Genomic DNA, 44,074 nt, shown 5'->3' with positions numbered 1-44,074 from the left:
GCCTATTTAAGTGATGTGCTGAAAAGGTTGCCGACACATAAAGTGACTCAGATTGAAGAATTGCTACCACACCGCTGGAAACCTAAATCGAATTAAAAAATAGGCATGGGGTTCAGCGGACGCTTACTTTACTTCTAATCCTTTAACTAGATTATATCAAAGCAGATTCCATCACTTATTAGACATATACTTGGTATTTTATTGTTAATATAGAACATACGGAAGTTACCTTATTTATTAAAATTTAACACTTCTTTAAATAGATAACTTCCTTTTTCTAAGATCAATCTGTGTTCATATATAAGCTAATAGTAATGATTAATTAGATTTTTTGAACATTGAACCGAAGCTAATTCCATTTTCATCTCTTGGACGTTGCCAAGCCTCGAATAAGCTCACCATACTCTTAGCCAAGCTCTTGTCATCACTAATAGAACCTATTGGGAATGAGGTTAAATAATCTGCTTCCGAATCCAATACATGCAGAATTATCACCACAAATTCATTTTCAACTGCAATGATTTCACAATTACCGTCAAGTAACCCTTCTTTAATACCGTAAAAATATTTTTGATGTTCTTTTGCAATGATCTTTCGATAATTTTGTAAGGAAACACGATCTCGCTCATCTGACATCGGTAAAAAACACTTTAGCTGTATTTCATCGTTTTGTTTATTTTTGAGTTGTCCCAAAGCATTGACAAATGTATTAAATCTAAGAGATTTACCCCAAAATGCATCATCTGGAGCTAACCAATAAATATTCTGTACAGGATGATTTTTCGCAAGAATATCTTTGATTTTATTCAATATCAGTTTTGAATTACCTTGGCTATAACAAGGTCCAATAAACAGGTGATTTCCATTATTTGCTTCATTTCCCATAGGATTTAAGCTATCAAATAATGCAACTGATGCTAAAAAACGACTATCTTTAAAATATTGATGCAAATTTAACTGTTCGAAGCCTTCAAGGTTCTTCACGATATCTCGAATATTATTTCCTTTCTTACTCTGACCCAATACCTGATAAGTCTTATCTTTAAGCTCATCGCTCATAATAGAATCCAAGACTTTTATAGGTTGTGGATCGGCTTGAGCATCTATATTAAGGTCTAGCGACTTACGTACAGTGCATTCCCTAACCTTCTTTACAGTTCCCATTTTGTAGATGGCCGGTCTACCATCCATTTTTTTTAGGGTGATAATGTCATCTTCAATGAGTTGATAAAATTGCTTCTGAAATCTATCTCGAACAATACTTTCACTATTTGCTGCATGTTCGCTTGAAGCGATTAGTTTTAAGCCGTACATATTAGTATCAGGATTCTGAGCTATGTAATTAAAATTAGTAAGCTCATAAACTAGACCATGTGTATGTTCCAAGATCGAAGCAACCTTAGGTATAGAATCCACAGTTGTAAAGTATTTCATTGATTTGTTTGTCAAATGAAATAACCCATCTTGTTTAAGCTCAATCTCGTTATTTGTAATCAGTTGATCTAAAACTATCCGTGACTCTCTTTGATTCATACCCAAAAAGTTTGCAATGTTTTTGACCGACATTGGGCTGATACGCAGTAAACGCATAATCATTGAATCAATAAATTTTGGCATTTGGCTTGATGTATAACTGAATTTTATTTCAAACTTCTGTGCCGGAATCAAAATATCAACATCATGATATGGGATGCTGTAATTACTCATGACTGATACCTCGACTTGTCTTTGTTTTGATATTTGCGTTTAATTTGAATTCATTTTTTCTATCAGCAATATATTGGTAACGTGTCCTATCGCTTGAATACTCCTTAATATAGTTAAGCACTTCACCAAGCGGTGATTCTTGATGTTTTGGCATACTCCATAAACGTGAAGCACCAAAAATAACTAAACGATCCATTGCCCTAGATAATGCAACATTAATTCGGTTTGGCATGTTCATGAATCCAATTTTGTTATCTGGGCTATTTCGGGTTACAGACAGAATGATGATTCTATTCTCTTTCCCCTGATAACTATCGACAGTATCAATTTTTACTAATGATCTAAAATCTTCATTCCAAGCTTTCGAATTGAACTGCTTGCGTAAATAACGCTTTTGTTCACCATACATACATATAATGCCAATCGGAGGCTCATTAGGCTTAGATCGTTCTTTTAACTCTTTTAGTAACTCCTCATCTGCATGAATTTTTTCTAACAAACCAATAATCTTACGAGCCTCATGCTTGTTAAAGAAGGTTGTTCCAACACCATCACTAAATTTTTCAGACGTATCGACCCATGTGACAGTAGAACGTAATTCTTGAACCGAACAATGCTGGTATATATTTGGTACGATTCGAACCATTTTCTCTTGGTAAGGCTTACCTAGAGGCTCAATAACGCCTGTTACTAATTCCTCATCATAGAAACACGCAGAAACCATTTCTCCAATTGCTGGAGCCATACGATATTGAACTAATAACTTACCCTGTACAGCCTTACCATACGGCGAATTAAATAATCGTTCAAAATCACTTTTTAAGTTCGCTTCAATACGGTTTTTTGTAAATCCTAACTTTCGACCAAGGGCTTTAGCATGTTCAGGTGAATATAATGGAGGTAATTGTTTATGATCTCCAACTAATAAAATGCGTTTAGCAGATTGCATCGCAATAGCCAATTCTGAAGAAATTGACCTCGCTGACTCATCAATAATGACCCAATCGAATGATTGGTTCGCAATGTCAATAGAGTGATGTCCTATACCTACACAGGTACCGCAGATAAATTGTCTAGTTTTAGAAAGGTATGTTTCGTAATTAGCATTTGGACTATCAATCAGTTGATCATAGTCGAAAGCAATTTGCACCAAGGCTTTAGCGTTATTTGCAGCCTTACCCTGAACCTCAAAAGTCTCGTCCAGCATCTCCCATATTTGAGTTTCTCGATCTAGTATCTGACGACTATTCCATCCTAATAATGAAGTATGCAATTCCTTTGAATAATCCTTAAGTCTTTCGATAAGCTTCGTTGACAGGTTATTCCATTCAGCCTTGGAGATTAATTGATTATCTTCTGATTCTGTTGATATCCACATTCTAGATAAGTGACCAAACAAATGTACTTTTAAAAACAAAGCACATGCCAAATAATCTCTGTCAACGCCTATCGACTGACTCAAAGAAAGAACTCGATCTTCCATTTCCGTTAAGAATAGATTGCGATGTGTGGATATGATCGAATCCGAAAATACATCTTTTAGATTATTCGATACTGCATTCTCTCTGTTACTGAAACGTACAATCTCTAAAGGCGTATTTAGGCGGTGCGAGTGTTTTCTTATTCGTTCAGCAGCAGTATTAACAGCTTCATGTGATTGACTGACCATCAATACATTATTGACGTTTTGTTTTTCAAAAAGAAAGTGAACAAATGCTGCAATAAATTCAGTTTTACCTGTTCCTGGAGGACCTTGTAGAATTGAAACAGGCCCGTAGTTTATTAATTTTCGAAAAGCCTCGCGTTGAAGACTGTTCAGACTGACAACAACCTCACCTTGCTCATTATGTTGATCAAATCTCTCGAAGTCCTTATCAGTGACTGTAATATCATAGTGAGTCGGTCTAATATCTGAATTAGGCTCGAAATATTCTACCAAGTTTGGAATATCTGATTGTCTTCTTAGAATTTGCTCTAAAGCATTTTTTCTTTTCAAGAATGAAGATTTATCAGCTTTTGTTCTTAAATATAGAACTTCACCAACCTTAATTTTATCGGCGTGTTTAACACCTTTAACTCTTAATTCGCCTGCAAGTGAGTTCTGAATATCAATATCACCTACTCGAAATTCTCTATCTTCTCCATTAAAATCAATAGTCTTGTAAATTAGGCTTATAAGTGAATCTTTAGGAAACTTATCTAATACATCATTATCATCTTCATATCTTGCAATGTAAATTTTACTATCAACCAAATGTAATGGTTGTGACAAGACGATATATGGTAATGCCTCAGTCTCAGTCTCTAAAATTGCCTTCCATAGCTTCTTAGTATCAATATTTAGAGCAGCTAGTTTCTGAATATCATCGCTTAAGTTGTCATCTCTAGATTTTGATGAATGTTCTACTGGAAGTTGATTTTCTTGTGTAAATAATTGTTGATCTGCCTTGTAGTCTTCAGATAACTCCAAATTTTTACTTACATCAACACTTTCATCTTGATCATTAGCTTGCTCTTGAAGGACATCATTAATAGCTGTTGAAAACTCATCGATTTTAAAAAGAAATTCTGATAGTTCAGCATATTCAGGTCTACCTACAGAATGTCTAATATCAAGAGCCACATTTATTTCAAGCATAGCCTGATCTATGACGTAATGTGGAACAACGTCTGACTCACGCACTCCAGTTACAAAGCGTATAGTCTTACTATTTGGATCGAGAATAAACTGTATTGACCCTCCAACACCTTGCATCTTAACAATAATATCATTTGCGTTACGTCCCTTTTCTAATGCTAGATAAATACGTTTATTGTCTGCAAAAATTTTAAGCTCTGTAAACTTATCAGGCACAGGAATTCGAAGTGTCGGAGTATCACCATGAATTTGTTCAGTTTCTATACTTTCTAATAAACGGTTTAGATCACCCAAAGGATATTCTGATTCTTTAAGTTCTATATTTACAGCATCGCTAACCCATTTGAATTCTGAACTATCACTTCCTATTTCAAATCCTAGAATTTCACATACCAATACCATAATTGCATAATTTTGGCACTGTTCACTTGTGGGATTATCAATGTAGGATGGGTAATACTTACTTTCGTGATCTAGATATTCATTAATATCAATAATGTCATTAAAAATAAAACTGTTATCATTCAAATTTAATAAGAGGCTTTTTTGGTCAATTCTTCCGATTGGCAAACCTAACTTGTGTAGATGAATGATGGCCTCAATCAAATTAGCTGCCAACAATAATTTTGATTCTTTCGTAGTTTCAATTTGATCAACAGTTATACCTTCAACAAAATTGCTAACTAGAAATAAAGATCTTGATTTTAATGAAATACCAAATCTTTCTATGCTTGGTAAATATGATAAATTTTGGGAGTTAGCTTCCTCAATACGCTCAAAAAAGTGCTGATATTTTAAAATATCGCTAGATGAAAATTCATTTACATGAACATCAGCCCATTCTTTGACACATAAATTACCTGAACGATATAAGATAATATCGTTCTTTTCATCTTCATAAATTTCATCATCTTCTGGATATAATCTATTCAGTCTTTCTGAAGTGATATATTCATTTAAACATGAAATATCGGCTATAAAATCTACGGCTTGAACAGGTCGTTTTGCATTGAACTCTCTAAACAATTGGCTAGCATCATCTATTTCAAGATTGATAGCCTTTCTCACTAAGTTTGCTAACCAATGGTCACTATTAACACATATATTATTTAGAGCTTTTGGGGTTAAACGAATATTCGACCACAAATGCCATGCGATAACCCCTAACATATAGACGTCTTTTTTAAACGCTTGTACATTAGCAATTTTTGATTCTTTCCCATCAGCAATAAATACTAAATCAGGTTGTAAATCACGAATATTATTAGCTATATTTTTTGAATCTGATGTTAAAAAATGTGAAATAGCCACATCTTTTTCAGGCGATATCCAAATACAATGCGAATTAATATCTCCATGTGATATACCTAGGTTATGCATCTCAGAAAACTTGCTGAGTAAAATCTGAATTAGATTTAACTTATCTTCTTCATTCAAATTCGGGCAAATCGTAGTAATAAAATCATTAAATCTAAGATGACTTTGACGATACTCAACCAATTCATTGTACTGTTGAGTAATTTGCTCTTCATTTGGCATGATTAATGGAACAAGTGCCGTATTGTACAAATGGCTGCTTTGTTTAAATTCAGCACTAATAACTCGCTCATGATTCAACAATGCTGCTCTCATTTTAGGAGATTGAATACTCAATTCCTTAAAATTTGAAAACATCCACTGTCTTATGATTGCTTTGTCGGAGCGTGAAATAGTTGAGGTAGCTTCGTATTCGGTATATAGCTTTTTAGGGTGACTTAGAATCTCATCATCTTGCTTATATTTTTGAACAATGATTTTTTTAGGTTGTGTAACTTTCTGCATAAAGACTTTATCAATAAGGTCAAAATCTTTATAAAGATGCTGGGCACTTGGATGTGGCTTAAATTCTTTATTAAATGAATGCTTATCGGCAAATTTTAAGAATTTATCAAGGCTAATGACATGATTTTTTTCATCATCGGGCAGATTTGAAAAATTAACCTTGCCACACATTACAACAAAGAAATACACCCTTGGAACAAAACCAGGATTTCCCTGAAATTTATCTTTGAGCCCCTTTAATTTATTGACAAGGATGAATTGTTTTTGGCGTGTCAATGAAACAGGTGATACCCCCATATCACGCTCGTCCATATACCAATTACCATTGGCAGACTTAATCGATTTACCATTCCAGTTTTTCAATTCAATAACTATGAGAACACTGTTAGTAACTAAGATTAAATCAAACTCTGCTTCTTTTTTTGAAATCTTATCAACTAATGTATAGCCGGCATAACCATACCAAGGACTATTTTTTCGCATTTCATCGTCAACACTAAATGCTTCTTGAATTTTGGAGATAGCTTCAGTTTCGTGCTGATGAAGCCCATTTGCTTGGGTTTTAATAATTAAAGACATAAAAAGTTAAATCCATAAAACATAGATATTGAAAATCAAGTCAATAAAAAAATAGATATTAAGAATTAAATCAATTAAGTGGTAAGTAGTTGAAATAAAATTAATTAATATATGAATATAAGAAATAAACATAAAAATACGTCCTGTAAAAAAACAGATTAAAAAACAAATCCATAAACCATAGACGTAAAAATAAAATCTATAATTTTCTAGACTTGCAACTTTTACTAAATTTAAAACTTGGTGATATAGTTATGGCCAGTACAATTGTGTACGAGCTCAAATTTAGGTAGGTCTTTTTAGTTATCTTTCCTTGGCTATAATTGAGCCATGAATAATTAATTGAATATAAATTATTCATTTTTTCAGAAAAAGTAAAGTATTTTTTTCAATAAATCATACTATTAAGTAAAACTTAAGAAACTAGCCATTAATCAAATTTACATTTTTTACAACTATAAATTTTTGAAAAGACAGTTTTATAACTGATGCTAAATACCATAAAACAAAGCAACACTCTTCTTAAGTGTTGCTTCTTGTGTTGTTTTTTATAACAACAATCATCAATGTTTTAAATTGCAACACAACTTTCATGAAATTATAAAATAATAAATATATATCAATATTTTAATCAGACAACACAGAAATAAGGTACTTATAATGGGCAATAGTATAATTAAGACTTTGATATTTAATTTTTTTAATTTATTGATGCTTAAATCTTTCATCTGTGTAACAAACTTGATTTGTTGCTCTTACACATCAAACATATTTTGTGCCGCCAAGATCCTACGCAATACTGACAATATTATTTGTCCTGCTACAATCCTCAGACAAGAAAAAAGCCATAACAACGATTGCTACGGCTAATTCACATTAATTTCTATATTTAAATCAGCCTACTGTTTACCTGATTGTTGATTTAGGAAGATTTGATTTCCTCACTGCTAAATGCATTTTCCTTTCGCTCTATTTGATCCGGCTTTAAGAATGATGATGCAATAATCGCAATCACTGCAAAGCCTGAAATATACGCAATAATTAAATTTGGGCTTCCATCACCAATACTTAGCAATTTTGTCGCGATTAATGGAGCTAAACCACCACCTAGCACGCCTGCAAATTGAACTGAGATTGAAATACCGCTATAACGTATTTCTGCTGGAAATTGGCGCGAAAATAACTGTGACTGCGGCGCATACATCAAAGGAAAAACCACACCAATACCAATCACTATGGCCGTCCAAACCCATACTGGATCTTTAGTATTTAACATCGCAAAAAATGGATAGCTGTATAAAGCCAGTACGCATAAACCAAATCTAAACATGTTTTTTTGCCCAACTTTATCAGACAAATGTCCAAAAATTGGCGTAATAACCATGATGACTGCAGCACCACAAATCGTTGCAAACAAGATATCTTGCCTAGGAATATTTAGCTGTGTGGTGGTATAGGCTAAAGCAAATGTCGATGCCAAATAGAACCAAGCATTTTCAGCAGCTCGAGATAAAATAATCGTAATCAACTGCTTAGGATGATTTTTAAACACTTGTTTTGCTGGAACTTTAATTGATTTGGTTTGAGCTTTAACTTTTTCAAAGTCTGGTGATTCAGGTACTTTTACACGAATATACCAACCTACAGCCAGTAAAATAATGCTGGCTAAAAATGGTAGACGCCAACCCCAGCTAAAAAGTGCTTCTTCAGGCAACATTGAGACTAGACCTAAAGCCACCGAAGCGAGCAATAAACCACCACCTGTACTGGCTTGCGGTAAACTTCCCCAAAAGCCTTTTTTACCCGCTGGCGCATGCTCTACCGCCATGAGGACTGCTCCGCCCCATTCTCCACCCATGGCCATGCCCTGTATAAATCTTAAAATAATTAAACAGACCGTTGCCCAATAACCAATGGTTTCAAATGTCGGTAACAACCCAATCATCACCGTTGGAATACCCATCAACATTAATGTGACCAATAACATTGATTTACGACCAATTTTATCGCCGAAATGACCAAAAACAATTCCACCAAGTGGTCGACCAATAAAGCCTACAGCATAAGTGGCAAATGCTGCTAATACGCCAGTTAATGGATCAAGATTTGGGAAAAAAAGTCGATTGAAAATGAGTGCTGCGGCAGCACCATAGATAAAAAAGTCATACCATTCGATGGTTGTACCCACCATGCTGGAAATACCCGCTAAACGATGCGAGGACTTAGCTGGTGGAGCTGTGTTTCCCTGTACATTTTGCATTGTTATCTTCCTTATTCTGCAAGATATTTCTACGTTGCATTTTCACGATGCTTGATTTGTATGATGATTTTCTTCATGAAAATCAATATTTTTAGATCTTATATGTGTTTAATTTACGCTGAGTCACTGGTTCATATCGAACATAAAATCAAATATGAATATTGACCAAGGGTTTGAACCGTTAAAAATATAAACCTACTGATTAAATAGATATTTCCTCCATTATTTTGTCTAAAGTCGGACTAGACTGTTGCCACTTTGGCTGTTTGTCTTTATCCACAATTAATGCGCGAACACCTTCGACAATATCGCCATGTTGAAACCAAACATCTTGCAAATGTCGTTCAATTTGCATGCATTGCTTTAGAGAAAGCCCACGACCTAAATGCTGTAGTTGTAAACTGATCCTTTTCGCGATTGGAGAGCGTTGTTCCAATGTATTCCGTATTTTTAACGCCCACACTTGAGCATCATTATGCTGTTCATTTTCAAGACTATTTTCAATGGCATCAATGCTCTCAAAACCAAAATGCTTACGAATTAAATCTGCATTTTGACTAAGTTCACTTTCCGCTGGTCGAGTAATATATTTCGCAATCAATTGTTCAATATTTTCCTTACTTAGTTGCTTAGAATTTCTTAAATCTTCTTCTAATTGAACAAGTTGCTCACTCGGAACATGGTAGTCAATCAAATCTAGATACAACGCATCGCTGGCACTGATTTGATCGCCCGTAGTTGCCATGTACACACCAATATCATCCAAACGTGATAAAAAGTGTGTCGCAGCCACATCTGGGAAAAATCCAATGGCAGTTTCAGGCATGGCAAATCTAGATTTTTCGCTACTCACAAGCACATGACATGCTTGCGCTAAGCCAAATCCACCGCCAAGTACATAGCCATCGAGTATGACAATAATGGGTTTTTCATACGCACGAATGGTATTCAGCATTTCATATTCAGCTTGAAAATAAGCTTGATGATCTTCTCTACCATTCATATAACTATCATAGAGATAGCGAATATCTCCACCTGCACAAAATGCTTTGGGACTATTTGAGCGAATAAGTACGGCATGAATATTGGTTTGATCAGCCCATAGTGCTAATTGCTGTTGAATTCCTTGGATCATTTCCAAAGACAAGGCATTTAAACTTGCCACGCGATCTAAACTGATTTGGCCTAAATGTCCATGTTCTTCAATCATTAAGTTATTTGTACTCATATCCATATCATCCTTTTTTATTTTTAATTGTCTTTAAAATTGGCTTGGCGCTTTTCAACAAATGCTTGCATGCCTTCTTTTTGGTCTTGAGTTGCAAAAATCGAATGGAATGTTCTACGTTCAAAACGTAAACCTTCTTGCAAACTGACTTCAAATGCACGGTTAATTGACTCTTTGATCATCATGGTTGCGACTACAGATTTTTCGGCTATTTTTTCAGCAGCTTTTAAGGTCTTTTCGACCAACTCCTCTTTAGGGAAGACTTGAGCAACTAAACCACTCTGCTCTGCTTCTACTGCGCCCATTTGTCTCGCAGTCAGACACATTTCCATTGCTTTGGCCTTACCAATAGCAAGCGTTAAGCGCTGTGTCCCACCTATCCCTGGGATTACTCCCAAAGTCACTTCTGGTAAACCGAATTTTGCATTATCGGCACAGTAAATAAAGTCGCACATGAGTGCTAACTCACAGCCTCCACCCAACGCATAACCACTGACAGCTGCAATTAAAGGTTTACGGCGCTGAGCAATTCGATCTGCCAGATGAAAAAAATCATCCAAATAAATATTTGGGAAACTCAGTTCAGCCATTTCTTTAATATCTGCGCCAGCGGCAAAGGCTTTTTCTGAACCTGTAATAACCATACAACCAATGGTGGGATCTCGATCTAGATCATCCAAGGCAGTATTAAGGTCTTGAATTAATGTGCTATTCAACGCATTTAAGGCCTGAGGACGATTTAAAATAATGAGTCCAACACCATTGTTCTTTTCGAGCAGAATCGTTTCAAATTGCATGTGAGATCCCTATATATGTTCAATATTTATGAGTAGGCTTCATATCTGAAGCCTTGTCGTTTTAAATGTCTTAAAGACGTTATAAGCTACGGGCAATTACTAAACGTTGGATATCACTCGTGCCTTCATAGATTTGGCAAATACGTGCATCACGATATATACGTTCTATAGGGAAATCTTTGAGATAGCCATAACCTCCAAAGACTTGTAATGCTGCTGAGCAAACACGTTCAGCCATTTCAGATGAAAAAAGCTTGGCCATAGACGCTTCATTTAAGCAAGGTTGTCCTGCTTCTTTTAAACGTGCCGCGTGATAGACCAATTGGCGTGCGGCCTCTATTTCTGTTGCCATACTTGCCAATCGGAACGCAACTGCCTGATGTTCAAAGATCGGCTTTCCAAAGGTAATACGCTCTTTGGCATATCGGGTTGCTTCTTCTAATGCTGCACGTGCAAGACCAACTGCTTGCGCCGCTATACCAATACGACCGCCTTCTAGATTTGATAAGGCGATTTTCAAACCTTCGCCTTCTTTTCCTAACATTAGGCTTTCATGCACTCGCACGTCTGTGAGTGCAATTTGGCAGGTATCTGAGGCATGTAATCCAAGCTTTTCTTCAGTACGAATCACTTCATAACCGGATGTTTCTCTTGGGACAATAAAAGCACTCATGCCTTTTTTCCCTGCACTTGGGTCAGTCACAGCAAAGACAATAATGACCCCTGCATTATGTCCAGAGGTAATAAACTGCTTAGCACCATTAATCACCCATTCATTACCATCTTTGACTGCACGAGTTTTAATGGCAGCAGCATCTGAACCCGTATGCGGCTCAGTTAATGCAAATGCCCCGATCATTTTGCCTTGTGCTAAAGGCACTAAATATTTCTGCTTTTGTTCTTCTGTGCCAAATTTAGCAATAGGAACACAGCCTACCGAGTTATGTACACTCATAATAGTTGAGGTTGCTCCATCTGCCGCGGCAATCTCTTCTAAAGCCATAACATAGGCAAGATTACCTGTATCTGAACCACCCCATTCATCTGATACCAGCATGCCCAATAAACCCAGTTCACCCATCTGTGCTAAAGCCGCTTTGGGAAAGGTACCGTTTTTATCCCATTCAGCCGCTTGAGGTTTAATTTGTTCCTGCGCGAAACTGCGTGCCATGTCCTGAATTAATAATTGTTCTTCGGTAAATTGCATCTTATCTTCCTGTACATCAATCATTTGCTTTCATCCAGTTTGAAAATGACTAAAACTGAATGAAAGCTTGATTTTGATCCTGATTGTTCGGCATTCATTTAGGGTTAATCGTTACGTCATTTAACTTGCATGCTGCGTGGATTGTTTCGCAATCTCTTGATTTCTTAATAAGAAACGCTGAATTTTTCCACTTGGAGTTTTCGGTAGTTCTTGAACAAACTCCACCAATCGTGGATAAGCATGTGCAGATAAGCGCTTTTTCACAAATTGCCCTAGCTGCTCCGCTAATTCTTCTGACGCTGTGACATGCTCAGCTAAAATTACAAAAGCTTTTACGATTTCTGTCCGATCTGGATCAGGCACACCAATGACCGCAGCTTCAATCACTGCATCATGCTCAAGTAAAGCGCTTTCTACATCGAATGGCCCGATACGATAACCGGATGTTGTAATCACATCATCATTACGACCAACGAAGCTCATACTGCCATCTGCGTGTAATTCTGCAGTATCACCAGTGAGGTAATAATGCTTTACAAAGGGTGACTTACGACTTTCTTTATATCCACCAAACCACATCATCGGTGATAGACTGATATCGACAGCCAGTACTCCCGGCGCTCCTGCAGCTAACTCTTGCCCTTGTTCATCAACAACCGCCACGCGATATCCCGGACTGGCATAACCTGCGACACCTGCGCGAATATCATGTTGTAAGCCATGATGATTACACACCACCATACCAACTTCAGTCTGACCATAATGGTCAAAGATCGGTGCATCTAAAACTTGTTTAAACCAGCGGAACACTTCAGGGTTAAGCGGCTCACCAGCGCTACTGACGACTCGAAATTTCCCTTTGAGTTTTGCCATTTGTTCAGGATCAGCTGCCATCATCATCCGATACGCTGTCGGTGCGCCTGCAAGGTTCGTCACTTTGTAGTCATCTACGATCTGACACAAACTATCAATGCTAAAACCACCTTCGTAAAAGAGTGTTGCATGTCCAAGTAAAAGTGGCCCAGTAATTCCGTAATACAAACCATAAGCCCAACCCGGATCGGCAATATTCCAAAACGAATCATCTTCACGTAGCCCTACCGCATTTTTCATATATTGACCAAAAGCGATCAAAGCTTTAAGCGGGACTTCTAAGGGCTTTGCAGGACCTGTAGTACCTGAAGTAAACATCAAAAGAAATGGATCATTGATGCTCTGTAGGACAATTTCACAATCTGTAGACTGTGCGTTTACTTCATCCCAAAAGTTTAAATCTCCCTGTTGAATCCCTTGACCCGCTCGATCTGCAACAGTAACGATTTGGGGACAATGTGCAACTTCATCTAATTTACTGCGATTACCAACATCGCTAATCACCAATTTGCTTTGTGCAAGGTGTAAACGATGTTCAATGGCTTTGGGGCCAAAGGCGGTAAATAGCGGTTGATATACAGCACCTATTCGCCAAGCCCCTAAAATCATCACAAGTAATTCAACTGTACGGGGTAATAAACCCGATACACGATCACCTTTTTGCACACCCTGTGACTTTAAAAAATTGGCAAATTGGCTTGACAACTGTTGCAGCTCTGCAAAGGTATATTGTTCTTTCCGCCCATCTTTGCCTTGCCAATACAGTGCAACCTTATCTTGATCAATCGCATGACGGTCGCAGCATTCATAACATGCATTTAATTGCTCTAAAGAGCCTGATAACATTTCTTTGGCAGCATGATTTAAGTCAAATGCCTTTGCAACATCTTGATAATTCGACATCTTCTCTACCTCAGTCTCAATTTATTGTTATTCCGACACGAGTGTTAGTGTTTTTAGCCATCCCTAGGCTAGATTGGTGTTCAAAGCGATTCAGCATCCTTAGGTAAATATTGCTGCACAATGCTTGAAAAATCTAAGTGTGCATTACCTTGTAAACACAGCTGTTGATACATTTGCTGAACCAGTCCGCCTAAAATAATCGGCTGTTTGACTTGTCCTGCGGCTTCTACAGCCAGCCCTAAATCTTTCAACATCAACTGCGTTGCAAAACCATCAGTATAGCCACGTCCCGCAGGTGCATTTGCTGAGATACCCGGCCATGGATTACATACATCCGAACTCCAGCAACGTCCACTCGAACTATTCACCACACCCGCTAAGGCTTGAGGATCAATTCCCAGACGCGCACCGAGTGCCATACCTTCAGCAACGGCTGCCATGGAAATACCAAGAATCAAGTTATTGCAAATTTTCGCAATTTGACCTGCACCCACATCACCACAATGCACAATGTTTTTACCCATGTGGCCCAATACCGCTTTGGTTTTTTCAAAGGTTTGATCATCTGAACCGACCATAAAGGTTAATGTACCTGCCTGAGCACCAATAGTTCCGCCTGAAACAGGTGCATCACAGATTTTTATCTGATGTGCAGCACCCGCCTCGGCTATATCCTTAATGGTTTGCGGATCAATGGTACTGCTATCGATACATAAGCTTCCTGCTTTCATTACCGCCAACACACCATCTTCACCCAAATACACCTCTTTAACATGCTTGGCAGCAGGCAACATGCTAATCACGACATCTGCTTGTTTCGCGGCATCTTGTGGGCTTTGGCAAACGATGCCACCTGCTTCAGTAAAATGCTGAATCGCAATTTCGCTTAAGTCGAAACCGTAAACCGTAAAACCTGCTTTGAGTAGGTTTTGAGCCATTTTTCCGCCCATGTTTCCTAAACCGATAAAGGCAATATTCATCCTTGAACTCCTAAATTAACGTAGGTTAATGGTGGTATTCACTTCACCTTTTTCTTGTGTATCTTCGAACCAACGACTGGTGATGGTTTTGGTTTGTGTATAGAACTGAACTGCTTGCTTACCATATGGACCTAAGTCACCCAGTTTTGAACCACGCGATCCTGTAAAGCTAAAGAAAGGTACAGGTACAGGAATTGGAATGTTGATACCCACTTGACCAATATCGATATCGCTTTGGAATGTACGTGCGACTGCACCGCTTTGTGTAAATAGTCCGACACCGTTGCCAAATGGATTGGCATTAATCAATTCAATCGCCTGCTCCAGAGTATCGACATGAATAATGGCTAATACGGGTCCAAAGATCTCTTCGGTATAGATGCGCATATCGGTTGAAACTTGATTAAAAATCGTTGCTCCGACAAAGTTTCCTTGCTCATAGCCGATGACTTGAACATCACGACCATCCAGCAGCAACTCCGCACCTTGCTCTACACCGCTTTGAATTAAATCCAGTACACGTGCTTTTGCGCGAGGTGAAATAACTGGGCCAATATCGGTATTCGGCTCATGCCCTGCATTGACCTTCAGCGTTTTGGCTTTTTCAACCAGTTCATTGACCCATTCTTTACTTTCACCAACCATGACAGCTACCGACAAAGCCATACAACGCTGACCCGCCGCACCGAATGCTGCACCAACGAGAGCATTTAAGGTTTGTTCTTTATTGGCATCTGGCATCACCACCACATGGTTTTTAGCCCCCATCATCGACTGCACACGTTTTCCATGCTGTCCTGCAAGGTTATATACATGTGTACCAACAGCTGTAGAGCCTACAAATGAAATGGCCTTAATAGCTTGATGTGTGCATAAACGATCAACGACGTCTTTACCACCATGCACTACGTTCAATACGCCTGCTGGTATACCGGCTTCAATCGCAAGTTCGACAAGCATCATGGTCGACAATGGATCTTGTTCAGATGGCTTTAGAACAAAGGTATTTCCATTGACAATAGCCATTGGGAACATCCACAGTGGAATCATCGCAGGAAAGTTAAATGGCGTAATTCCTGCGCATACACCCAAAGGTTGTTGCAAAGTATAGGTATCCACACCACGTGCCACACCTTCTATATATTCGCCCATTTGAAGTGTGCCAACCGAACATGCATGCTCAACGACTTCTAAACCACGTTGAATATCACCCTCAGCATCTGCTAGCGTCTTTCCTTGCTCAGCAGTCAGTACACGGGCAATGTCTTTCATATTGCTACGGATCAGATCTTGTAGTTTCAGCATAATACGCATACGTGCTTGAACGGGTGTTAAGCGCCAAGTTTTAAACGCCTCTTGAGCTGAAGCAATCGCTGCATCCACTTCTTCCATAGTCGCCATTGGTACACGACCCAAAACCTCTTGAGTTGCAGGATTTAAAATGTCTTGCCACTCTGTAGTGTTTGACTCTACAAATTTACCGTTAATTAATAATTTAGCCGTCGATGACTGAATATTTGACATTGTGTTCATGACCTCTCCATAGGCACTTATTGTTTTGTACTGACTTAGAAAATATCCAAAAGCCTTATATTTATATTTTCCAATTCACTTCAAACTAGCAAAGAAAATTTTGACTACCAATAGAGATTCACGCACGATTGATGTGCAAATATGCACAGGGATGACAATAACAATGAAAGTAGATTGGGATCATTTACAGTATTTTTTGGTTTTGGCTCGTGCGAAAACCCTAACCAATACCGCACGTATTATCGGTGTTGAGCACAGTACAGTTTCTCGACGCATACATGCGCTAGAACTGGCTTTAGGCACACCATTATTTAAACGTGAAGCCACAGGTTATGAGCTCACTTTAGAAGGTTTGGCACTGGTTCCTCGCGTTGAACAAATGGAACAGGCCTTTTTACAAATCGAAAAACCCAACCAACCTATGCAAGGTCGTGTGCGAATTGGCACACCCGAAGGGTTTGGAACAGCATTTTTGACACAGCTCTTGGCAGAATTGTCCAAAAAATACCCCTTGCTGACTATCGACCTTATTCCTGTCCCGAAAATGATCAAGCTTTCACATCGTGAAGCAGATATTGTTATTTCCATCGATCGACCGAAATCTGGGCCCTATATCATTACTCGACTAGCAGACTATTGTTTAAAGATTTATGGCAGTAAGGAATACTTAAAAAACACGCAACCCATTCATACCTTAGAAGATTTAAAATCACACACTTTTGTGAACTATATAGATGATTTGGTCTATAGCCCTGAACTGTATTGTTTAGAGCGCTTACCTATTCAGCTCAATGCAAACTTTAGAAGTAGTAGTATTTTGGCACAACAAATTGCCGTGAGTGCGGGTGCAGGATTGGCAATATTGCCCAAGTTTTTGGCAGAGGAAAAACCCGAATTAGAACAAGTCTTGGCGCAAGATGTTCGTTTTGTGCATACCTTTTGGATGCTGACCTTAGTCGATTTACAACATGAGCCGCGCATTAAGCTGGTCTGGGACTTTTTGAGAAAAAGAACCGATCAATATCATAGTTTATTAATGGATTAAGTCAGGATGGCTTCTTCTAAACTATAACTGTTATAGAAATTTAGATGAATGTTGTATCTATGCTTTCAAGCGATATACCCCAATAATCACCTATAACCACTAGGGATTTAGAGTACATCTTATGAGCAATCAAGAGCCTAAAAAACCGCAAAAATATGCAGACAGTGAAATTTCAGATAAGGCCTTTAAACGTGCCATTATTTGGTTCTCAATCTATGTGCTTTTATTCTGTATTGGTGTAGCGTTTGTCGTTGGTGCAGATAATTCTTATCTACCTTAAGCGATAATCTATTCGCTTATTGCAACTCGCTATTGCATGTATATCTTACATTTCATGTTCGCTCATGATCAGTTCATAAAGTATTAATATGATCATTAGGCCAAATAATTTGGTTTTAAATTTGAATTTAAAAAAAGCTTGTAAGTCTACATTTACAAGCTTTTTGCATTTTTAAAGTGATCATATCACAGATATAAAATTACTTTCCCATCTGAATAGCTTATGCAGGACTTTGCTTTTTAACTTGGTGCTGTAGATGCGTTTGAATATATTCACCGTAGACCGACATTTTTTCAAAGATGTGTTCTGAATAAAACATGTCTTCTACCAAGACTTGCGCACGGTCAAACTCATATAAACCTAATCGTTGTAAAATTTTCGCATTGATAAACGAAAACTTTTGGCATAAATCGATATATTGCTGATCTTTGTCTTTAAATAGCAGCTTTAACATATTGATTTTATTTAGATCAAAATCAATCGGTTCAACTTTATCCGCCAAGACATGGATTTCAACATCTAAAAATTCAGCGAGCTGTTTTAATTTTTCTAAGTCGATATGTAGATGTGTAATACATATGATTTTGGAAACTTTCGGATTACATAAGCTATTGATCAAACTAAAATAGAAGTATTCTGCTGGCGATAGCTGTTCATTATGTAGCTCAATGTAGACATTGAGTCCCGATAAAACATCATCAACTTTAAATGCGCTAAGTTTAGCCTCAGCATGATAATAACGATTTAATATTGCAACATTTTCAGGGCTTTGCAGTGTAGCGTAGATCACCTTCTGATTCAAATTCGCTAAGATAAAGGGTGCAAATAAAAAAGCCGCATTTTCAGCCTTGGCGTGCATATACTCCTGACAAATACTGACATAGCCCACTTGCTGTACTTGGCGCAAAATTCGACTTCGTAAAAGCACCGCTTCTAAATTAGTATGCTGTTGTTGCAACAGATGCAGCGTTGAATCTGTCAATGGAACATCCACCAGTAAATGTTGTAACAGTTCTAATTCACTGGCTTTAAACATACTCAACTCCCTAACTTCCATACCATTTGACGCCACAAGTGTTGTGGTCTATGCACCTTATAAAAAATTCAAGCTTAAAACTAGATACAGTGATTTTGAAAAAACATATAACAGTATAGACTCATCTGTTATAAAAATTTAATGTAAAGTTTCATTTACTGATATATTTATAACAGAATTTTGTCTTGTTGATGACTATGTATAAATCGGAACAGCTCGCTCAGCACCTACGTCAACTGATTGAAAATGGCACTTTAAAAGCGCACGAAAAACTTCCGTCTTTACGTGAACAAGTGCAGTTGTCTGGCTTTAGTTTAATCACGGTCATGAATGCCTATCAGGAGTTGGAATCGCGTGGCTTAATCTATGCACGTGAAAAATCAGGCTACTATGTAGCTCAAGGCTTAGTCGAAATAGAGGCTGAACAAACTCAAATCGTGTCTTTAAACACCCCCATTGAAATTAACTCTCTGGTATTTAAGTATTTAAAATCGATACAAGATGAAAAAATCATTCCCTTGGGTTCAGCCTTTCCATCTCAAGACATTGTTTTTTCTAAAAAGTTAACCCAAATCATGGGGCAAATTTCCCGAAATCCCAAAAGTTATGATGCCATTGATAATCTTCCACCCGGAAATTTAGCCCTTCGTAAGTTGATTGCACAGCGTTATTGCATGCAAGGCATTGCCACAGATCCAGAGGATATTGTGATTACCTCAGGCTGTATGGATGCACTGAATCTTTCCTTACAAGCCATTGCCTCACCGGGTGATTATATTGTGTTACAGCAAAATATTTTCTATGGCGCCTTGCAAGCTGCAGAGCGCTTAGGCCTTAAAGTGGTGACCTTACCTGAACATCCACAAGACGGTTTTGATTTAACCGCGTTTGAACATATTCTAAAAACTTATCCCGTCAAGATCTGTTGGTTGATGCTGAATTCGCATAATCCTGTGGGCTTTACAGTCAGCGATGAAATCAAGCAAAAAATTGCCGTGTTATTACACCAATATCATGTGCATTTAGTTGAGGACGATGTGTATGAAGAAATGCATTATGCGTCCAAGAAACCTGTTTCAATGAAATACTTTGACCAAAATAATATGGTCTTACACTGCTCATCTTTTTCTAAAACGTTAGGTGCTGCATTTCGAGTGGGTTGGGTGCATGCAGGTAAATACTCTCAAGCGATTCAACACTTACAACTCATGAGTACTATTTCCGTCAATACCTTATTGCAAAATGCCTTGGTGGAATTTATTTCAAATTATCATTATGAAAAACATTTACGGGTCTTAAGAAAAAGTCTACAGCAACATAAATTACAGTTTTACCGTTATTTAGAAAGCCGCCTACCGACTGGATGCAAATTACAATATCATCCAAGTGGTTATTTTCTTTGGTTAAAATTACCGGAGAATGTTGAAAGTATGGCAGTCTATGAAGCCTTAATTCAACAGCAGATCGGCATTGCACCAGGCCGTTTATTTAATGTTGCGGAAGCCAAAACTCAATATATCCGTTTAAATTGTTCCTTTGCATGGAAGGATGAGATTCAACAGGCTTTAGATGCCCTCCTTAGTACAATCTCTGCACTTTCCTCAGATCAGACGAATATTTGACAATTTTTATTGTCATTATTATGCTCAAACAGATATTGTTCAAATACATATATTTGTTGTTGAGATAACAACGAATTCATTCAACATTTACGAAAATTCAAAAAACAAATAGGTTAGTTCATGGAAGATCACAAACACAGTCAACGCATACATGCCTTTAGTTCGGATGTACTCACAGATCTAGATGCTGTGGGGATTGCACAGCTCATCAAATCTAAAGAAGCCTCTGTACAGGAAATAACACAAGCGGCCATTGCACGTGCGGAACAAGTCAATCCGTATCTAAATGCCATTGAATTGGACTGTTTTCAGCGTGCTTTAGAGCAAAATCAATATGTTGAACATGGTCTATTTGCGGGCGTCCCTTTTTTCTTTAAAGATAATCTAGATTATCAAGGATTGCCATCACGCCATGGTTCAAAGGCCATAGGTTCAAAACCAGCCGATCGTAATCCTCAAATTAGCCAACAAATCTTAGATCAAGGGTTTGTCGTATTAGGAAAATCTAAGCTCCCTGAATTTGGTCTAAATGCCAGTACCGAATATAAAGATGGCTCAGCCACCTATAACCCTTGGAATCTAAGTTATTCCTGCGGCGCGTCTTCTGGCGGTTCTGCAGCTCTCGTTGCAGCCGGTGTAGTGCCGATTGCCCATGCCAATGATGGCGGTGGTTCGATTCGTATCCCTGCTGCATGCTGCGGTTTGATTGGATTAAAGCCTAGTCGTGGTCGTACTTATGACAGTGAAGCAGCAGGCTCTCTTCCGATTAATATCATCAGTGAAGGTGTCCTAACCCGTAGCATACGCGATACAGCGCATTTCTATGCAGGAATGGAGTCAAGTTATTACAATAAAAAACTGCCACGCATAGGCATGATTCATGGCCCTTCTAAACGTCGACTACGCATCGGTTTAGTCCCGCAATCGATTACTGGGCAAATAGATAGCGAAACAACTTCAACCTTAATGTATAGCGCAGCACTCTTGGAAAAATTAGGCCATCATGTTGAAGAACTTCAGTTACCTTTTGCCTTAAGCTTTGTGGAAGATTTTAGTGAATATTGGGGGATGTTGTCCTTTTTACTGAGTACCTTTGGCAAGAAAATCTTTGGCGCTGACTTTAATCCAAAAGAGTTAGATCACTTAACCGTTGGTTTATCGAAGTTGTATAAAAAGAACTTTTATAAAACCCCGTTATTTCTGTATCGATTAAAGAAAATGCAGCAACAATATCGTGAAATCTTTAAGCATTACGATGTATTGCTATCGCCTGTACTTGCACATACCACACCTAAAATTGGCTATTTGTCACCTCAATTACCGTTTGACCAGTTATTCGAACGTATACAGAACTATGTGACTTTTACCCCTATCCAAAATGTGGTGGGTGCGCCGGGTATGTCGATTCCTATGGGAGAAACGCAAAACGATGGACTACCGATCAGTATGCAAATATCAGCCGATGTCGGGGATGAAAAAACCTTGATCGAACTGGCGTATGAAATTGAAGAAGCTCAGCCATGGCGACGTATTCAGGATATGCCTCGAACTGCTTAACAAACTAATCAAAGAGTTAAAAAAAGGGAGCTGATTGGCTCCCTTTTTTTATTCAAATCCGCAGAATAAGGCTTTTTAATTGTTCGCTGTATGGAATACAAGATGCTTAATTAAAATGATACGTCAGTCCTGCATATACCGCCCGACCTTCACCCGGTGTTAAACGAGCAGGATCTTTGCCGGCATCGTTATAGCCCGGTGTCACGGTAGATGCATATTTTTTATTGGCTATATTTCTAAAATCCAACCACGCCATATACTGTTTTTGTGGTTGTATATAGCCGAACGATGCTCCCCAAATTTGCCAATCTTTTGCATAGAAACTATTGGCATAATCGGTTGCGACCTTTGTGGCATAAAGTGTATTCACCGCAGTATAAAAGCCTAAAGGATGTTCGTATTTAAGTTCAGCCTGATAGATATGTTTAGGTATACCTGCAAGCTCATTTTTTCCAAATACCGCATCATTTTTATAGTGAAAATCATTCAAGGTATAGGCTTGTTTTAGTTGAACCTGTCCATATGTATCATTTTGCCAAAGTGAACTGTTTAAACCGACTTCAATCCCTTGATGAATGGTGTCTGAAGCATTTGATTCAGCAATAATCTTTTTAGGCTCTGATTGGATTTCAACGGCCAATAGTTCATTTTTAACCTGTGAATAGTAATATGCAATATTCCACTCACCCAGTGCATGTTGACCACGCCCACCTAGTTCAAGAGTGTTCGCTGTCTGACTATTCAAATGTATCGGAGCACTTTGGCGTCCCGTTGCTGCGCCACTACCATCTGGGAAGTATTGATCCGACCCCCAAATTAAAGCCCAAGGATGTGGTGCTTCTAAGCTTCGACTGACATTGGCAAAGAGCTGTGTTTCAAGTTGGATTTGATATCGAAAACCTAGCGATGGCAGGACATTCCATTCACGAATATTTTCTTTATGGCTTTGCACAGGCCATGTCACTTCACTTTCACGATGGGTGTACGCCAATGCGACACGACTATCGAGCCAAAACTGTGGGTGTAGTGCCAAGGCATTGGCATAATGTAAAACATAGTCACCACCTTGGTAGGTATAATGCCGCGTTTCTGTACCCGCAGCATAGGCGCCTTGCGCTACACGCAAGCGTTCAACGACCTGACCATCTGGCAAATGCGTGGTACTACGAAAACCTAAAGTATTTTGGCTTTCATGCCCCCATAGCGTTCGGTCAAATTGGTAGTTAAATAAGGTAATGATATCGTCATAGTCAACATCGGTACTATACAAACCTTCTTGCAAATCCATCGGATAATGATGATAGGCCAGACCCAACTGTAAGCGATCACCTGTGTCCAAAGTCATATTGGTTTTATTCGCCAACCAAAGACTTCCCGGCTGCGGACGATTATTATTCAGCGAGATATTTTGGGCTACTGCTTGTTTTGGATTTTGTTCAATCTGTTGTTGGGTTAGACGTCCCGGCGTTTGGTGTTCAGTCTCTCGGTAACGCAGATAAAAACGTGTATCTAGGTTAGGGTTTATTTTATATCCCACATTGGCCGATAAACCTTTGCTCTGGCTTGAAGCATGATCTTGAAAACCGTCATCATCACTTTGCGTTAAGGAAAGATAATAGTCTAAGTCGCCAATTTGTTGTCCTGAATTGATTTCACTTTTTTGATAACCGTGGCTACCCATTTCATGGTGCACTGACAGTTTTGCTGCATTTTTTCCAGTTGGGCTAGCATAGTTAATTAGACCACCCAGGCTTAATGCACCACGTGTTAAACCATTAGCCCCCCGTAAAACCTCTATATGGTCTACCCACAGCGGCTCAAGCAGTTCATAAGGTGTTCCTCCTGGCCCTGTAAATGGCAAATCATCTAAGGTTACATACAACCCTGAAGCATGCGCCCCCGGTGCACGATTGATCCCCGAGCCACGTATCGACAGTTTCACCCCTTCATTTCCTGAAGATGCCGCGTATATCCCCGGTTGATTTTTAAATAAATCAGCATTTGTTCGCTTGGGTACATCTTGAATGTCTGCTGCAACGATCGCATTGGTTGCACCATTTACTTTAGTCAGTGCTTTTTTTATTTGATCATCCATTGAACTTTGTTCAACGTTAATGGTGATTTCAGGTAATACATTGCTATCTGCAACACTATATTGTGCCATTGCAGTAAGCATCATTAGGCTTAAAAGCTTAAGTGACGTGTTGTTATATTTGGAAAATTGAGGGACATCCATGATTGCGTCTTCTAAGTGAAACGAAATTGACGGCAAGGATTGTAGTGTGTTTTATCGTCATGTATGTATCAAAATATTTCAAAATTCATGATTTTTATCAATATCCTTCTTCGTATTTTTATATTCAAATGATTTGTTAAATGAAATAAAACAGATAATTATATTTTTTAGTCAAAAAATAAAAGTTTCTAAATAAGATAAAAGCCCTCAATCGATAAAGATCAAGGGCGTGTATGGATTGTGAGCACGTATTGAAAGATTGTCGGAAAGTCAGATGTCAAATCCTGAACATACTTCCAATCACGCTCTTGTTAAATTGATATTGAAATTTCCAAGGCAATTTGAATTAAACAATTCTCTGTAACGGCATTAGAAGTTATACATCGCGACTGCATTGATTCGGTTATCTTCACCCTTAGAACTGCCATTTGGCGCAGCACCAAAAGCTTCACGTTCACCATAGACATATTCCAGACCTAAACTAATCGGCTTAACAGGGCTGTAAAATACATTTGCCCATGCTTGCCACAAGTTTTTATTGGCCTTGGTTTTATCGACTAATGAGTTGACATAATCAGCATTATTATCTGCTTTCATATAACCATAGCCCAATGTTCCGCGCCATTGTGCTGAAATTTGTTGAGTTAAACCTACTGTAATCGAGTCAAATTCATTGGTGGCGATGATGTCTTTATCCGCATTGGTGACAAAGCCTTGGTTGGTCCATGACACAAAACTACTGTCGCCTTTGACATGGTAATAATCCGCCTTGAGCACTGTTTTATCCGTCAAATCTAGTTTTGCGCCCAGACCAAGCCCCCATGCGGTTTCTGTATCCGTATCCGTTTTCTTTTCAACACCCATCGCACGTGCGCTCAACGTCAGCGTATCTATCATTTTATAATTTAAACGCGCAGTTAATGCAGGCAAACGCATATTTGAGCTGTCATCTTTAGAATCTTCAGCTGCGAGCACGAGATTTGTCTCTGGACTAAATTTGTGACTATAGCGAACTTGCGGTGTACGTTTAACAGCACCACCGACATAGCCCAATGCATCAATGGTTTCAGGCATATAATCAGGTACAGCAAAGTTAGACCATGTTTGCCCCACCAACCAATCACCATAGGTCAAATAGGCATGACGAATCCGCAGTCCATCATTTGCGCCCAAAAAGTCGACTTCAATTTTACCGCCTACATCGCCCACTTGAGTCGGCGTTTTAAAGTCTAGGCCTAAACGTGTGGCAGCAAGTGTTGCTTTTAAACGATCTGAACTTTCAGCATTCCCTTCTAGCGGAACACTATTCATTTGGTTATACAGGCGAGATAAGCTGCCGCCTTCTGCCTGATAAGATGCATCTGCTCGCACATTGCCATACAAGCTAAACTCAGCACCCGATTTGGTATTTAAACTCAGGCTCGGTGTTTGAGTCGGTTTTTGATTCTGCGCAGCAACTACAGACCCTTGTTTTACGTCTTTGATTTCACTCGACAAAGTGTTTTGCTGCTGAACATATTGCTGCATCATGGCTTTTAATGCTTTGACTTCATCACGCAACTGTTCAACTTCAGCTTCGCTGACTGCCGCATGTGTCCACATGGGGAACGCGACTGCACAAGCTAGTATCATCGGTTTAATTTTAAAGGTTTTTTTGACTAAATTTAGCTTTTGAGTTTTCATCCTGACCTCGATTTGGGCGATGCCCTTTCCTTATTTTTTGTCACAATTCCCACTAGCCCTCATGCTGTGCATCAGGCCTGGAAACTAAAATTTTGGGGTAATGTTAAATCTTTAAATACCGGCTTAATTCGCTGGATTTTTAATGGCTTGTGTATTGATCTTTCGTGATTGACCTTGAGTAGATGCCTCTACTGACGCTTGTAAATTCACCATAAAGATCGCTAATGCAGCTACGACACCCGGAATGGCAATCACCAAGAAGTTCATTTGATGCGGCAAATTCATGGTTAACAGCGCACCAGTAAGTACCGGTCCAACGATTGCACCAATTCGTCCAATCCCCGATGCCCAGCCCATACCTGTAGAACGTACCGTGGTTGGATAGTATTGTGCGACAAAGGTATAAAGTAGGATTTGCGAACCGATGGTAGCTGCGCCTGCTACAGCAATTAAGGTATACAGAACCATTTGCGGACTGTTAAAGCCCAGTAAGATTAAAACCAAAGCGCCACACATGAACATGATGCTCAGTACTTTTTTGATATGGAAGCGGTCAGCCAAAGCACCACCACCAATAGCACCTACCATTCCACCAATATTCAGTGCAAAGAGGAAAATCATACTTGCACCAAGCGAATAGCCGGCTTGAATCATCAATTTTGGTAACCAACTTCCAAGTGCATAAACCATTAGTAAGCACATGAAAAATGCAATCCAGAACATAAACGTACTGAAACTACGGCCTTGTTGAAATAATGCTTTTAACGGAGCTTTGTCTTCTTCAGAAACCTCATTGAGTACAAATTGCGTATCTGTTGTGAGGACTTGTTCAGGGGCAATTTTTGAGACAATCGTTCGAGTCGTATCTGTTTGATGCTTTGAGGTTAAATACATCAATGACTCAGGGAGGAATTTCCAAATTAAAGGCAGTGCAAGACATGGAATAATCGCAATATAAAACATGATTTTCCAGCCATATACAGGCACTAACCAAGCACCCAATAACGCTGAAGCCATACCACCTATGGCATAACCACTAAACATTAGTGCAACTAAGGTACTGCGTATACGTTTTGGCGCGTATTCTGTCATTAATGCGACAACGTTCGGCATAACGCCACCGATGCCTAGACCGGCAAGAAAGCGTAAAATACCAAACTCAACGGGAGTACTTGCAAAAGCGCCGCAGAAGGTAAAACCACTAAAGATACCGACACAGATCATAATGGTTTTTTTGCGACCAATTTTATCGGACAGTGTGCCAAAACACATGGCACCAAACATCATGCCAAATAAAGCCGTACTTGCCAGTAAGCCGGCTTGTACCGCAGATAAGGACCATTCTTGCATCAACAACGGTAAGGCAACGCCATAGATCACCAAGTCATAACCGTCAAAAATAATAATCAAAAGACACCAAATCAAAACACCCCAATGAAATGGCGTAAATTTGGCTTCATCAACCAAGGTATTAATATTAATTTTCTGGTTTTGCATAGCCCACCTCCTAATTGTGAAGCTTGTAAAATTCGCTTTTCACAATGAATAAGTCGGTGCTTAATGTCCAAAACCGATTAGGCATGTTTGTATACCTAAAAAGTTGAATACAAATTAATCCCTTGATTCCGCTTTATTTAAATAGATCATTTCATATGTGCAGTTCATCTGAACGTCTAGCGACAGCATACTCAAAACACAGCACGATCATATGGAATCGCTTCTAAATCATACACTTGATAAACACTATCAAATAAACCACGAATATCTTCGCTTTCATCCATATTACGCACAGCCATAAATACAGGGCTGATCGCGGCTTCATCTAAGATAGGAACAAAGGTTAAATGTGTTAATTGCACACTTTGGGCACTCATTGGGGTGATACAAACCCCTTCATTGGCTGCAACAAAGCCCAGTGCCAGTTGTAATTCACGTACTTCACGTACTTTTTTAGGTTCCAAACCATACTCTGAAAATATGCCACGCACTTGGGTCGAAAAGTTTGGTTTGTTGTGATTTGGGTAAAAAATCAATTGCTGATCGATCAGATCTGCAAGATATACTCCTTCCTTTTTTTGTGCCAAAGGATGACTAGCATGTAAGGCTACCACTAAGCGTTCTTCACGCAGTAAAACTCGTTTAATCGCGGGGTCTGAAATACGCAAACGCCCAAAGCCGACATCTATACGACCTTCTTTTAATGCTTTGATTTGTTCAGTGGTGGCCATTTCCTCCATTTCTATTTTTAAATGTGGGTGTTGTTGCTTAAATAAGTACAAAATATTCGAGAGTAAACCAAACAATAAAGAGCTCACAAAACCGATTGTCACTGTTCTTTCGGTCAAACCGATTCGTTTCGTCATCGATTTAATTTCTTCTGCATTAGACAAAAGTTTTAAAGCATGATGATAAAAAAATTGGCCTGCTTCTGTGGTCTTAAGCGGTCGGCTACCGCGTTCAAATAACTGAATTCCAAGCTCATGTTCCAAATTTTGAATCTGCCGACTCAAAGGTGGTTGAGCTATATATAGTTTTTCTGCCGCTTTGGTAAAACTCTGCTCTTCAACCACTGCGACAAAGTATCTTAAGTGTCTTAGTTCCATGGTTATCGATACCTATTAAGTATAATAAAATGCAAATTTGATCTTCGACGTGAAGATTTTATTCTTTTAAGGTATATCACATAGACAGGATTAAGCAAATTTAATCCCATCCAACAGATCAAAAACATCGTGCAGCGCATTACCTGAAAGAAGCTTCAGCCGCTACACGAAACAACTTAAAAAGTATTGTTAGACAACCAAACAAGGAACGTGGCAGCCAAAGACCTCTTTTATCGAGTGATAGCCACCCATACTTAAATGCATACTTAAGGAGATATAGTATGAACCGTCAAGAGATTGATGTTCTGGTTAAACAAATGAACGTAGATACAGCGACAGGGCCTGTTGACCAACGTGTACAGCAAGTTGTGGTCCGTTTATTGGGTGATTTATTCCAAGCGATTGAAGATCTAGATATTACTCAAACTGAACTATGGAAAGGTCTAGAGTATTTTACAGATGCAGGTCAAGCGAACGAATTAGGTCTTTTAGCCGCTGGTTTAGGTTTAGAGCACTACCTTGATTTACGTGCCGATGAAGCTGATGCGAAAGCAGGTATTACAGGTGGTACACCACGTACCATTGAAGGCCCTTTATATGTGGCTGGCGCACCTGAATCAGTGGGCTTTGCTCGTATGGATGATGGTACGGAAACCGATAAAATTCCAACACTGTTTATTGAAGGTACAGTAACAGATACCGAAGGCAACATCATTGAAGGCGCTAAAGTTGAAATTTGGCATGCCAACAGCCTAGGTAACTATTCTTTCTTTGATAAGTCTCAATCTGACTTTAACCTTCGCCGTACGATTCTTTCTGACCAAGACGGTAAATATGTTGCACAAACTACGATGCCCGTTGGTTATGGCTGCCCTCCAGAAGGTACAACTCAATTTGTTTTAGACAAATTAGGCCGTCATGGTAACCGTCCATCGCATGTACATTATTTTATCTCTGCACCAGGTTACCGCAAGCTAACCACTCAATTCAACATCGAAGGTGATAAATACCTTTGGGACGACTTTGCCTTTGCAACTCGTGATGGTCTGGTAGCAACTGCTGTTGATATCACAGACGAAGCTGAAATTGCGCGTCGTGGTCTAAACCAACCGTTTAAGCACATTAGCTTTAATGTTGAGTTAGTTAAAGAACAAGCCGCAGCACCAAATACTGAAGTTGATCGTCGACGAGCTAGCGCTTAATTACTCACTCAAAGGAAGCCGAGCTGTCTCATCCAAGTTTGACAACTCGGCGACTATCCCCTCATTGGACAGTCGGAGAATGGACATGCCACGTATTCCTGTAATTAACACCAGCCATCTAGATCGTATTGATGAACTTCTTGTCGATAATTTTGACACTGGTGAATTTAAACTGCACCGCTCAGTATTTACCGATCAAGCGTTGTTTGATCTTGAAATGAAATACATTTTTGAAGGTAACTGGGTATATTTGGCACATGAAAGCCAAATTCCAAATAACAATGATTATTACACGACTCATATCGGTCGCCAGCCCATTATCATTGCACGTAACCGTAATGGTGAATTGAATGCCATGATCAATGCCTGCTCACACCGTGGCGCACAGTTATGTCGTTATAAAAAAGGCAACAAAGCAACCTACACCTGTCCATTCCATGGTTGGACTTTTAATAACTCAGGTAAATTGCTCAAAGTTAAAGACCCTGCTGAAGCTGGTTATTCAGATTGCTTTAACCAAGATGGTTCACATGACTTGAAAAAAGTCGCGCGCTTTGAAAGTTATAAAGGCTTTTTATTTGGTAGCTTAAATCCTGATGTGCCAAGCCTTGAAGAATTCTTAGGTGAAACCACCAAAATTATCGACATGATCGAAGGTCAGTCGGAAAACGGTTTAGAAGTTTTACGTGGTTCATCTACCTATACCTATGAAGGTAACTGGAAACTGACAGCTGAAAATGGCGCAGATGGCTATCACGTATCAGCCGTGCATTGGAACTATGCAGCGACCACTCAGCACCGTAAAGAAGCACAAGCGGCAGATAATATTCGTGCCATGAGTGCGGGTTCTTGGGGCAAGCAAGGTGGTGGTTCTTATGGTTTTGACAGTGGTCACATGTTGTTGTGGACACAATGGGCTAACCCAGAAGACCGTCCAAACTTTAGCAAAGCCGATGAATATACCGAAAAATTTGGCGCGCCGATGTCGAAATGGATGATCGAACGTTCACGTAACCTATGTCTTTATCCAAACGTTTATTTGATGGATCAATTTGGTTCACAAATTCGAGTTTTACGCCCGATTTCTGTCAATAAAACTGAAGTCACCATTTACTGTATCGCCCCTGTCGGTGAAGAGCCAGAAGCACGTACACGTCGTATTCGTCAATATGAAGACTTCTTTAATGCTTCAGGCATGGCAACACCTGACGATTTAGAAGAATTCCGTGCCTGCCAAGCAGGTTATGCAGGGATTGAACTGGAATGGAACGACATGTGCCGTGGTTCAAAACACTGGATTCATGGACCGGATGATGCAGCCAATGAAATTGGATTAAAACCACTATTAAGTGGCATCAAAACCGAAGATGAAGGTCTTTACCTTGCTCAGCATCAATATTGGTTAAAAACCATGAAACATGCCATCGCTGAAGAAAAAGAATTGGCACAACAAGTCGCAAATGAACAAGGAGATGTCGCATGAATGCAACTGCACATTTAGACAGCGTAAGCATTGAAGCTGTATCTCAGTTCCTCTACCGTGAAGCGCGTTTTTTAGATGATGAACAGTGGGATGAATGGCTAGCGTGCTATGCCCCAACTGCATCATTTTGGATGCCAGCTTGGGATGACGACGACCGCCTAACGGAAGATCCACAGTCTGAGATTTCTTTGATTTATTATCCAGACCGTCAAGGTTTAGAAGACCGTGTCTTCCGCATTAAAACTGAGCGTTCATCTGCCACGATGCCGGATACACGAACTAGCCACAACATTAATAACGTCGAGATTATTGAACGTGATGGCGACAAAGTCACGGTGCGTTTTAACTGGAACACCTTAAGTTTCCGCTACAAAACCAACTATAGCTACTTTGGCATGTCACGTTATGAAATTGATTTTTCAGGCGAGCAGCCAAAAATCCTCAGTAAATATGTTGTTCTTAAAAACGATTATATCAACCAAGTTATTGATATTTATCACCTATAAAAGCTTATTTCACTAAGCAAGGTTTAACTTTCAGCCAGAAGGATATTTGGCTGAAAGGACACGTTATACCAGATTTTCAAAAGGATATTCAGCCATGTCAAACCATAATGTTGCACTTCAATTTGAAGATGGCGTTACTCGTTTTATTAGTGTTGCTCAAGGTGAAACCCTATCCGACGCAGCCTATCGTCAAAAAATCAATATCCCTCTAGATTGCCGTGATGGCGCATGCGGGACATGCCGTGCATTTTGTGAGTCGGGTACTTACGACATGCCTGAAGAATCTTATATCGAAGACGCTTTAACCCCCGAAGAAGCAGAGCAAGGTTATATTTTAGCTTGCCAATGTCGTCCTAGTTCAGATGCGGTTTTCCAAATCAGTGCATCATCTGACGTGTGTAAAACTGAAATTCATGAGTTTCAAGGTACATTGTCTCGTGTTGAAAATATGTCGGATTCTACGATTACCTTTGATATTCAACTGGATGAAGGTCAACCTGACATTAACTTCTTGGCAGGTCAATACGTCAATGTCGGCATTCCGGGGACTGAAGAAACTCGTTCGTATTCGTTTAGTTCAAAGCCGGGCAATCGTTTAACAGGCTTCGTGGTTCGTAATGTCCCTGAAGGCAAAATGAGTACTTTCCTGAGTGCCGATGCGAAAGCCGGCGACAAAATGACCTTCAAAGGACCTTTTGGTAGTTTTTATCTACGTAATGTTGTCCGTCCTGTGGTCATGCTTGCAGGTGGTACAGGTATTGCGCCGTTTATGTCCATGCTACAAGTGCTTGAAGAAAAAGGGTCTGAGCAACCTGTTCGTCTTGTATTTGGCGTAACCAATGACTTTGACATCGTAGCTAAAGACAAACTCGATGAATTACAAAGCAAACTCCCATGGTTCGAATACCGTACTGTGGTCGCTCACCCTGAGTCACAGCATGAACGTAAAGGCTATGTGACCAGTCATGTTGAAAAAGATTGGTTAAACAATGGCGATGTAGATATTTACCTCTGTGGTCCTGTGCCGATGGTCGAAGCGGTACGTGGCTGGTTAGATACCGAAGGCGTTAAACCTGCAAACTTCTTGTTTGAAAAATTCTCAGCGAATTAAGGGAGAATAGTTTAATGTCAGAACAAGCCAGATTTAACAATAAAGTTGTCATCGTAACCGGTGCCGCTCAAGGTATCGGTCGTGGAGTAGCACTACAAGTGGCTCGAGAAGGCGCTCAAGTGGTATTGGCAGATCTCTCAGATTTTGTTGAAGATACGCTGAACGATATTCAAGCCCACAATGGCGATGCCATTATTGTTAAAGCCAACCTTGAAACATTTGCAGGCGCTCAATCAGTTGCTGCTCAAGCCATTGAAAAATATGGCCGAATTGATATTTTAATCAATAACGTTGGCGGTGCGATTTGGATGAAGCCCTTCCAAGAATTTTCAGAAGAAGAAATCATTAAGGAAGTTAATCGTTCATTATTTCCAACCCTCTGGTGCTGCCGAGCCGTGTTACCTGAAATGATTCAAAATCAGCAAGGGACAATTGTAAATGTATCTTCTATTGCAACCCGTGGTATTAACCGTGTGCCATATTCAGCGTCAAAAGGTGGGGTTAATGGCTTAACCGCTGCTCTCGCTTTTGAACATGCCAAAGATGGTATTCGAGTCAATGCCGTAGCCACAGGTGGCACAGAAGCCCCACCACGAAAAGTACCAAGAAATACCAATCCATTGTCAGATCATGAAAAACAATGGATGCAAGACGTGGTCGATCAAACCATTGACCGTACATTCTTAGGACGCTATGGCACAATTCAGGAACAAGTGAATGCCATCTTATTTTTGGCATCCGATGATTCATCTTATATGACAGGAACAGTCGTCCCTGTTGGTGGTGGAGATCAAGGTTAAACGCTATACCGTCATTGGTTTAATTCAACAGGCTCATTGACATAGTCGCATGGAGGCAAAAGCGATGGCACCCCTGTTAAAAACATTAAAAGAAGATTGGTCGATCTCAGCGACGGTTGCAGGATTTTTAGCCGTGCTGATTTCATATTCAGGCCCACTGATTATTTTTTTCCAAGCCGCACAAAAAGCTCAAGTTTCCCCAGCCATGATGATTTCATGGATTTGGGGGATTTCTATTGGTGCTGCGCTGGCGGGTATTTATCTCTCTATTAAATATAAAACCCCGGTGATTACCGCGTGGTCAGCGCCCGGTACAGCCCTTTTAGTCACCCTATTTCCGAATATTTCATTGAATGAAGCCATAGCAGCTTATATCACGTCCGCTATTGTTATTTTCTTGATTGGCATCACTGGCTATTTTGACAAACTCTTAAAATGGATTCCTCAAGATGTCGCTGCGGGAATGATGGCAGGTATTTTATTTCAGTTTGGACTTGGACTGTTCACTGCGACAGATAGTATGCCGATCATTGTCTTTGGCATGTTATTGGTCTTTCTGATTTCTAAAAGACTATCGCCACGCTACGCGATGATTTGGGTCTTACTGACTGGTGTCATCCTGAGTTTTACATTAGGAAAAATTAATCCTGTTGATGTGAATTTTCAACTCGCTATACCGCAGTTTATTGCCCCAATTTGGACTTGGAACTCGACTTTAAATTTGGCGATTCCCTTAATCTTAGTCAGTCTGAGTGGTCAATTTCTTCCGGGGATGGCGATCATGAAACTCAGTGGATATGACACGCCAGCTAAGCCCATTATTACAGCGACCAGTATTGCCTCGCTCGTTGTCGCATGTGTCGGAGGCATTACTATTGTTTTAGCGTCTATCACCGCAGCCATGTGTATGGGCAAAGATGCACATGAACTAAAAGAAAAACGTTATATAGCCGGTATTGCCAATGGTATTTTTTATATTTTAGGCGGCTTATTTGCAGGCAGCATTGTCATGTTATTTAGCCTATTACCTAAAGAGTTGGTCGCTGCACTTGCAGGTCTAGCGTTATTAGGTGCGATTGGAACAAACATGTCCGTTGCAATGAAAAATGAGGCCAACCGTGATGCGGCGCTAATCACTTTTTTAGCGACAGCCTCAGGTATGCATTTTTTAGGGCTAAGCTCAGTATTTTGGGGGATTTGTATCGGTGTCGCTGCACATGTCATTTTGACCAAACGAGTAGCCACACAAGCGCCGATGACAACGGCTCAAGATTCTAAAAGTTCATAATATTCAAAAGCATTACTACTACAAAGAAGATGGGAAAATTACATCTTCTTTGTTTAATCGAAAACTCAATTTTTTGATTTTCTTGTCATTTAAACTTAAAAATTCAATATTCGAAATTAAGAGCTCTATAGGATAAAAAAGGGATCATGTTGCATCATCCCTTTTTTACTTATCTTTGAATTATTTACGTTTTTTCTTACCACTAAGTAGATCTATGGCTTGGGCATAACGTGTAGGTGCAATTCGCTGAATTAAATCAATAATTTTGGCATCATTACCAATTAAAACTCGACGTTTATTCTGCTTTACCGCATCTAAAATGACTTTTGCTGCGACTTCAGGCGGTGTTTTTAGCACTTTATTAAATGCTTTGGTTGCCCTATCTGGGTTCATCCCTAACGCACGAATACTGTCACTCATACGCGCGCTATTTGCAATATTGGTTCGAATCCCACCCGGATGCACGCAAGTTGCGCTGACTCCAGCATTTTCCAAGTCTAATTCTTGGCGTAAAGATTCAGTAAAACCTCGTACCGCAAACTTCGTTGCATTATAGGCACTTTGAGTCGGTTGAGCCGTCAAACCAAATAAGCTGGAAATATTAACTATATGTCCATCGCCACTTTGTTTTAAATACGGTAAAAATGCTTTTGTCCCATATACCACGCCCCAGAAATTAATATTCATAATCCACTCAATTTCATCATAATGCATACCTTCTACAGTACTGGCTAACGCGACACCTGCATTATTAAAGATCAAATTGATCTGGCCAAATTCAGCTTGGGTTGCAGCCGCCCATTGCTCGACAGCGGCACGATCAGATACATCTAACTGGGTCTGAGTTATTTTCACACCGGTGTGCTTAATCATTTCAGCCGTTTGTGCAAGGCCGTCGAGGTTGCGATCACTTAATGCTAGATGCGCACCTGATTGAGCCAGTTGAATGGCTAATTGCTGTCCAATACCTGAACCTGCTCCAGTAATGGCTGCGACTTTGTTGTTAAAATTTTTCATCGTTATTCCTATACACACTTAATCTCGTTCAGTGAACAAGCTGCATTTTCATATTATTCATAACACAAGCTTAACGAGAACTGATCTATGAATGAAATGATTTTATTTAATTGTAAAATATGAATGCTATACATAGCTCTTTAGCGTTATTGCTTCAAATCAAATTAATGTAATTCAACATGATTAGAGCAAAAATTGAAAACTTAAATGAGCCTTTTAGCTCCGGCTTTTTTTGGGATTGTAGCTCTAAATTTTTCAGCTCAAACAGCGTTTGATATTTATAAAAGTGATACAAATCCCAAATGTTATAAACAAAGCTCAACATTTATTCTATTTTTCTACACGATCCAGATTCTACATATTCAAAATCAGTATATAAAATCCACAATATATACTTATTTTTTTGTGAATATAGCCCTTGAAGACAACAAGGCTGATGCTTTGTAATTTTCCAAGTCTTGTGTATCCACCCTTTGGAAGATCAGGGATGCACATCTCTTACTATGTTCAATAGAGGTTCTAAAATGATAAAAACAACTCTTAGCCTAATCGGTTTGTCACTGGTGTCTAGCTTAGCTTTGGCTGCTGATCCATTGCATGGTACTAAATGGAAAACCATCGATGACCAAACCAAAAAACCTTTATCTGTAGTTCAATTTAATGAAACATCAAAGGGCGTTTTATCTGCAAAAATCGTGGATGTACTCACCCCGGGTGAAGCAGAAAACTGCCAAAAATGTGTAGGTAAATTCCACAATAAACCACTACTCGGTGTGCAAATCGTGAATGGTTTGAAAAATACCGGTAAAAATACCTATGACGGCGGTAAAATTACTGACCCGAAAAATGGTAAAACCTATAGTTTCAATGCCAAAATGTCGAATGACGGCAAGACCTTGAATGGTCGTGGCTATATTGGTGTATCTGCGCTTGGACGCAGCCAAACATGGATACGTGTAAACTAATCCTTTATGTACAAAGTCAAAAGCGGCTCGATTGAGTCGCTTTTTTTGTATGAAAACCAAGAATGAAATTATTCGAAAATAAAAATTAAACGGTATAACGTTTGCTTAGCCCCCATTCGGCTAATATTCGACGATAGGTTGTCGATGAGCGATCTGCTTCGAAATGCGCCTCCATACTGATATCCAGTGGCAATTCCTCAGGTTTTTGACTTTCCACCATGTCCTGATCTTCAGCAAAAATTTGTGCATTAAAATCATAGACCGCTTGTAAATCGCCTGTGGTATCAAAATTTCGAGTTAAAGGCACAAATAAACGGGTTTTATTATGCGATACAGGACAACAGGCATTTAATATTTTCAATACCCCATTTTCAGGAAAATCGATGGTTAAAATTGCAGAAAATGGCGGATAGACATCAAACGTTCTTTTCCATAAAAAGTCTTCTGGCGCTAAATGTTGTAAGCCATGCGGATAATTACTCACATCACTGAGATATTCTGTATGTAGTCCATAGTCCGTACGTACTGTCGAATATTTTTGCACTTTAGGGTTTTCACGATCTGCAAAGCTCTCATGATGCACCCATGCGAAATGTGCAACATCAATAAAACCTTCGAGCTGACGCCCACTTGAACCATCAATATCTACATAAGGTGGCAATATAGATTGGTGCTGCTCTGTATCCCACGTGTCTAAATCTGGAAAATTGGCCGTAGATTCATCGCGGTTAAATAAACTGGTCCACACCAATCCATATTTCAATACGACTGGAAATTTAGTTAATGAAAAACGCTCTGAAATTTGTGTCAGCTCAGGCTGTGCAGGAATTTTTACACACTTTCCTGCACCGTTATAATGTAGACCATGATATGGACAAATAATATCTTCACCCTTGACCCAGCCTTTGGTTAATGGCACCCCACGATGTGGACAGATATCACGAACCAAATGAATTTTTCCACTTTCAGTTTGATACAACGCCATTTTTACATCGAGTAATTGCACTTGTTGCGGTTCAATCGAAACATCTTCTACACATGCAACGGGATACCAATGCTGCGCCAAAATATTCCAGTCGTTAGCATCAAATGTACTGCACTGAGGTTGGGTAAATAAATTGAGTACGGCTTTGTTGCATAAAGGCTTTAAAGATAGAGTTTCCCTAAGTAACTCAAATTTAAGTGACAACTTGGGTATGAGGGCGACCTAATTCTGTGAATTTGTTCAAAACTGCTACACGTGCATGAATCTCATTCACCTGACTAGGAAAACTCCTTGCTGTTAATTTATCGCCCAATAATTTGATGCAATGCATCTTGGTTTCAACCAAACTTCGATGATGGTAGCCTGACCATTTTTTCCATAGCGTCCTACCTAGATGTTTAACAGTACGAAGTAATTCATTTCGCTCTAGCGAGCTGGTCTTTTTATCTTTCCATGGCTTCGCATTTTTTCTAGGTGGAATCACCGCATGTGCATCTCGATCTGAAATGACTTGTCGGCAGAGCTTTGTGTCATATGCGCCATCAGTATAGACCGAATCAATTCGTTCATCCAAGGGAATTTGAGAAAGTAAATCATCGAGTACTTGCGAATCGCTCACATTATTTGTAGTAAGCTGTACTGCACGTATTTGAAGGGTTTCAGCATCTATAGCAATATGAAGCTTGCGCCATTGACGACGATATTCAGGTCCATGTTTCTTACGTTTCCATTCACCTTCACCTAGAAATCTCAAGCCAGTGGAGTCTACGAGTAGATGTAGCCCATCACTACTTTTTTGATAGCTAATCGCAATATCAATATGCTTTTGTCTACGACAAAGGGTGGAGTAATCCGGAGCTGTCCAATCTAATCCCCAAAGCTTAATCAGGCTTTGAACAAAACCTGAAACCATGCGTAAAGAGAGTCGAAATAGGGATTTAATCATTAGGCAACATTGGATTGCTATATCAGAATAGGTTTGATTTCGACCTTGTTTGCCCTTTGCTTGTGCATACCACTGAGTTTTTGAATCAAACCAAATGGCAATATTTCCACGATTAATAAGTGCGCGGTTGTATGTAGACCAATTGAGAGTACGGTAAATTTTAGGTGTGGGCTTATTCATTTGAAAATTATATTGTGGAATAAGCCCTTAACGATAGGTTTGTGCAACAAAGCCAAAGTAATCCTTAAACTTCCTCCGTCAAAGAAAATAAACTTTCTTAAAAGAGTCATTTAATGAATTATCGCTTTTAGCTGTTATTTTTCAATACGTTTAAAAGTTACTTCAGCTAAATTTAAAGTAGATGTTGTACATCCAATATGCAATTGTCATTCAAATATTTTTCAGCACAATTTTAAAATATATGTGAGGCATAAATGCTGAATGAATTCAGAAAACATAAAAATCCCCCACGTTTGGAGGATTTTTTACTTTATTTATTGAATAGCCATTATTTTTAATACACATCACGGCGGTAACGACCTGCTTTACGCAGTGTATGCAGTTGTTCAATGCCCAGTATCTCTTGCAAAGTGGCATCTACCGCTTTGGCCATATTCAAACTGCCGCAGATATAGAGACAAGCCCCTTGCTCTAGCCAATCAAACAATTCAGCTTTTTTTACAACTAGGACATCTTGCACATACTTTTCAGCAAATCCATCACGAGAAAATACCCGATCGATTTCTGAAATTTTACCTTGGTTTTGTAATTCATGCAGTTCATCAGCAAAAATTGCATCGAAATCTTGTTAATGCTCACCATAAATTAACCAGTTTTGATAGTGCTCTGTTGCGACACGTTGCTTAAGATGTGAAAGCAAACCCGCCATTCCTGAGCCATTGCCAATCATAATTGCTGACTTAACGCCCTCTGCTAAGTGAAAATTTGGATTCGCACGAATATAGGCATGAATATATTGTCCAAGTTTTAAATCGTGCGTTAATAAGCCAGAACCTAAACCTAGTTCATCGCCATGCTGCTCTTGACGTACAACGAGCTCTAAATATTTTTAATTAAATAGAGTTTGATAATTTCACGCTTAGACTAAACAACTAAAGAAAGATTATAATTAAAGCTTAGAATTCATTCGCCATTTGCGAAATCTTCGAGCAATCATGTCCAAAAATCTTGCAACGCTGATTGGATTCAGTGCAATCTTACAATGGTCTTCTATTGTTGGTTTACTTAAGAAAATTAGTTTCAGTATTGGCCCTGATCTTGCAGTGCTCTTTATGTATACATTGAGTGCAATTATTCTATTGCTCTTATTTAAAATTCCAAACCTTAAACTGGTTCCGCGCCAATTTTTGATATACGCCACTATTCTATTTGTGATTTATGAGTTGTGTTTTTCGTATGCCATTGCTTTGGCTCAAACTGCTCAACAAGCGATTGAAATCAGTTTAGTCAATTATTTATGGCCGAGTCTGACAATTGCCGCGTTAATCTTATTTAAAGAATTAAAATTTAACTTTTTCGTAATCATTGGTTTAGCCATTTGTTTGGGTGGCATCATTTTGATCCAAACGGGTAATGGAAGTTTTAACTGGTCTACAGTCTTTACGAACATTCAGTCTAATCCATTAAGCTATTTTCTTGCTTTTATGGGAGCGAGTTTATGGTCACTCTACTGTGTGATTACACGTAAATACAGTCTTGGACATAACCCTATTTCATTCTTTTTCGTCGTGATCACGATTATGCTATGGCTAAAAATGTTGATATTTCACGGTATTCCGCGAATGCCTGCCGTAGACTTACATACCGGTATGTATATGTTGATCGTGTCCATCGTGACTGCTTTGGGTTATGCAGCGTGGAATGTAGGTATTATAAAAGGCAATATTACGATATTGGTAACTTTATCGTATTTTAGTCCGATTTTTTCTTCGGTTATTTCAATGTTTATATTACAGACACCACTGAGTTTAAGTTTTTGGCATGGTGCCATTTTGGTGACATTAGGTTCGCTGGTATGTTGGATTTCAACCAGTTGGCCACAAATTAAAGCCAGATTAATGCAATTGCGCCATGAATAATAAGAAGCAGTCACTTGGCTCATTTATCTTAAACTGAATAGCAAAACCGCGATTAGGCACAGCATATGAAGTAACTGTGTTGGTGCAAAATATAGAAAATATTTCCAGCCACCTGTGAGAAATGCATTCACACATTTTGAAATCGCATGGGCTGATAATCCAATCACCACAGCATAAACCAATGTTAAATTGTCGATATTACCTTGCATCACCACGGTTGCCATAGCTGCATGGACTTCAAAGAGTGATGCTAATAATGTCCCTAAAATTAAGCCTTTATCACCTAAAGCGAGATTTAATCCATAAACAAGTGCTTGGATTAAAGTAAGCGTGATGGCAATGATTGCCGCCTGTTTTAAGCTAAACATTCGACTATCAGTATTTTCTAACGGCACTGTTTCATTCGCCTCTACACGAAGCATTTCAGGTTCTGACTCTTTATTATGCTGAACTTGAGATGAGCCATAAATCAGATATAACGCAGTAAGGACCAATATCAAGATGCCGACGATACTTGGTATAACTAATATTTTAAACCAAGCAAAACTCACCCCAAGGACAATGATCAAAAGTTGAACCAATGTCGCAACACATGAAAAAAGTCCTGCCCCTGCATTACTTTTGGCACTGGCTTTTCCTGCTCGCACTTCCATGCCTAAGCTTGCGATTGTTGCTGTGCTCGACACAAAACCTGATGCCAAGGCCGATAAGATAATCGCTTTATCAGAAGATAGAAGCCGCTTGGCGATGTGCGCTAATGACTGCACCACCAAGATCAATATCAGTAATTTTAAAATCACATAGGGATTTAATACTGAACCCCAATAGGCTTGATTCGGCGTTAAAGGTAAGGCAATTAGGATCAATGCCAGTAAAAAGACTCCATCTCTTAACTCATAGTCTTTGATCCAATGCGCTGCAAAATGATGTAAGCCTTTTTTTCCAACTAGTATGAGGGTCAGCACCACAGCCAAACACGCAGCCAATGGAATATTAAATACACAAGCAGCGCCGATTAAATAGGTCATAACAAAAGCAAGTTCTGTGGTTGTGCCAATATCTTGTTTTTGCTGGCTTAATCCATAATAGCTAAACATACTGACGACAATTGCACCGATTACACCAACAGCTAAATGGATTAAAAAACACAATGCTCCAAACAGCGCACAAATGGTAAATGAGCGTAAACCGGCAAAGCTCTGTTCACTGTCCAAATTGTTGTTACGTTGACGCTCCAAACCGATGAGTAGTCCACAGCCTAAAGCCGAAGCTAAAATCGTTAACAATGCTGGGAAGGATAATGTTTGTATGAGTATTTCCAAATTTAAGCCCTCCCATCAATACATTGTTTATTTTGGCAATATAAATAAAAAATAATAAAAAAATTTAACGCTAAAATTTGAAAAAAACATATAAATTGAACAACTTGAGCATTTTCAATCATGTTCAAAGTTTAGTCATACTTTAAATCATAAACAATTCCATGATAAATATCCTAGTGGACATCAAATATTTCTCATCTTTTAATTAAAAAAAATATTCGAAAATCTGACTTAAATTCGGACTTTTTTTACCTTCATGTCTGTTTAAAGCACACATTAAGCCCAAATCACCATAATGGCCGCAATCACCACTAAGGCTAAGCCCCAATGATCAGTTCTTGCGAGTTTTTCCTTAAAGAAATATGCAGAGATTAAGAGGCTAAATAATATTTCGATTTGACCTAGGGTTTTGACAATCGCAACCGTTTGCATGCTCATGGCAGTAAACCAACCCAAGGACGCTAGAAAGCTACAGACACTAACACGAAAGGTCAGACCGACTCTCTCCCACATGGCAATGAGCGTTTTGCGGCTAAATAGACTGAGGTACAGCAGCATAATCACACATTGAAAGCCAATTACACTCAACAGTACCCACGCCGCACGATGCAAAGTCGGTAAATCACTTAGCTCTAAACTGGCTTCACGAACCAATAAAGAGGTAATAGCAAAACTTAATCCACTCCCTACACCAATGCATAACGTTGGCAGAGATAATTTTTGTCGTTGAGAACCTTTGCTTAAAAGAAAAACGGCAACACCACCAACCAAAACACCAATCCAACCAAATAAACTTAAATGTTCACTTAAGAAAATCACCCCAACAATGGCCGCAAATATGGCTTCACTTTTCGCTAAACCGACGCCGATGGCATAATTCTTTTGTTTAAAAAGCAAGACCATTAAAATCGTCGCTAAAATTTGACTTAGTCCTGCAATCACCACATAGACCCAAAACATAGGTGTAAATGTGGTTACCTGACTCACAGGCTGTTGTTGGTACAGCACAAATAAATAAATGCAGGCAAATGGGAGTCCAAAAATAAACCGAGCAAGGGTGACACCATACACATCAACAGTGGTACTGAGTTGCTTTTGAAATGCATTGCGCCATGACTGCATAAAAGCAGCCATTAAAGTGAATAAGATCCAAACTGGAAACATAAGAAAGGTGGTTTAACGGTGGATGCCTCATCAATTTACGCTTTTATTGAATTGAATGCGACCCAACACGGCTAGATTATTCATTGAACTTGGTTATGGATTCATTGAAAAAATTTTATTTAAAAACCTCATATTAAGAATATGGTATTTATCAAAATTTAAGTTTTTATAAAAAAACGCAAAGGCATGTCACCTTTGCGTTTTGCTCTTTACCAATATAGTTAGTAACTTACATTAGATTTCTTTCATAAGTCATTTTTCACTCAGCTCTAAGTTATAAATTCCAGCGATTAAATTGAATCTCAAACCAAGCCTTTTACCTCTATTTCGATAACGCTCAGCAAGGATTTTGAAGGTTTTCAGGCTGCCAAATACATGCTCAATTCCGATTCTTCTTTTATTGATTTCATGATTATAGATTTTCAATTCAGGATCCAATTTACAGTGTCTTTTGGCTTTTAATGGCAACAGGCTATTTGGATACACTGTATAAATTCCCTGATAACCCTTATCCGCAAGGATAAATGCACCTGCAGGAATCTGATTCAAGTTACGTTTGAAGAGTTCGAAATCATGTACGGCACCACGACTCGTACAT

Annotated in this window: 34 protein-coding genes; 13 read left to right on the top strand and 21 right to left on the bottom strand. The window is 39.1% G+C overall.

Going from position 1 to position 44,074, the window contains the following annotated elements; all coding sequences use genetic code 11:
- Positions 1–96 (top strand): transposase domain-containing protein (locus FTU83_RS10870; protein ID WP_179992416.1); only part of this gene is annotated, 96 nt, incomplete at its 5' end.
- Positions 97–318: 222 nt separating this feature from the next.
- On the opposite strand, the gene FTU83_RS10865 is transcribed toward FTU83_RS10870, so the two are convergent.
- From FTU83_RS10865 to FTU83_RS10825, 9 genes are all read right to left on the bottom strand, one after another.
- Positions 319–1,707 (bottom strand): hypothetical protein, encoded by a 1,389-nt coding sequence (locus FTU83_RS10865; protein ID WP_180027270.1) that lies wholly within the window; start codon positions 1,705–1,707, stop codon positions 319–321.
- Complete coding sequence (locus tag FTU83_RS10860) at positions 1,700–6,745, bottom strand: AAA domain-containing protein (RefSeq protein WP_180106505.1); 5,046 nt, start codon at positions 6,743–6,745, stop codon at positions 1,700–1,702. The genes FTU83_RS10865 and FTU83_RS10860 overlap by 8 nt, the downstream gene beginning before the upstream one ends.
- A 922-nt stretch (positions 6,746–7,667) precedes the next feature.
- Positions 7,668–9,005: an MFS transporter gene (locus FTU83_RS10855; RefSeq protein WP_180106503.1), complete on the bottom strand. Its 1,338-nt coding sequence runs from the start codon at positions 9,003–9,005 to the stop codon at positions 7,668–7,670.
- A 202-nt stretch (positions 9,006–9,207) separates the two neighbouring features.
- Positions 9,208–10,233 (bottom strand): enoyl-CoA hydratase/isomerase family protein, encoded by a 1,026-nt coding sequence (locus tag FTU83_RS10850; protein WP_180106501.1) that lies wholly within the window; start codon positions 10,231–10,233, stop codon positions 9,208–9,210.
- A 23-nt stretch (positions 10,234–10,256) separates the two neighbouring features.
- Positions 10,257–11,030 carry an enoyl-CoA hydratase gene (locus FTU83_RS10845; protein WP_180106499.1) on the bottom strand — a complete coding sequence of 258 codons (774 nt, stop codon included), beginning with the start codon at positions 11,028–11,030 and terminating at the stop codon, positions 10,257–10,259.
- Positions 11,031–11,109: 79 nt separating this feature from the next.
- A complete protein-coding gene (locus tag FTU83_RS10840; protein ID WP_180106509.1) occupies positions 11,110–12,237 on the bottom strand; it encodes an acyl-CoA dehydrogenase family protein in 1,128 nt (375 codons plus the stop codon).
- Between the two features lie 120 nt (positions 12,238–12,357).
- Positions 12,358–14,013, bottom strand: coding sequence for an AMP-binding protein (locus FTU83_RS10835; RefSeq protein ID WP_180106497.1), 1,656 nt, complete (start codon positions 14,011–14,013; stop codon positions 12,358–12,360).
- Positions 14,014–14,093: 80 nt separating this feature from the next.
- Complete coding sequence (mmsB, locus tag FTU83_RS10830) at positions 14,094–14,993, bottom strand: 3-hydroxyisobutyrate dehydrogenase (RefSeq protein WP_180106495.1); 900 nt, start codon at positions 14,991–14,993, stop codon at positions 14,094–14,096.
- A 15-nt stretch (positions 14,994–15,008) separates the two neighbouring features.
- Positions 15,009–16,526 (bottom strand): CoA-acylating methylmalonate-semialdehyde dehydrogenase, encoded by a 1,518-nt coding sequence (locus FTU83_RS10825; RefSeq protein ID WP_180106493.1) that lies wholly within the window; start codon positions 16,524–16,526, stop codon positions 15,009–15,011.
- Positions 16,527–16,689: 163 nt separating this feature from the next.
- Between FTU83_RS10825 and FTU83_RS10820 the strand changes: the two genes are divergently transcribed.
- Positions 16,690–17,571 carry a LysR family transcriptional regulator gene (locus tag FTU83_RS10820; RefSeq protein ID WP_078193328.1) on the top strand — a complete coding sequence of 294 codons (882 nt, stop codon included), beginning with the start codon at positions 16,690–16,692 and terminating at the stop codon, positions 17,569–17,571.
- Positions 17,572–17,692: 121 nt separating this feature from the next.
- A complete protein-coding gene (locus FTU83_RS10815) occupies positions 17,693–17,851 on the top strand; it encodes a hypothetical protein (protein ID WP_168379604.1) in 159 nt (52 codons plus the stop codon).
- A gap of 220 nt (positions 17,852–18,071) precedes the next feature.
- Here the strand turns inward: FTU83_RS10815 and FTU83_RS10810 are convergent, their stop codons facing one another.
- The gene (locus tag FTU83_RS10810; RefSeq protein WP_180106491.1) at positions 18,072–18,887 is read right to left on the bottom strand and encodes a hypothetical protein; all 816 of its coding nucleotides are present in this window, start codon (positions 18,885–18,887) and stop codon (positions 18,072–18,074) included.
- A gap of 197 nt (positions 18,888–19,084) precedes the next feature.
- Here FTU83_RS10810 and FTU83_RS10805 point away from each other — a divergent pair, with 197 nt between their 5' ends.
- A complete protein-coding gene (locus tag FTU83_RS10805; RefSeq protein WP_180106507.1) occupies positions 19,085–20,509 on the top strand; it encodes a PLP-dependent aminotransferase family protein in 1,425 nt (474 codons plus the stop codon).
- 120 nt (positions 20,510–20,629) lie between these two features.
- Positions 20,630–22,066: an amidase gene (locus tag FTU83_RS10800; protein ID WP_180106489.1), complete on the top strand. Its 1,437-nt coding sequence runs from the start codon at positions 20,630–20,632 to the stop codon at positions 22,064–22,066.
- A 106-nt stretch (positions 22,067–22,172) separates the two neighbouring features.
- On the opposite strand, the gene FTU83_RS10795 is transcribed toward FTU83_RS10800, so the two are convergent.
- The 4 genes from FTU83_RS10795 to FTU83_RS10780 all read right to left on the bottom strand — a co-directional run bounded on the left by FTU83_RS10795 (position 22,173) and on the right by FTU83_RS10780 (position 28,588).
- Complete coding sequence (locus FTU83_RS10795) at positions 22,173–24,302, bottom strand: TonB-dependent receptor domain-containing protein (RefSeq protein ID WP_180106487.1); 2,130 nt, start codon at positions 24,300–24,302, stop codon at positions 22,173–22,175.
- Positions 24,303–24,671: 369 nt separating this feature from the next.
- Positions 24,672–25,985: a DcaP family trimeric outer membrane transporter gene (locus FTU83_RS10790; protein ID WP_180106485.1), complete on the bottom strand. Its 1,314-nt coding sequence runs from the start codon at positions 25,983–25,985 to the stop codon at positions 24,672–24,674.
- A 123-nt stretch (positions 25,986–26,108) separates the two neighbouring features.
- Positions 26,109–27,482 carry an MFS transporter gene (locus tag FTU83_RS10785; RefSeq protein ID WP_180106483.1) on the bottom strand — a complete coding sequence of 458 codons (1,374 nt, stop codon included), beginning with the start codon at positions 27,480–27,482 and terminating at the stop codon, positions 26,109–26,111.
- Positions 27,483–27,673: 191 nt separating this feature from the next.
- Complete coding sequence (locus FTU83_RS10780) at positions 27,674–28,588, bottom strand: LysR family transcriptional regulator (protein ID WP_180022865.1); 915 nt, start codon at positions 28,586–28,588, stop codon at positions 27,674–27,676.
- Between the two features lie 281 nt (positions 28,589–28,869).
- On the opposite strand from FTU83_RS10780, the gene catA reads away from it, so the two are divergent.
- From catA to benE, 6 genes are all read left to right on the top strand, one after another.
- Positions 28,870–29,790 carry a catechol 1,2-dioxygenase gene (catA, locus tag FTU83_RS10775; protein WP_078193335.1) on the top strand — a complete coding sequence of 307 codons (921 nt, stop codon included), beginning with the start codon at positions 28,870–28,872 and terminating at the stop codon, positions 29,788–29,790.
- Between the two features lie 85 nt (positions 29,791–29,875).
- Complete coding sequence (gene benA / locus FTU83_RS10770) at positions 29,876–31,273, top strand: benzoate 1,2-dioxygenase large subunit (protein WP_180106481.1); 1,398 nt, start codon at positions 29,876–29,878, stop codon at positions 31,271–31,273.
- Entirely contained in the window at positions 31,270–31,779 is a 510-nt protein-coding gene (gene benB / locus FTU83_RS10765) for a benzoate 1,2-dioxygenase small subunit (RefSeq protein ID WP_180106479.1), read from the top strand. The genes benA and benB overlap by 4 nt, the downstream gene beginning before the upstream one ends.
- A gap of 94 nt (positions 31,780–31,873) precedes the next feature.
- Positions 31,874–32,890 carry a benzoate 1,2-dioxygenase electron transfer component BenC gene (gene benC / locus FTU83_RS10760; RefSeq protein WP_078190731.1) on the top strand — a complete coding sequence of 339 codons (1,017 nt, stop codon included), beginning with the start codon at positions 31,874–31,876 and terminating at the stop codon, positions 32,888–32,890.
- A 14-nt stretch (positions 32,891–32,904) separates the two neighbouring features.
- A complete protein-coding gene (gene benD / locus FTU83_RS10755) occupies positions 32,905–33,690 on the top strand; it encodes a benzoate diol dehydrogenase BenD (RefSeq protein ID WP_180106477.1) in 786 nt (261 codons plus the stop codon).
- 64 nt (positions 33,691–33,754) lie between these two features.
- Positions 33,755–34,978 (top strand): benzoate/H(+) symporter BenE, encoded by a 1,224-nt coding sequence (gene benE / locus FTU83_RS10750; protein ID WP_180004507.1) that lies wholly within the window; start codon positions 33,755–33,757, stop codon positions 34,976–34,978.
- A 180-nt stretch (positions 34,979–35,158) separates the two neighbouring features.
- Here benE and FTU83_RS10745 read toward each other — a convergent pair whose 3' ends face one another.
- A complete protein-coding gene (locus FTU83_RS10745; protein ID WP_180004509.1) occupies positions 35,159–35,995 on the bottom strand; it encodes an SDR family oxidoreductase in 837 nt (278 codons plus the stop codon).
- Positions 35,996–36,519: 524 nt separating this feature from the next.
- Here FTU83_RS10745 and FTU83_RS10740 point away from each other — a divergent pair.
- Positions 36,520–36,960, top strand: coding sequence for a DUF2147 domain-containing protein (locus tag FTU83_RS10740; RefSeq protein WP_168379617.1), 441 nt, complete (start codon positions 36,520–36,522; stop codon positions 36,958–36,960).
- A gap of 85 nt (positions 36,961–37,045) precedes the next feature.
- Here the strand turns inward: FTU83_RS10740 and FTU83_RS10735 are convergent, their stop codons facing one another.
- From FTU83_RS10735 to FTU83_RS10725, 3 genes are all read right to left on the bottom strand, one after another.
- Positions 37,046–38,149: an aromatic ring-hydroxylating dioxygenase subunit alpha gene (locus FTU83_RS10735; RefSeq protein WP_257222585.1), complete on the bottom strand. Its 1,104-nt coding sequence runs from the start codon at positions 38,147–38,149 to the stop codon at positions 37,046–37,048.
- Positions 38,139–39,071, bottom strand: coding sequence for an IS5 family transposase (locus tag FTU83_RS10730; protein ID WP_180004513.1), 933 nt, complete (start codon positions 39,069–39,071; stop codon positions 38,139–38,141). Before FTU83_RS10730 ends, FTU83_RS10735 begins: the two co-directional genes overlap by 11 nt.
- 334 nt (positions 39,072–39,405) lie before the next feature.
- The gene (locus FTU83_RS10725; RefSeq protein ID WP_180004515.1) at positions 39,406–39,591 is read right to left on the bottom strand and encodes a hypothetical protein; all 186 of its coding nucleotides are present in this window, start codon (positions 39,589–39,591) and stop codon (positions 39,406–39,408) included.
- 475 nt (positions 39,592–40,066) lie between these two features.
- Between FTU83_RS10725 and yddG the strand changes: the two genes are divergently transcribed.
- Complete coding sequence (gene yddG / locus FTU83_RS10720) at positions 40,067–40,990, top strand: aromatic amino acid DMT transporter YddG (protein ID WP_180004517.1); 924 nt, start codon at positions 40,067–40,069, stop codon at positions 40,988–40,990.
- 23 nt (positions 40,991–41,013) lie between these two features.
- On the opposite strand, the gene FTU83_RS10715 is transcribed toward yddG, so the two are convergent.
- The 3 genes from FTU83_RS10715 to FTU83_RS10705 form a co-directional block, all read right to left on the bottom strand.
- A complete protein-coding gene (locus FTU83_RS10715) occupies positions 41,014–42,312 on the bottom strand; it encodes an MgtC/SapB family protein (RefSeq protein ID WP_180004519.1) in 1,299 nt (432 codons plus the stop codon).
- Between the two features lie 276 nt (positions 42,313–42,588).
- A complete protein-coding gene (locus tag FTU83_RS10710) occupies positions 42,589–43,476 on the bottom strand; it encodes a DMT family transporter (protein WP_180004521.1) in 888 nt (295 codons plus the stop codon).
- A 252-nt stretch (positions 43,477–43,728) separates the two neighbouring features.
- The coding region (locus FTU83_RS10705; protein ID WP_180004523.1) for a transposase family protein at positions 43,729–44,074 on the bottom strand (346 nt) is incomplete at its 5' end.

Source organism: Acinetobacter sp. YH12152 (assembly GCF_013418285.1).
Classification (GTDB): domain Bacteria; phylum Pseudomonadota; class Gammaproteobacteria; order Pseudomonadales; family Moraxellaceae; genus Acinetobacter; species Acinetobacter amyesii.
This window is presented reverse-complemented; position numbering and strand designations above follow the sequence as displayed.

Coding starts and splice junctions, on each gene's coding strand:
- FTU83_RS10865 (WP_180027270.1), bottom strand. CDS start 1,707: ATGAGTAATTACAGCATCCCATATCATGATGTTGATATTTTGATTCCG.
- FTU83_RS10860 (WP_180106505.1), bottom strand. CDS start 6,745: ATGTCTTTAATTATTAAAACCCAAGCAAATGGGCTTCATCAGCACGAA.
- FTU83_RS10855 (WP_180106503.1), bottom strand. CDS start 9,005: ATGCAAAATGTACAGGGAAACACAGCTCCACCAGCTAAGTCCTCGCAT.
- FTU83_RS10850 (WP_180106501.1), bottom strand. CDS start 10,233: ATGAGTACAAATAACTTAATGATTGAAGAACATGGACATTTAGGCCAA.
- FTU83_RS10845 (WP_180106499.1), bottom strand. CDS start 11,030: ATGCAATTTGAAACGATTCTGCTCGAAAAGAACAATGGTGTTGGACTC.
- FTU83_RS10840 (WP_180106509.1), bottom strand. CDS start 12,237: ATGCAATTTACCGAAGAACAATTATTAATTCAGGACATGGCACGCAGT.
- FTU83_RS10835 (WP_180106497.1), bottom strand. CDS start 14,013: ATGTCGAATTATCAAGATGTTGCAAAGGCATTTGACTTAAATCATGCT.
- mmsB (WP_180106495.1), bottom strand. CDS start 14,993: ATGAATATTGCCTTTATCGGTTTAGGAAACATGGGCGGAAAAATGGCT.
- FTU83_RS10825 (WP_180106493.1), bottom strand. CDS start 16,526: ATGAACACAATGTCAAATATTCAGTCATCGACGGCTAAATTATTAATT.
- FTU83_RS10820 (WP_078193328.1), top strand. CDS start 16,690: ATGAAAGTAGATTGGGATCATTTACAGTATTTTTTGGTTTTGGCTCGT.
- FTU83_RS10815 (WP_168379604.1), top strand. CDS start 17,693: ATGAGCAATCAAGAGCCTAAAAAACCGCAAAAATATGCAGACAGTGAA.
- FTU83_RS10810 (WP_180106491.1), bottom strand. CDS start 18,887: ATGTTTAAAGCCAGTGAATTAGAACTGTTACAACATTTACTGGTGGAT.
- FTU83_RS10805 (WP_180106507.1), top strand. CDS start 19,085: ATGTATAAATCGGAACAGCTCGCTCAGCACCTACGTCAACTGATTGAA.
- FTU83_RS10800 (WP_180106489.1), top strand. CDS start 20,630: ATGGAAGATCACAAACACAGTCAACGCATACATGCCTTTAGTTCGGAT.
- FTU83_RS10795 (WP_180106487.1), bottom strand. CDS start 24,302: ATGGATGTCCCTCAATTTTCCAAATATAACAACACGTCACTTAAGCTT.
- FTU83_RS10790 (WP_180106485.1), bottom strand. CDS start 25,985: ATGAAAACTCAAAAGCTAAATTTAGTCAAAAAAACCTTTAAAATTAAA.
- FTU83_RS10785 (WP_180106483.1), bottom strand. CDS start 27,482: ATGCAAAACCAGAAAATTAATATTAATACCTTGGTTGATGAAGCCAAA.
- FTU83_RS10780 (WP_180022865.1), bottom strand. CDS start 28,588: ATGGAACTAAGACACTTAAGATACTTTGTCGCAGTGGTTGAAGAGCAG.
- catA (WP_078193335.1), top strand. CDS start 28,870: ATGAACCGTCAAGAGATTGATGTTCTGGTTAAACAAATGAACGTAGAT.
- benA (WP_180106481.1), top strand. CDS start 29,876: ATGCCACGTATTCCTGTAATTAACACCAGCCATCTAGATCGTATTGAT.
- benB (WP_180106479.1), top strand. CDS start 31,270: ATGAATGCAACTGCACATTTAGACAGCGTAAGCATTGAAGCTGTATCT.
- benC (WP_078190731.1), top strand. CDS start 31,874: ATGTCAAACCATAATGTTGCACTTCAATTTGAAGATGGCGTTACTCGT.
- benD (WP_180106477.1), top strand. CDS start 32,905: ATGTCAGAACAAGCCAGATTTAACAATAAAGTTGTCATCGTAACCGGT.
- benE (WP_180004507.1), top strand. CDS start 33,755: ATGGCACCCCTGTTAAAAACATTAAAAGAAGATTGGTCGATCTCAGCG.
- FTU83_RS10745 (WP_180004509.1), bottom strand. CDS start 35,995: ATGAAAAATTTTAACAACAAAGTCGCAGCCATTACTGGAGCAGGTTCA.
- FTU83_RS10740 (WP_168379617.1), top strand. CDS start 36,520: ATGATAAAAACAACTCTTAGCCTAATCGGTTTGTCACTGGTGTCTAGC.
- FTU83_RS10730 (WP_180004513.1), bottom strand. CDS start 39,071: ATGAATAAGCCCACACCTAAAATTTACCGTACTCTCAATTGGTCTACA.
- yddG (WP_180004517.1), top strand. CDS start 40,067: ATGTCCAAAAATCTTGCAACGCTGATTGGATTCAGTGCAATCTTACAA.
- FTU83_RS10710 (WP_180004521.1), bottom strand. CDS start 43,476: ATGTTTCCAGTTTGGATCTTATTCACTTTAATGGCTGCTTTTATGCAG.